Raw genomic sequence first — 57671 nt, 5'->3', positions numbered from 1 at the left:
CTGCGCTGCGCCGGGTGCCGTGCGCACTACGACGTGCGGCGGGCCGGAGTCTGCCTCGACGGCGACAGTTTGCACCTGGCTCCGCTTCCGCTGCTCTCGGACGGTGCGACCGTCTCTGTCTCGGTCCCCGCGGCGGTGGCGCGGTGATCGCGGCCGGCCGTTCCGGCTCGCCGGCGGCTGCGCTGCTGCGCCTCACGCGCAACCGGCCGCAGCCGGTTGCCGGGGAGCGTTGCGAGATGTGTGCGGAACCGATCGGCGTGAGCCATTCCCACGTGGTGAACCTCGACAGCCGTGCCCTGATGTGCGGCTGCCGGGCCTGCTATCTGCTGTTCACCGACGAGGACGCGCAGCTGCGCTACCGGGCGGTCCCCGAGCGGTATCTGCACTTCACCGGACTCACCGTGGACGGGCGTGCCTGGGACGAGCTGCAGATTCCCGTGGGGCTCGCCTTCCTGTTCCGCAATTCGGTCCAGGACCGAACGATCGCCTTCTACCCCGGCCCCGCCGGGGCCACCGAGTCGGAACTGCCGCTGGATGCCTGGGAGGCCGTCGTCGAGTCGAGCCCGGAGCTCGCCGAGCTACGCCCCGACGTGGAGGCGCTGCTGATCCGGCGCTCCGCGGGAAGCGGCGGATCGTGCCATCTGGTTCCGATCGACGCCTGCTACGAACTGGTGGGTCAGCTGCGGACGCTGTGGCGCGGATTCGACGGTGGCACCGAGGCGCATGCCGCGATGGACGCCTTCTTCACACGGGTGGCGGACCGCAGCCGGCCCGCAGCCGGGATCGTGGCGCCGTGAACGACTTCGCGTTCGACGTGCTGGACATCTTCGCCGAGCCGTACGCGGCCGTACCGCAGCTGACGGCGCGACTGCGGATCGAGGAGCGGACGGGCCGCCGCATCCATGCCGTCGCACTGCACTGCCAGGTCCGTATCGAGCCGCAGCGACGCCACTACGACGACTCCGAACAGAGCGGTCTACAGGCGCTGTTCGGGGGCCGGGAGCGCTGGACCGAGACCCTGAAGCCGTTCCAGTGGATGAGTTGCGACACCACGGTGCAGGGGTTCAGCGGCGCCACCGAGGTCGACCTCGCCCTGCCCTGCACGTACGACTTCGACGTGATCGGTTCCCGCTATCTGCACGCCCTGGGAGAGGGTTCGGTACCCCTCGCCCTGATGTTCTCCGGCACGGTCTTCACTCGCGGCAGCAAGGGTTTCGGGGTGGAGCACGTGCCGTGGGACTGCGAGGCCCGGTACCCGATGCCGGTCGAGGTGTGGCGGCGCATGGTGGCGTCGCACTTCCCGAACACCGGCTGGATCAGGCTGGACCACGAGGTGCTGGCGCGCTTCGCGGACTTCCGGGCCCGGCGCGGGCTGATCAGCTGGGACGAGACGGTTCAGGCCTTGCTGGCCGAGAGCGACGAGGTGGCCCTGTGAGCCTTGACCAGGTGCGTTCGATCGCCGACGCCGTGCTTTACGAGGGGTACCTCCTCTATCCGTACCGTGCGAGCTCGCACAAGAACCAGTCGCGTTGGCAGTTCGGGGTTCTCGGCCCGCCGCACGCCGCGGCGGCGAGCTTCGGCGAGGAACCGGACTTGGAGATGCAGTGCCTGCTGGCACCGCACGAGGGGCCCGCGCAGGTCACCGTCCATCTGCGTTTCCTTCAGCTGCAGGTCCGCGAGGTGCAGCGCAGGGACGAGGACGGCAGCCATGCGCCGGTGAAGAAGCTCACCGTCGACGGGGTCTCGGTGATGACCTGGGACGAGGCGGTGGAGCAGGAAGTCGTTCTCGTGGCGGAGCCGTTGGACGAGCCGTTGGACGAGGTCCATGAGGTCCCGGGCGGTGAGGAGTCGGAACCTCTCACCGATGCGCGCGGTGTGGTCGTGGGACGGATCGTGCGGCGCCGGCTGCCGTTGACGCTCCGGATCCTGACCCGGAGCGCCGTCGACGACGGCTACGTCCGCCTGTCGGTGTCGGTGCGCAACGAGCACCCGGAGCCGGCGGCCACCAAGGACGCCGCGATCCGCGCCTCGTTGATCGGCGCGCATCTGCTGCTCCGGGCGCAGAACGCCGCGTTCGTCTCACTGCTCGAACCGCCCGCCGGAGCGGCGGGCGCCGCCGGTCGTTGCCGGCAGCGCAGGTGCTGGCCCGTACTGGCCGGCGCGAAGGGGGCGACGGACACAGTGCTCGGCGCGCCCATCATTCTGTACGACTATCCGGAGGTGGCCGAGCAGAGCCCTGGCGCCCTGTTCGACTCGACCGAGATCGACGAGATCCTGACCCTCCGGGTGATGACCATGACGGAGGAGGAGAAGGCGGAGGCGCGGGCCACCGATCCCCGGGCCAGGGAGATCATCGACCGGTGCGAGGGCATGTCGCCCGCCGACCTGCAGCAGTTGCACGGCCTGTTGCGCGAACCCCGTCCGCCGGAACCGGCGGCCTCCGCGGCACTCGTGGGCCCGTCGGCCGACGTCCGGGACGCGGAGCCCGCCCCTTTCGACACCGCGGGTGTTCCCTGGTGGGACCCCGCGGCCGACGCCTCGGTACAGCCGGGGAGCGACGCGGTGACGATCGACGGGGTAAGGGTGGCCAAGGGCAGTCTGGTCCGCGTGCACCCCTCCCGGCGTGCCGACGCACAGGATCTGTTCTTCGCCGGCCAGGTGGCCCGGGTGACCGCGGTTCTCGCGGATGTGGACGGCGGTACGCACGTCGCCCTGGTCCTCGTCGACGACCCGGCGTCGGACCTGCACGACTGGTACGGCCGCTACTTCTACTTCGCGCCCGACGAGCTGACACCGCTGTCCGTCGAGGAGACGGCGCAGTACCGAGAGGAGAACCGATCGTGAAGAGCCTGGGCATGATCACCGCCGGTGTGGCGGCGGCTGTGGCGGTCGTCGCCGTGGCAGTCGGGATCCGGTCGATCCCCGACATCCGCCGCTACCTGAGAATCCGTTCGATGTGAATCCCGATGTGAACAAGGAGCACGCCATGGCGGGCACGCCGAAGAAGGACAGCGTCGTCGAGGAAGAGCCGCAGGAGGTAAGGGGTCCGAAGGGGTCGCGGGACACCGGCTCGGACAAACCGTCGGGCGGTCCGGCCGACCGCACCCCTGGCACCTCGGACGAGCAGTCGGACACCTCCGTACAGCCGAAGAAGCCCCGTGACCCGGACTCTCCTCACCTGCAGTCCGGCGGCAGTTGAGCCGAGGATGACGAACGAACCGGACACGGCCGCCCGGGTACTCGTGGCGGGCATCGGCAATCTGTTCCTCGGCGACGACGGCTTCGGCCCGGAGGTCGTGCGGCGGCTGGCCCGCTCCGGCGGGATGCCCCCGCAGGTCCGGGTGGTCGACTACGGCATCCGCGGCATGCACCTCGCGTACGACCTGCTCGACGGGTACGACGCGTTGGTGCTGGTCGACGCATACCCGGGTGGCGGCCCGGCCGGGCAGCTGACAGTGCTCCGTATCGGCGTGGAGGACCTCGGTACGGGTGAATTCGATGCTCACGGGATGAATCCGGTAGCTGTCCTTGCAAACCTGGACCAATTGGGCGGTACTCTTCCGCTCACCTACCTCGTGGGCTGCACACCCGCCGACATCGAGGAGGGCATCGGGCTCAGTGAAGCCGTCGACAACACGGTGCCCGAGGCGATCCAGGCAGTGCACACCTTGGTCCGGCAGCTCGCAACGGCCGTACCGACCGCGTCCGTGAAGAGCGCCGAACCCAGGAGATCCTGATCATGTGCCTTGGCATTCCTGGTCGCGTCGTGGAGATCGTGGACGGGTATGCGGGGCAGCTGGCTCTCGTGGACGTGGAGGGCGCACAGCGGCGCGTCAACATCGGCATGCTCGACGAGCCACCCGGTTGCGACGACTGGGTGCTTCTCCACATGGGCTTCGCCGTCGAGCTCATCGACCGGGCCAAGGCCCGGGAGGCCCTGTCGGGCCTGGAGATGATGGGCCGCGGCCGGGCGCAGCTGATCAGGCGCCGGTTCGAGGTGCGCGGCGTCGTGCAGGGCGTGGGATTCCGGCCCTTCGTCTACGTCACCGCCTCGGAGCTGATGCTCACGGGCACGGTGACGAACACCGTTGACGGGGTGCTCGCCGAGGTCGAGGGGATGACCGACGCCGTGGAGGAGTTCGGCCGCCGGCTGCGGGACGACGCCCCGCCGCTCGCTGTCGTCGAGGACGTGCGCACGAGCGATCAGCCGGTGCGTGGCGGTACGGGCTTCACCATCGAGAAGTCCGGCACACGCGGCAGGGGCCGGACACTCGTCTCGCCCGACATCGCCACGTGCCGGGACTGCCTCGACGAGATGGGCGACCCGTCGAACCGGCGCTACCGCCATCCCTTCATCACCTGCACTCACTGCGGTCCCCGGTTCACGATCGTCACCGGTCTGCCGTACGACCGGGCCGCCACCACGATGGCGGACTTCGAGATGTGCGGAGCCTGCCGGGCGGAGTACGAGAACCCGCGCGACCGGCGCTTCCACGCCCAGCCGATCGCCTGTCCCGACTGCGGACCCCGGCTCGAACTGGTCGGCAAGGGGACCGCGGTCCGGGCCCGCGACGAGGACGCGCTGCGGGCCGCACGGGAGCTCGTCGCCGACGGCGGGATCATCGCGGTCAAGGGCCTCGGCGGCTACCACCTGGTGTGCGACGCCCGCAACGACCGGGCCGTGGCCGAGTTGCGCCGGCGCAAGCGGCGTGGCCGCAAGCCCTTCGCGGTGATGGTCGCGGGGCTCGATGTCGCGCGGGAGCTGGTGACCATGACCGGGGACGAGGAAGACCTCCTCACCGGCAACCGCCGCCCGATCGTGCTCCTCCCCCGGCGCCCGGCCCGGCAGGGAGCGGGGGTCTGTGACGCGGTGGCGCCCGGTAGTCCGGACCTCGGGCTGCTGCTTCCGTACACCCCGTTGCACGTACTGCTCTTCGGGACCGGTGACGACCGTCCGGGCCTGGACGCGCTGGTGATGACGTCCGCCAACCTGTCGGGCGAACCGATCGTCACCGACGACGGGGCCGCGCTGACGGTGCTGGCCCCGCTGGTCGATGCGTGGCTGCGGCACGACCGGGGGATCCATGTACCGTGCGAGGACTCGGTCAGCCGGTACGTGGCCGGTGCCGAGCTCCCGCTCCGCAGGTCGCGCGGGTACGCCCCGCTGCCGCTCGCGCTGCCGTTCGACGTGCCTTCGACTCTCGCGGTGGGCGCCGATCTGAAGAACACCTGCGCACTGGGCGAGGGCCGCTATGCGTGGCTCAGCCAGCACATCGGTGACATGGACGACCTCGCCACGATCGAAGCGCTGACCCGGAACGAGAAGCACCTGGAAGAACTCACCGGGGTGGCGCCCGCCCTGCTGGTGGCCGACCGTCATCCCGGCTACCGCTCCGGCGCATGGGCCCGCGCCCACGCGGCCGGACGGCCGGTCCGCACGGTGCAGCACCACCACGCGCACATCGCATCCGTGATGGCGGAGCATGGCCTGGATGTCGACGAGAGCGTGATCGGTATCGCCTTCGACGGGACCGGCCACGGCGACGACGGCGCGGCCTGGGGTGGTGAGGTCCTGGTAGCCGGCTACAAGTCGTTCCGCAGGGCCGCGCACCTGGGCTACGTGCCGTTGGCGGGGGGCGACGCCGGCGTGCTGCGTCCGTACCGGATGGCGCTCGCGCATCTGCACGCGGCCGGTATCCCCTGGGGCGAGGACTCACCCGCGGTCCGGGCCTGCCCGCCCGCGGAACGCAACGTACTGGCACATCAGTTCGCCACCGGTTTCGGATGCGTGTCCACGTCGAGCATGGGCCGGCTCTTCGACGCGGTCGCTTCCCTGGCCGGTGTCCGCCACGAGGTGGCGTACGAGGCGGAGGCGGCCATGGAACTGGAGGGGCTGGCACGGGCCGCGGAGTCGGACCCCGCCGCTCCGGAGGACCGCTACCACTTCGGGATCCGGACCGGGACGGGAGAGGGACCCGCCGTCGCGGATCCGGGCCCCGTGGTCCGGGCCGTGGTGTCCGACGTACGGACCGGTGTTCCCGCCGAGCTGATCGCCGCCCGCTTCCACGCGTCCGTCGCCGCTCTGGTCACCGGCCTCGCGGAGATCTGCCGCACTCGCACCGGCCTCGACACCGTGGCCCTGGGCGGCGGCGTCTTCCAGAACGCCGTCCTGCTCGGAGCTGCGCAACGCGGCTTGACGGAGAGAGGCTTCACCGTCCTCCGGCCGCGGCTGCTCCCACCCAACGACGGCGGGATCGCACTCGGCCAGCTCATGATCGCCGCATCGGGCTGACGGCCCGGTCTCCCCACACTCCAAGGGATCCACAGAGAAGAGGGACCATGTGTCTGGCTGTTCCGGGGCGTGTCCTCAGCACCGCCGAAGTCGACGGCACCGTGATGGCCGAGGTCGACTTCGGAGGGGTGCGCAAGGAGGTGTGCCTCCAGTACATCCCCGATGTGTCGGTCGGTGAATACGTCGTCGTACACGTCGGGTTCGCCATCCAGCGCCTCGACGAACGGTCGGCCCAGGACACCCTTGCCAACTTCGAGCGGCTCGGCCTCCTCGCCGAGGAGTTCGGCGACGGCCTCGAACTCGCAGCCCAGCAGGGCGAATCCTCCGAAGGAGCCGGCCAGTGAAGTACCTCGACGAGTTCAGCGATCCCGATCTCGCGAAGAAGCTGCTCGATCAGATCCATGCGGCCACCACACGGAAGTGGGCCATGATGGAGGTCTGCGGAGGCCAGACCCACTCGATCATCCGGCACGGTATCGACCAACTGCTCCCGGACGGCGTGGAGATGATCCACGGACCGGGATGCCCCGTCTGTGTGACCCCGCTGGAGATCATCGACCGGGCGCTGGCCATCGCCGCCCGCCCCGGCGTCATCTTCTGCTCGTTCGGCGACATGCTGCGCGTGCCCGGCAGCAGCCAGGACCTGTTCTCCGTCAGGAGCGCGGGCGGCGACGTACGTGTGGTGTACTCGCCCCTCGACGCACTGAAACTGGCCCGCGAGAACCCGGACCGCGAGGTCGTCTTCTTCGGGATCGGGTTCGAGACCACCGCTCCCGCCAACGCGATGACGGTGTACCAGGCCGAGCGGCTCGGGGTGCGGAACTTCAGCCTGCTGGTGTCGCACGTGCTGGTGCCCCCCGCGATCGCCGCGATCATGGAGTCGTCGACCTGCCGGGTGCAGGCGTTTCTCGCCGCGGGCCATGTGTGCAGTGTGATGGGGACTGCTGAGTACCCGCCTCTGGCGCAGAAGTACAAGGTGCCGATCGTGGTCACCGGCTTCGAGCCCCTGGACATCCTCGAAGGCGTCCGCCGTACCGTCGTCCAGCTCGAGGCGGGCCGGCACGAGGTGGAGAACGCCTACCCCCGCGCCGTTCGCGACGAGGGCAACGTACCCGCCATGGAGATGCTCAGAGATGTCTTCGAGGTGACGGACCGGACCTGGCGCGGCATCGGGGCGATCCCCCGCAGCGGCTGGCGGCTCTCCGGGAAATACCGGGCGTTCGACGCGGAGCAGCGGTTCGACGTGATGGACATCCACACGGCCGAGTCGTCGCTCTGCCGGTCGGGCGAGGTACTCCAGGGCCTGATCAAGCCGCATGCGTGCGACGCGTTCGGCAAGGAATGCACGCCGAGGAACCCGCTAGGCGCGACCATGGTGTCGTCCGAGGGCGCCTGCGCCGCGTACTACACCCACCGCCGGCTGGAACTGGTCGATGCGAAGTGACTGACGCGATGCAGGAAGTGACCGAAGTGGCCGAAGTGACCGACCTGACGGCAGAGGTGCCCGGCCTGGACTTCGAGGGGTGGGTCTGCCCGGTACCGCTGCGGGACATCCCGTCCATCGTGATGGGCCACGGGGGCGGCGGCGCGATGTCGGGCGAACTGATCGAGCATCTGTTCCTGCCCGCGTACGGTTCGGCGGCCGCCTCCGACCTCGGTGACTCGGCCGTCCTGACGGTCGGTTCCGGGATCCGCCTCGCCTTCTCCACGGACTCGTTCGTGGTGAAGCCGATGTTCTTCCCCGGCGGTTCGATCGGTGACCTGGCAGTGAACGGAACGGTCAACGACCTGGCCATGTCGGGTGCGACGCCCTTGTTCCTGTCAACCGCCTTCATCCTCGCGGAGGGCACCGAGCTGAGCGCCCTGGGCCGGATCGCCCGGGCTCTGGGCCGGGCCGCCGAGTCCGCCGGCGTCCGGCTGGTCACCGGGGACACGAAGGTGGTGGAGCGCGCCAGTGGCGACGGCGTCTACATCAATACCTCGGGCATCGGGGTGGTCCCCGCCGGCGTCGACATCCACGCACGCCGGGCGCGTCCCGGGGATGCCGTGCTCGTCAGCGGCGACATCGGCGTGCACGGGGTGGCCGTGATGAGCTGCCGGGAGGGTCTGGAGTTCGGCACGACGGTCGAGAGCGACACCGCCCCGCTGCACGGGCTGGTCGCCGACATGCTCGCCACCGGTGCCGACCTCCATGTCCTCCGGGACCCGACGCGCGGAGGTGTCTCCGCATCGCTGAACGAGATCGCCCGGGCCTCGGACGTCGGCATCGAACTGGTCGAGCGGCTGCTGCCCGTACCGCCCACAGTGCGGGACGCGTGCAGTCTGCTCGGGCTCGACCCGCTCCAGGTAGCCAACGAGGGCAAGTTGATCGCGATCGTTCCGGCCGACGACGCGGACCAGGTGCTGGCCGCGATGCGTGCCCACCCGCTGGGCCGCTCCGCGTGCCGGGTCGGCCGTTGCGTACCGGATCATGCCGGGATGGTGGTGGCGAGGACGGGCCTGGGCGGGAGCCGCGTGATCGGACTCCCGATCGGCGAACAGCTGCCGAGGATCTGCTGAGTGAGCGCCGAGGGCGCGCTGCTGTTCGCGCGATACGCCTACCCGCCCAATGAGCTCGGCTACTGCGGCCCCGCCGACGCGGCGGGTCTCCTCCGTCGTGACGCGACCGCCGACATCGAGCGACGGGCCAGGCAGTTCGAGGGAGCCTGGTGCTATCTCGAGTACCTGGCGGAGACGGCCGGGCTCCCGGACCCGCTCGACGCGCGGGTGGTGGAGGCGTACTGGATCGGCAACGACCTGCTGGACCGGGTGGATCCCGCCGCTCTGGTGGAGCGCATGACGGACCGTTTCCGGGGCCAGCTCGGCGGCACCTGGCGCGAGGCTGGACGGCGGGCTCTGGCCCACCACAGCTTCCAGGTGTTCGAGGTCTATCCCTGGGCACCGATGCTACGGTCGAGCGGGAATCCGACCGCGCTCTCCGTACTCGACCAGTGCCGCATCCGTACGGGCGTGGTCCTCGGTGCCGACAGCCAGGTGGCGACCGTGCGATCACGCCCGCTGGGCTGGGACGGTGCGGAACTGGTCACCGGCGCGTGGCGGGAGGAGACCGTTCGATGCTCGGCCGGCGGGAGGACGCTGATCGACAGCCTCGCCCCCGGCGATCGTGTGGCACTGCACTGGGACTGGGTGTGTGACGTGCTCACCGACGAGCAGGCATGGCACATCGAGTCCCTTGAGGAGCGCCGACGCACCGCGCTGAGACCGCTCGTCCTGTGAGCCGAGGTGACGGGCCCGCTCGCCCGGTGGTGGTTGTATGAGCGGCCACCGCAACGGACCCGTCGCCGGGAAGCTTTACGTCAGGCCCCAGTGACCGACTGGCCCGTGGCGCCGTGTCCAGTGACGACTGCGGCACCGCACGTGCGGTGGGCGAGCGGGATGCGTCAGCATCGTTCTCCGTGCGGTTGAGCCTGCCGGGGAGCTGTGGCCCACCTGTACCAGACCCACTTGCCCGGCCCTCTTGTTGCCGCAGATGTGGTGGGCGCGTGGAGACGGTTGTGCCGTTCCATGTCGGCGAACGCGGCGGCGAGCTGCGGTGAAGTTCCCTGTGATGCTGTTTCGGCGGCGGGAGCACATGTGCGCGCGCCGGAACAGGTCCTGCGGGCCTTCTCCTCGGTCTTCGTCTGCGGCGCGGGGGTGAGCTGGTGCAGCAGGTCGATCACCGTCGGCACGGTGGTGTCGCCGATGGTCTCCGGGACGCAACGGGTGCGGTGGACGAGGGCGGCCGGCCGGACATCGGGGTCCGACGTGGTGTCCTCGGCCAGGGCAGCGAGCCAGGCCGTGGCGGCGGTCCGCGCTGCGGGCAGCCGCAGTGCGGTCGGGGGCCGTAGGGTCATCGGCCAGCGCGAACAGGAACGGCAGACTCGCCGCCGTGCACGCGTACACGTCACCCTGGTGATGGGCCGCACTGTAGAAACCGCTGAACGCCCTCTCCCGGGCCTCGGGGTCAGGTGAGGCCATCGCCCGGAGCCACACCGGAACGTCGGCGGCCGGCCCGTCCGCATGGCTCATCGACGACCAGTCGATGCTGTCCAAATCGTTGACCATGCACGGCACTCTGCCGCAGGGCACTGACACCGTACCCACCCCCGGCCACAGAGCGACTGATCCTCACCCCAGGCGTACAGCACCGCCCCGTGGCCGGCGCCCCGGGCAGCCGCCTCGACCCGGGCCAAGAGCCGCTGCTGCAGGGCCACTTCTCCGGTCGCGGCGATCCGGGCGACGGTTTCCAGCAGCGCGGCGCTCTCCCAGCCGGGCAGCGGGAACCGGCCCAGCTCCCAGGCCAGGTACGTGTTGTAAGGGCGCGGTCGGCGATCAATGGCGAAGAGCAGGTCGAGCAGGAATCCGATGCCGGCAGCTGCGTCGAGGTGGCCAGCGAGCGGGTTGTGGTCGGAGTGACGGATAGTCATGCCGTCGTGGGCCCGAGAGCCCTTGAGGGCCGAGCCCGACGGCCGGGTCGGCCGTCGCATCGGTGACGTACGCCGCGAAATCCGGTGTCACGCCAGGTCCTTGCGCATCAGTGTGCACATCGTCTCGTGCCGCTGAAGCGAGCCGTCCTCGGCCTCCACGTCCCAGAAGTCGAGCTTGCGGCTGAAGGCTCGGTAACCCAGGCGTTCGTAGAGGGCGCGAGCGCGCGGGTTGCTCTCCTCGACTCCGAGTTCGGCGCGGATCAGGCCCCGGGCGCCGATCCGCTGCTCGGCGGAGCGGATCAGCAGTGTGCCGATGCCGCAGGACTGCAGGGCCGGGTGGACGCTGAGTTGCCAGAGCGTGCCGGCACCGGGCTCGACCGTGTAGTCGATGCCGCCGACCGCCACAGGGAGCCCGGTCGGCGTGCACACCGCCAGGTAGTCGATCTCGCCCGCCTCGGCGCGGCGGATCTGGTGAACGAGCTCGCGCACGTGCTTGAGAGAGCCGGCCCAGCCGCAGGACAGCAGATCCGCGTCGGTGAGGCCGCGTACCGACAGGTGCAACCTGATCTCGGTCATCGCCACATCCATTCGACTCCGACAGTGGCCGTCTCCCATTCCAGCAAGCCGGTCCCCGCGCTGTCCAAGGGGTTTCGGACCGGACCCGGCATCAGCCGGAAGGGCTTGCGCTCGCGACCGGGGCTGGCGTCGGCGAAGTTCGGCGCGTCCAGGGACAGCACGGTGACGCCCCTGGGACAGGGCACCAGCCCGACTCAACCATCGGCTTGGGTCAGGTGGGCTGGTGGTGCGGAATTGCTCGGGCGGTGCTGGGCGAACAAGCCGGGTTCGGGCTCGGCAAGGACGCCTGGGCTGACCAGGCACTTGAGCTTGTGTCGGGTGCTCTCGATGTTCTTCGGCGTAATAAGGAGGTGCTTGACACGCTCGGTCTCAGGCCTCGGCGGACCGAACGCACAGCAAGACAGGCAGTCAACACAGCAACCAGGAGCGGCAACAGCGGAAACAAAAAGATGTCCCCCATGAGGTGAAACCGGTGTCCACTACTGCATAGGTTCCCAACGGCGTCCTGGCAGCCGATAGGGTCTCTCCCGGCTTGCCGTCATATTGCACCTTCACGGTGTCAGTACTCTCGTCACCCAACGGCTGGCCTGAGCACTCGACATGGCCTCCCCCCTCGACCTCCGCCTTCAAACTGGCATTGCGAGAGACGAATCCGGACTTCGTCCCCAGCCAGTCCCAGCCGAACGAGTCCCAGAGCTCCGGCCCAGACGGTTGTCCCCAGAAACAGCACCGCAATCACACCCCAGGCCATGGCTGCTACGGCCCACCCCCTACTCGTCACAGGTCCAGCATATGGACGGTCTTCGTCGCCTGGTCCAGACGCCTACCGCCACGATCCGGCCTGTCATGACGGAGGGCGAACACGCCCTCCACCTTGCGCTCGCCGACCGTCTCGATGAGATATCCGAGAGCCCCGTCCACTCCGACACCAACATCGAAGACGATCACCCTGGCTTACGTGCACCGCGCGGCGGCAGACATCCCGCCCTCCGATGCCCTGGCCGAGCTGGAAGACCTTGGCCCCCGTGTCTCCGGTCGGCATGGATCGCAAGCGGGCGCTAGGCAGTACGCGAGGGCCAGGCTTGATGCCTGTGACTGCGCGTCTCAGTTGGCCAACCGAGCACGCTTGTTGGCCAACGCGCGCGCCTGGCATTAACCGGGAACAGTGCCGAAGTCGACGCCGGTCAAGTCACAGCTTGCATCCCACAACCGCGCCGCGACGAGGGTGTCAGCGAGGTGGTCCCACACCGGTTCGCATCGGGGCTTGCCGCGCAGGCCGAAGACGCGCGGCCCCCACAGTTGTCCCCCGCGCACGGCCGGGTCGAGCACAGCCCGGACTGCGGGCCAGGCACCGGCGTGCTTGCCCTGGACGAGGAGGGCGGCCGGTGCCCCGCAGAGCCGCGCACCAGCGGTCCGCACATGGACCGGCGGCCGTGACGTGGTGAGTGAGTCCAGCGCGCCGCCAGGATGGACCACCACGCTCGTTACCGCACTGTGGACGGCGCGCAGACGGCGGTCGAGTTCGAGACCGAAGTACATCTGTGCCAGCTTGGAGCGTCCGTAGGTGCGCTTGGGCCGGTAGTCGTGCCGGGACTGCAGGTCGTCCAGGTCGAGCCGCTCGGACTTCGCCGCGAAGCTGCCCATGGTCACGATGCGGGCCGCCGGTGCGGAAGACAGCAGCGGCATCAGCCACCGGGTCAGCGCGAAGTGCCCCAAATGGTTCGTGCCGAACATGAGCTCGTGCCCGGCCCCGGTCTCCTCGCGCGGCGGGCCGTCCAGCGCGACGCCGGCGTTGTGGACCACCGCATCGAGGCATTCCACATCAAGTGCCTCCACCGCTGTTCCGAGCGATGCGAGATCGGCGAGGTCCAGCTGTACGGCCCGTACCCGCGCGCCAGGAACCCGCGAGCGGATCGAGGCCCTGGCAACCTCGGCCTTCGCGGGATTCCGGCTGCCCAGTACGACAGTGGCTCCGCTGGCGGACAACTGCTCCGCGACGAAGTACCCGATACCTGCATTGCCGCCGGTGACGAGGAAAACACTGCCATCGGCGCGCGGTAGCCGTTGAACATCCCAAGGCGGGGTGGAGGACGTGGACGACGACATGGCGGTGAGGCTCCCTTGCTGCTGAGGACGGCTGCAGCTGCTCTGTGGGGCAGCTCGACATCCCCAGGGTTTCAGCGGCCACCGACACATCACCTACGGATCACCGACAGCCCCGTCGGACAGCCGATATCCCGCTGAAACGGTGTCGGCCCGTCCAGCAGACCATTGCCGCTGAGCATCACAGTGGCCAACCGGAGCGCTCGCTGGCCAACTGAAGTGCTCAGTCACAATGCCATCGGCCGTGGCGACCCCAGGCTGGACTACTCGCATCATTCGATTCTTGTTCGACAATAAATCGAATAGTGCGAGCTTTTGAGGCCAAGGTCTTCCGAGGCCCGCTCTCCCAGCTCTTCGTTCCATCGTGTGAACAGCAGCCGTACACGCTGGCCGGGGCGTGGTCGGATCGGCAAGGAGTACGTCATACCGAGGAGCGCTTCCTCTTCGTTGAAGAAGCCGAGGACGTGATCCCGCCGACGAGGTGGTCGAGGTTCTGAGGTTCCTGGCTGCTGGGGCGGGGAACGGCACCGAGATGCCAGGAACCTCCCCCAGGGCCACGCATTCCGCTCCACAGCAGCCGATCGCCCAGCCAAATAGCCATCCGGTTAGGGCAGTTGGGTGTGGGCAAGGGCGATAAGTTCATCCTCGCGGGCGGCCAGGAGGGCCTTGTCGAGTCCGGCGGCCGAACCTCATGCTGTTGGCGTGGACACCGACAGGACATGGGCGCGCGCCAGATGCCCGCTGGGTTCGTCGCACTCGGGCTCGGCAGCTTCGGAATCGGCCTGACCGAGTTCGTGATCGCGGGCCTGCTGCCCGAGGTGAGCCGCGGCTTGGGCCTCTCCGAGTCCGCAGCGGATGGCTCATTTTCGGGATACGCCCTGAGCGTCGCGATCGGCGCGATCCTGCTGACCGCCGCCACCACCCGCTTCCACCGCAAGGCCGTACTCGTCGGGTTGGTGACGTTGTTCGCCCTCGGTAACCTGCTGTCCGCCGCCGCGCCCACCTACGCCGTGGCACTGCTCGGCCGCGTCGTCGCCGCCCTGTGCCACGGCTCTTTCTTCGGCATCGGCTCGCTTGTCGCCCGCCGCATGGTTCCGCCGGAACGGGCTTCGCGTGCGGTCGCCGTCATGTTCGCCGGGCTGACGATCGCCAACGTGCTGGGCGTGCCGTTCGGCACTCTGGTCGGCGAACACTGGGGCTGGCGCGCCACGTTCTGGGCGATCACCGGAATTGGCCTCCTGGCCGTGGCCGCCCTCGTCGTGTGGGTCCCGTCCTGGGCGGGCACCGTGGACGATGCCCATCGGAAGGTAGGGCTGCGTCCGCAGCTACGCGTCTTCCGCTCCTGGCAGGTCTGGCTGACTCTCGCCGCCACCGCCCTCGGTTACGGCAGCATGTTCGGGGCCTTCAGCTACATCGCGTACACCTTCACCGAGGCCACCGGCTTCTCCAGCGCCGACATCGCCTGGCTGCTCGTCGTCTACGGCAGCGGCCTGGTGATCGGCAACCTCGCCGGGGGCCGGGCGGCCGACCGGAACCGCGACCGCACGCTGATCGTGTCCCTGGCGGGACTCGCCGCCACGCTCACAGCATTCAGGATGCTCGCTGAGGGGCAGGTCGCATCGGTGGTCCTGGTCTTCCTGACGGGCGTCTTCGGGTTCGCTGGTGTCCCCGGCATGCCTACCCGTGTCACGGACGCCGCTGGCGGCGCGCCGCTCGCTGCCATCGCCAACGTCTCGGCCTCCAACATCGGCAACGCCCTGGGCGCCTGGCTCGGCGGCCTCGCGATCAGTGCCGGCCTGGGCTACACGGCACCGCTGTACGTGGGCGCCGCGATCGTGGCGCTCGGCCTCGCTGTGATGGTGGTCACCGCGCTTTCCGGGCGCTCCGCTTCACATTTGTCGGCAGGCCCGGACCAGACGGCTGGTCACACCTGGACGACGGGCGCCAGCAGGCAGTCGGCGAGCGGGGTGCGCACCCAGGCGTACGTGAACGACACGCGGCTCCCACCGGTCGGCAGGGGTTCAATGGTGTAGGTGCCGTGGGCCAGGCGTCGGCCGGCCGCGCTGACATTCCGTTCGACAATGCGCCGCGGCTCATCGGCCTCGACGACCTCGATGGTGACCTCGGTCTTCGTGCCCCCCAGCGCGGCTGAGACCGTGGCACAGGATCCGATGCCGCGGGCAGGGCCGCTGTAGCGCCATCCGGTCAGGTAGTGGTTGGTGAATCGCTCGTGGTGAGCCATGACATCGAGGAAGTCGTAGACCTGTTCGGGCGTCTGCGGCACGTCGATCAGCACGGTGACAGACTTCATGTACCACACGGTACACAGAGCATGTACCCATCGGTACACTCGCGACGTGGTGAATACGGACGGCTCGCATCCTGAGGGCGAGGCCACGCCCAGCACCGACGGAGACCGGCGCTCTCAACTGGTGAACGCGGCCGTCGACCACGTCACGGCACACGGGCTCTCGGACCTGAGCCTGCGCGGCCTGGGCGCCGCGATCGGCGTCAGTCACCGCATGCTGATCCACTACTTCGGTTCCAAGGAACAGCTGCTCGTCGAGATTGTCCGGACGTCCGAGCAGCGCCAGCGCGATCTGCTGTCCCGGTTCCGTCTGGAACCCGGTTTCTCGCCCTCCGACGCCGCAAGGCTCCTCTGGCAGCAGCTGGCAGATCCTCGACTGGCCAGTCAGGAGCGGCTCTTCTTCGAAATCTACGGGCACGCGCTGCAGGGCCGCCCCGGGGCTGCCCCGGTCCTCGAAGGGCTCGTGAACAACTGGCTGGAGCCGCTCATAGCGGCCGAGGTCGCCGCAGGTGCGGACCCCGTCCTGGCCCGGAGCCGCGCCAGGCTGGGGCTCGCCACCGTCCGCGGTCTGCTGCTCGACCTGCTCGCCACCGGTGACCGCGCCGGGGTCGACGCGGCGATGGAGGAGTTCCTCCGGCTGTACTACGGCTCGAACTGACGAAGTCACCGGCCAGACCGAGCCGCTGGGCTCGCGCCCCGCAGGGGATCCGGTGGTACGTAGGCGTTGTACGTACCGAGCACGACGTAGGCCGTCCAAGTCCCCTTGGGCAACCTCACTGGATGGGGCTGCGTGCCACGGAGGCAGCCCGGTCCCACGGTTCATGACCGGACACGGCTCGGCATCGGTTAGAGGTGTCGTTCCGACGGGTGCGCACTCTCGCGACTGGAGATTGCTTCGGGCAACCCAGCGAAGCGTTGTCGCACCCTGCCCCGTCCGCTCATCTGCGAGAGCTCTACCATCATGTGGCGTTTCGTCGTCGGACGCCGATGCCTTCCTGGCCGTGTCCGCTGCCCAACGCCCACGACGTCCGCCGTACAGCGATGGAGTCGGGTATCGAGCAATCGAGGAAAGGTACGTTCATGCGCGCTCGGAGTATCGGCACGGCCGCCGCAACAGCACTGGCACTGGTGGCTGCCCGCGACCTCGTCCAGAAAAAGCACGCACTGCTGAGGAACTTCCCCGTGATCGGGCACGCCCGGTACCTATTGGAGACGATCGGGCCGGAACTGCGCCAGTACGTCGTGACGTCCAACGAGGAAGAGCGCCCGTTCAGCCGTGACCAGCGCACCTGGATCTACGCATCGGCGAAGGAAGAGAACAACTACTTCGGGTTCGGAACCGACGTAGACGTCGAGCACGTGCAAGGGCACGCGTACGTGAAGCAGCGGACGTTCGCCGGCACGCTGCCCGATCTGCGTGACCCACAGGCTCCGCTGCCCTCGGCCAAGGTCCTGGGCGGCCCGCGCGGGCGTGCCAAGGCGTTCCGGCCGGCGAGCGTCGTGAACATCTCGGCAATGAGCTTCGGATCGCTGTCCGGCGCGGCCGTCACGGCGCTCAACAAGGGCGCGGCGCTGGCCGGCGTGATGCAGAACACGGGCGAGGGCGGCCTCTCGCAGTACCACCGCAACGGCGGTGACCTCGTCCTCCAGATCGGAACGTCGTACTTCGGTTGCCGAAACGAGGACGGCACCTTCAGCCTCGACAAGCTCAAGGACGTGGTCGCAGGCGCCCCGGTCAAGGCGATAGAGATCAAGCTCTCCCAGGGCGCCAAGCCGGGGCTCGGGGGGATGCTCCCGGGAGCGAAGGTGACCCCGGAGATCGCCGAGATCCGAGGCATTCCGGCCGGCAAGGACTGCGCCTCCCCCTCTCGGCACACGGCGTTCCACGACGTCGACTCGATGCTCGACTTCGTGGAGCTGCTCGCTACCGAGACCGGTCTGCCGGTCGGGATCAAGAGCGCTGTGGGGGAAATGAGCTTCTGGCAGGAGCTGGCCACGCTGATGGCGCGTGGCGATCGCGGGGTCGACTTCGTGACCATCGACGGAGGCGAGGGCGGCACCGGCGCGGCTCCCCTGATCTTCACCGACTCGGTGTCGCTGCCGTTCCGGATGGGCTTCTCCCGCGTCTACAGCACCTTCGCCGACCGGGGTCTGACCGACGACCTCACCTTCATCGGCTCCGGCAAGCTCGGCCTGCCCGAGAACGCCGCCGTCGCCTTCGCCCTGGGTGTCGACATGATCAACGTCGCCCGTGAGGCAATGCTGTCCATCGGCTGCATCCAGGCGCAGAAATGTCACACCGACAAGTGCCCCACCGGCATAGCCACCCAGAACCCGTGGCTGGTGCGCGGCGTCGACGCACCCTCGAAGGCGACCCGGGCCGCTGTCTACCTGCGCACCCTGCGTAAGGAACTGCTGAAGGTCTCGGGAGCTGTCGGCGTCGCCCACCCGGCGCTCATCACCACCACCGACATCGAGATCATGAACGGCGACTACGACGCCCGCACCCTGGCCAACGTCTACGGCTACAAGGACGGCTGGGGCGAACTCGGCCCGGAGCTCGCCCAGGAGATCACCGCCCTGCTCGCCACCGAACCGACCCCTCTTCACGAGCCTGCCAGCTGACGGGTGACGAGTTGCCGCTGCCTGATCCGCACGTCGGGTGGTACGGGAGCGGTCGGCCCGACAACGGCCGCCTCGCCAGTCGTCTTCAGCGGGGTCGGCCTGCCCGCCACGACCGCACTGCGGAGGTGCGCCACTGACTTGCCGCGGTCACGGCCCGGTCGGTGTTTCTGGCTGCGCAAGGTGGTAGCCCAGAGGAGTTGCGACGTGCTCGACGGCCTGCCCCATCCGGCGGGTCTGAATCAGGCCGGCACGCCGTAGAACCGCGGCATGCCGGCTGGCTGCGGCGTTTGATACGCCGAGCAGGGAGGCCAGTTGCCGCCCGGTGACTCCTCCCGACATGACGATGCTCTCGAGTGCCTCCGCTCTGCTGGTGCCCAGTAGCGGTCGCAGGGCTGCCCGTTGGCCCGGTCCGATGCGCGGGGCAGGCCCTGCGGGGATCCGGACGGTCAGCTGATCGTCGGCGGGCTCGGCCAAGGTGACCCGCTTGCTCGTAGCCACCGCCTGGATGTGCAGGGACCCCTGGCCGAGTTCAAGGTCGGCGTCGAAGGCCGTCGGTAGTTCCAGGACACCGTGACGGAACCTGATTCCGTGTCCGAGATGTTGGAGCATGGCTGAGGCGCCGCTGCCCACGTAGATCTGGGAGAGGCCGGCGGCTCGGGTTGCGACCGCGGATCGGATGCCGGAGTGGTACGGCTCGATGGCGGTGGTGCGGAGGTGGTCGATGGCGTGGGTCAGGACGCTGTGCGCCTTCTCCTCGCCCTCGGCGAGGGCCTTGGTGAAGGGCGTGGGACTGCAGCGGGCGAATAGGTGGGAGAGGTGCAGGGGGCTGACGCCGTCAGCAAGATCGGGCGAAATGCTACGCGTGTAGAGCTGCGCCAGCGGGCCACCTTGGGGCCGCCCACTGCGGACGGCGTAAAGCCTCCCGGCTGCTGTCAGTTCGGCGCCGAAGTCCGGGAGGGTGCAGACACTGATGCTGCCTAGGCCTGCGGATCCGAGATGAATCCGAATCAAGGTTGGCTCCCTGTGCACTTGACGTTCCCATCAGGGCTTTTGCGCGTGCATGACGAAAGCTACCCGTGTCCGCCCGCAACCGAAACGATGCGTCACACCACGGCGCGACGCTAGGGGGAAGCGACCTCGCCACGGTGCGAAACGGCGGGCGAGAGCAGGACTGCCGGCCTGAGGAAAGCCACGACTCATCACCTTCGTCAGACCACACGGCGATCGCGGCCACTGTGCCGCGACGTCGTCACTCGATCAGGAGGAAGTCTCATGCACATGGGCAAGAAGCTGGCTGCGACCACGGCACTGCTCGGCGCCATCGCCACGGTCGGAGTGTTGGCCGCCACCCCGGCGAGCGCGGATGTGGGTATCCGGCTGAGTACCAGCCACAACGTAGGCGTGTACGCGGATTACAACGTCATCGACAACAACGACAAGGTCGCCAAGGACCTCTCTCCCGCGCAGCATGACGGGATCGACGTCGACTGCTACAGCCGCCTGGGGAAGGACCTGGGCCTCGGGAGGACTTGGTACCACACCATCGCCGAGTACCACAACGACCTCGGATTCTCTGAGTACATATACGGGTGGACCTACGCTCCCTATGTGGACAACAGCGCCGCCGTGAACAGTCTCCCCGACTGCCGCTACTAGTCTCTGCGGGGTTTGAGCAGGGCCGGGGACTGGCACGGTAGCTGTGCGCCGTGCCAGTCCCCGTCGCATCAGTCGATCGACTGCCTGAGGCGCTGAAGCCGTCGCTGATCTTCGTACACGCGAACAAACCTTCAACCGCCCGCTGCCGTCCGCCGACTGTGGGGCCCCGCAACTGCACGGGCGGGGCCCCCAGCACAGTTCGGCCGACTTGCGTTCTTCGCGAATTGCATGTCTCACCAGACAGTTTCGTTGCGGTTGGTGCCCGAAGGCGATGTGCGGAAGATCGCCCTTTCGGGGTGGAGGCAGCAGCCGACCGTTCCTGAAGCGTGATGCAGAAGCCTGGGCTGGGCAGGCGAGGCCGGGTTGTGTGGCCGTGTCGATCAGTGGCCAGGGCGCGGTCGGGGAGTGTGGCGACGGCTTGCCGCCGCCACACTCCCCGGGAGAGCTGCGGCGCGGGCTGCGGAGCTGGTGCTCTCCGGGGACGAGCACGCGGACGAGGAAATCAGGGCCTTCAACACGAGGACGGGCCACGACTACGTGGCTCTCGATTTCGCCGAGTACGACAGCAGCCGTGCCGTGGTCGACTACGCGTGGGAGGCCGCTCGCCCGGCTCGACCACGGATCGCGCACGTCACTGGGCGCGGTTCTCTGGACGAAGCCGCTTACCGGATGGTCCGCGCCCACATCGCCACTCTGCGCCGAACTCCGGATGGCGCACCGACGCGGGCGCCGTCGGTGCGGCTGGTGACCGGCAGGCTCACCCGGCACCCCACGAGCCTGACCGAGCAGGCAGGGTCGGCCTGAGGGAGGTCCTGGCCCGCTGCCCCGCTTGCCAGAGCGGCCTGAAAGCGCGCGCCCAAGTGCAGATGAGCGAGCGTGCTCAGGCCCAGGCGATTCAGTGGAAGGCGGTGACGTTCTCTGAAGCCCACTGCCGGAACGGCCGCGCCGGGGTTCCGGTGACCTGTGACACCGTGTCGAGCACCGTCAGCAGCGCCTCGTTGACGTCTCCGCCCGTGACGTCGAGTACCGCGTCTGCGGCCTCTGCCCCGAAGACCGCGGCCATCTGTGCGTGGGCCTGCCGACGGCTGATCTCGGCGAAGGGCACCTCCCGGCCCAGCGCTGCCGCGATGGCCTGCACCTGCTGGCGGGCGCTCACCGGCTCTGGTCCGGTCAAGGCATACGTGCGCCCCTGGTGACCGGGCTCGGTCAGCGCCACCCGTGCCACCGACGCGATGTCCGCGGGGTGGATGGTAGGCAGTGCGGTCTCCGCGTACGGCGCGCGGACGGTTTCGTGCTCACGGATGGGAGCCGCCCACATCAGGGCGTTCGAGGCGAACTGCGTCGGCCGCAGGATCGTCCAGGCCATGCCGCTGGCCTTGAGCAACCGCTCCACCGCCAGGTTCTCGCCGGCGGGGCCCAGATGCGGGTGGGTCTGGACGGTAATCGACGACACCAGCACGACGTGCTCTACACCCGCCTGCCGGGCGGCTTCGAGGATGTCGGCGTCAGATCCCAGACGCGACACGAGAAACAGCGAGCGCACCCCCTCCAGCGCGGGCCGCAACGACGCCGGCTCCGCGAAGTCGCCCTCCACAGCCTCGACCCCTTCGGGGAAGGTGGCTTGTGCAGCGTTGCGGGTGAGCCCTCTCAGCGGCCCGGCACCGCATACGTGCAGTTCCTTCAGCAGTGCGCTGCCTATGTTTCCGGTGGCTCCGGTCACGAGGATCATGAGCGCGTTCTCCCTTTGTCAGATGGTCAACTGGAAGACACGTTAAAAGCTCAATCATGCTTCAGGTCAAGGAGATCCCTGGCCCTTCTTGCCGCTGGGCACGTTCCGGCACGTACACCGGCGCCTTGCCCGAGCACGACAGCCGACATGCGAACAGGTAGCAGGTGAACACCTCACCGCACCGTCGGCGCACAGCACCGCGTCCGCCAGCTCGAACCACGCGTCGCGCCGAGCGGTCAGACACTCGTAGAACTCGCCCCGGAAGCATGGCGCTTCCGCGAACGCTTCCCTCCGGACAGCATCTGGCCAGCAGACTCGCCGTCACCGCCTTCGCCTTGGTCACGTACACCTTGGCCGGAGCACGGATCGGACGAAGCCGCCCCCACGGCCGGCGAATCCCCGGCTGAGCGACTCGGTACGAGACGCCGTTCGAGGCCGGAAGGAAGAGAACGAGCTCAGACTGTGTCTGGCACCTGAACCAGCCTGTTTCCCTCGGACAGGGGCCCGTCGGTCAGGGCTGCCCGGCGTGCGAACCAGCGTCAGATGGCAGTGCGGCCACCGTCGACGGCAATGGTCGCGCCGGTGATGTAGCCGGCCTTCGACGAGGCGAGGAAAGCGACGACCTCGGCGATCTCGGCAGGCTCGGCCGCGCGCTTCATCGCTGTGGTTTCGGCGAGCGCGTCGAACAGTTCGCGGTCCGCGTCCCGGGTGTGTACCGGGCCTGGGGCAACGGTGTTGAAGCGGACGCCACGACCGCTGTACTCGGCTGTCCAGCTCCGCGTCAGTGATGCCAGCGCGGCCTTGGTCGCGCCGTACGCGGCAGCGTTGGCCAAGCCGAGGCTGCCGGCCATGCTGCCGATGTTGATCACGCTGCCCGAACCCTTCGCTGCCATCGCCGGGGCGAAGGCGGCCACGAGGAAGAACGGCGCGCGGACGTTACCGGCGAACATCGCGTCGTAGTCGGAGACCTTCATGTCCTCGGTCGGTGCCCAGACGGCAGTCCCGGCGTTGTTGACCAGGACGTCGATCTCGCCGACCTCCGCCGCGAGCCGGTCGATGCCGGCCGGGTCCTGCAGTTCCGCCGCGACGAATCGGCCGTGGCCGCCGACTGCGGTGATCTCGTCGATGGTCTCGGCGCCGCGCTGGGCGTTGCGGCCGACCACGACGACGGACATGCCGTCGGCGGCCAGCCGTTTGGCAACCGCCCGGCCGATGCCGGACGTGGCCCCGGTAACCAGGGCGGTGAGGGGATGCGGGGCGAGGTTTGCACGCGCTGCGGACATGGGGAGCACCTTTCGGCTGGCCGGGGCAGACGCCCGGCAGGCGGGTGAACCACGATGCGCGGCCCCCCGGGTTCTACCCCTCCACTGTCCCTGCCACCGCAGGCTCCGGCACTTGCGGCTACTGCATCTCGGGGCGCCGCGCAGTCGCAGGTTCCCGGCCCGTTCTCGCCCGCCGGAAGGAACCATCCACGGCGGCAAACAGTGTGCCGAGTCGGCCGTGCCGTCCGTCCTGCGCCCCGGGCGTGGTCGCTCCGCAGCAGCAGGGGTGGTCGAGGCCGAGGGAGGAGATCCGAGTGAGGACGTGGAGCGTGACCAGGCGTTTCAGTTTGGCTCGGACGCCTTCGGTGTTCTTCGGGAGCAGTTCGCGGTCGCGGGCCCGGAAGCGGGCCGGGTGCCTCGTCGAGAACCGCGAAGATGCCCGATGCGCGGGTAGTTCGGTTGTTCGGGCAGGTCTGGCGCGGCGGCCCGGGTGGGGATCCCGTCGGCGAGGGCGGCTACGGGCTCCCGGTGACGAGCGTGGGCCCGAGGCCGTTGACAAAGGGATCAGGGCCTACCGACCATAGAACCCACACCAGGGCTGACAACGTTGTCGTACGAACACCGGGAGCGACGTGACCCAGTTGAATCGCAGGCGTTTCCTGTCCAGTGGGATTGCCGCCGCCGGTGGTGGTGTTCTCGGCGCGCTCGGGCTGTCCGGCGTCGCCGACGCAGCGCCGGGCGGCACCGCAGGCACCCAAGGCGCCCGCCTCCTCCACATCGACGGCCACGAGATCACCAGCGGCTGGACCTTCACGGCGGCCGACGGGACGACACCGCCCGGAAACCAGGTGGCCAGCGCTCAGCGCATCACCGGCCTGAAGCCGGCTGTCGTGCCGGGCACGCCGCTCACGAGCATGATCGCCAACGGCGAGTACCCCGATCCGCTGTACGGCCACAACGTGACCGACACGGTCCCGGACACCCTCAAGGACACCGACTACTGGTACCGGGTCGCGTTCCCCGTGCCGCGGCTGATCCCCGGCCAGCGGTTCTGGCTGCAGTTCGACGGCATCAACTACCTCGGCACCATCTGGCTCAACGGCACCCACGTGGGCACGGTGGAGGGCGCGTTCACACGGGGCGTCTTCGACGTCACGGACATCATCGCGAAGGCAAGCGGCACGGCTCACCTCGCGGTACTGATCGGCAAACTGGACTACGTCGACCCACCGTCGCTGCCGAGCTACGCCAGCGGCGTGACTCGCGGCGGACACAACGGTGGCAAGACCGGGATCACCTTGAAGAACGGGCCGACGTTCTTCTGCGCGGCGGGCTGGGACTGGCTGCCCACCATCCCCGACCGGGACCTGGGCATCTGGCAGCCGGTCACCTGGTCCACGACGGGGCAGATCCGGCTGACCGACGTGCACGTCGATCCGACGCTCTCCGCCGATCTGAGCACGGCCGACATCGCGATTGACCTCACCCTCGACAGCGCCTTCAGCTCTTCCCGGTCCGTGGTGGTCAGGGGTGTCCTCGACGGCCGCGAGTTCGCCCGGACCGTCACCGTGCCGGCCGGCGCATCCACGGTGACGGTGACCTCGAAGGACATCGCCTGCCTGCGGCTGAACCGCCCGAAGCTGTGGTGGCCGAACGGATACGGCGATCCCCACCGCTACCGGCTCTCCATCGGCGTCGAGTCCGGCGGCCAGGTCCACGACGAGCGGACGGTGGACTTCGGCGTTCGGCGGATCGAGTACACCAAGCCGATCCAGTCACAGTCCGGCACACCGGTGGACTGCCTGGCGATCGCCGTCAACAACCAGCCGATCCTGGTGATGGGCGGCAACTGGGGCCTGGACGAGGCGCTCAAGCGGATTCCGCGGGAACGGCTCCGCGAGCAGGTGCGGTTGCACAGCGAAGCCAACCTCAACCTGATCCGGAACTGGAACGGCCAGAGCAGCACCGAGGACTTCTACGAGGCGTGCGACGAGTTCGCCATCCTCGTCTGGCAGGACTTCTTCTGCTCGACCGAAGGTCCTCCGCCGGCGAACGTCACCCGCGACCTGGACAATATCCGGGACTGCATCGTGCGGTTCCGCAACCACCCGTCGATCCTGTTGTGGTGCGGCGGCAACGAGGGCCCGCCGCCGCAGCAGCTCATCGACGGCCTGGACGCGCTGGTCGCCGAGCTGGACCCCAAGCGCGCCTCGCTGACCAGTTCGGCCGGCGATACCGGCAAGAACCCCATCGGCGGCTACAGTTCGGGCGGGCCGTACCACTGGGTCACCCCCAGCACCCACTTCGACCTCAACGACGGCACGCACTGGCCACCGTTCCACAACGAGGTCGGCTCGTACTCGATCCCGACCCTCGAGTTCATCAAGAAGATGATTCCCGAGGCGTCGTGGGAACACCCGGACGACTTCTGGGCCGACCGGGACGTCAACGGCAACGGTGGCAACGGCGGCGGCGCGGGTTACCTCCAGATCACCGCGAAGCGCTACGGCGAACTGCAGAATCTCCCCGACTTCGCCCGCAAGTCCCAGCTGATGAACTACGAGTGCATCAAGGCGATCTACGAGGCGCACGCCGCGAACATGGAGAGCGCCGCGCCGGGCAAACCGTACCCGCGCACCGGCGTCATCATGTGGATGACCAATCCCGCGCAGCCCAGTTTCGTCTGGCAGATGTACACCCATGACCTTGAGGCGCACTCGTCGTTCTACGCGGTCCAGCACGCCTGCCGGCGGGTCAACGTGATCCTCAACAGCCGGACGTACGACGTGGTGGTGGCCAATCACACCCGAGCGGACGTGCGGGGCACCGTCGCCGTCACGCTCTACGACCTGGACGGAAAGGCGTTCAGCAACACTTCCTGGCGCGTCGGCGGAGCAGCGGCGTCCGACCACACCGTGATCGGCAACATCGCCACGCGGCTGAACGGCGCACCCTCCGATGTCGCCTTCGTCCGGCTCTCGTTCAACGATGCGCACGGCGCCGAACTGGTCCATAACTTCTACTGGATCGAGAACCCGACCCGGGCCGCGGGATTCTTGAGCCTGGACGATGTGGCCCCGGCCGCCGTCTCCGTCGCGGCCGACGTGAAGCACGGGAGGGGCAACATCGAGCTGACGGTGGAGGTCGAGAACATCGGCAAGGGCGTGGCACTGATGGTGCACCTGCAGGTGTACGACACCCGGACCGGCGAACGTATCCTGCCGGCGACCTTCGACGACAACTACCTGAACCTGGTGGGCGGCGAGTCGCGCACTGCCAGGGTTCAGCTGGACACCGATCAGGTCCGCAACCACAAGGACATCGGTGTGCGGATCGACGGCTGGAAGATGGACCAGCGGACCTCCCGGCTGCGGGGACACGGCGTGGCTGTCACCTTCAACCAGGCGGCGTTGTCGACCCGTCCGCCGACGAAGACCTTCGGCGGGTGACCGGAACGCACGGGTGTGGCCGACCGCGGCCGGCCATACCCGTCGTCCGGGTCTCTACCGCTCCACCTTCACCCACGGTTTGACCCCGAGCTTTCCGGTGGTTCCGAGGTCGAGCTCCGGGGTCACCATCACCGGCTCGGCACCGGCCTTCACCCGGACCCGCACATAGGGCACGTTCACGGGTGTACCGGACCCGGTGGTGTTGCGCCACACCAGGCCGGCGGTGGCCGACTCACCGGGCCTGATCGTGACGGGCCGGGGCTGCACGTCGGGCCCGGCGCCGGTGGTGATCTCGCCGCTGCCGTCGAGGATCTCGACGCCGTCGACGGCCTTGCGGTCGTCGTCCAGGAGTTCCAGCAGCGGATAGCCCTCGACGGTGTAGCTGTGGGTGCCGCAGTTGTCGAGGTGCAGGCCGACGACGCGCAGTCCCATGGCCGCGTCGCCCGCGTCGGCGCTGACCCGGATCCCGGAGTCGGGGCATGTTCCCTGCCGGGCGGGCGCCTCGCCCGCGGGGACCTTGGTCACGTCGAGCACCTTGGCCTGCGCTACCCGCGGCGCGGCGGACGGCAGTTCCCCGGCCCGGACCGTACCCCGCACGGTCTTCCCGGGGCCGACGTCGCGCACGGTCACGGTCTGGTTGGTCACGGCCCCGCCGTCACTGCTCATGAAGGTGAAGACGACCGAGTAGGTCAGTGTCTCGGCGCCCTTGTTGGTGACCTCGTAGGCCGCCATGACCCCCGAGTCCGTGGCGAGGCTGTCGGCGGAGACGGAGTTACTGCGGGTGGGCGAGGGGGAAGGCGACGGGAGGGTCAGCGAGGTGACCCGCACGCCGTCCTTGCCAGGATCGTCGATCTGCGTGCGGGACGGCGGTACGGCTCCGCTCGCGACGGTGTTCCGGCCCGCGTGTTCCGCCCCGCAGGCCGTGAGCAGAGCGATCGCGGCGAAAGCCACCAGGAAGGGCCCGGTCGCGGCGAGGGCCGGGCGGAGTGGGGCGGGTCTGCTCATCCCGTCATCCCATCAGGGCGTCGGCCCTGCGCCCGTGACGGAGGCCACAGTTCGAGTCACAGCGGTGTCACAAGTGGCGGAGCGGGAGGCGCCGAACTGAGGGGCGTGGCCGGGGAGGTGACGGGAACAGTTGGACTCGCCGGGCAACTGACAGCATTCTGATGCGTTATGCCGAGTAGCGACGAGCCATCCCCTCAGCCCATGGCCTCGAAGATCCGTCTGCTTTCCGTGGTCATGGTCACGTGCCTCGGGCTCCCTGGGGTACCTGCGTTCACGCTCATCCGGGTCTGGCCGGCGGCACCGGACCAGATGGCCCTGGTGGTGACAGCGATTGCGACGTGCTGCATCGTGGCTACGCAATTCAGCCTTCATCGGCTGCGCCGGTATGTCGACGCCGCATCTGGCGCTGGCGGAGTTGTGGGCGGCAACGCACGCCCGGCTGGAGCTCTACCACAGGATCGCCACCGGCCAGGCGAAGCAGTCGTTCCGGAACTCGCAGATGGCGATGGTCATCGGATTCGCACTGCTCGTCGCCTTCGTCATTGTGGCGCTGAAGGCAAGCACGACGACGGGCGGCATCGTTGCGGGTGGACTCGGTGCCGTCTCGGCTGCGCTCGCGAGGTACGTGAGCCGTACCTTCGTCCGCTCCCAGGAGGCGGCTGCCGCACACCTGCGATCGTACTTCGATCAACCGCTGGAGCTGTCCCGGTATCTTGCTGCGGAACGTCTGATCGCCAACGGCAACCTGGGCGACGAGCAGCGCGCAGAGATCTTGATGACGGTCGTTCAGGCCATGGTCGCCGGCCCTCCACGACCGGCGCCGGACACTCCGAGCGTTCCGGCGCACGCTGCACCCTGATCCGGTACCGGATCAGGGTGCAGCGTGCGCGGCTGATCCCGCGCTCGTGTCTGAACACTGTCGTGGTCCAGGCGCCTCGCTCGGTCAGCAAGAGGCGTTCGACGCACCGATCCACTGGGTGGCCCCGGTGACACGGCCCCGGCGCCTCCTCCGCCCACCGCCGAGAAGACCGGGACACGTCGTCAACTGCCGGACGTGGCCAGCCACTCGTCGATCCGCCCCGGGTGGTCCGTGGTCACGGCGTCCGCTCCGATCTCGACCCAGCGGAGCAGGTGGGCGCGTTCCCCGGTGGGCCAGGCATCCACCTGGATGCCGGTCTCGTGACAACGGTCCACGAGGTCCCGGGTGAGTTCGGGCTTCAGCTCCGGGCACACCCAGGTGGCCTTGAGTTCCAGCGCGTCCTTGATCATTTCAGTGCCCGGGTGGTGGGTGATCAGGCCACGGGGGACGTGCGGCAGCCATCGGGCGGCCTCTTCCACCGCGGTCTTGCTGAAGGAGGTCAGCACTACCGACCCGGGCAGCGGGGTACGGCGCTCCCGCTCGGCAAGGGCCTGTACCGCCTCCAGGGCCTTGATCTCGATCTGGACGACGTCCCCGCAGACTTCCATGGCCTCGTCGAAGGTGGGTATGCGCTCTCCCTCCCCGGCGTCCAATGCCTGGAGGTCGGCGAGAGTGAAGTCGGCGACGAGGCCGGTGCCGTCGGTCGTACGGTCCACGGCCTTGTCGTGGATGACGACGAGGTGGCTGTCAGAGGTGAGTCGGATGTCGAGTTCGATGCCGTCGGCGCCGAGAGCGAGAGCCCGCCGGAAGGACCGCAGGGTGTTCTCCGGCTCTTCGGTCCGGGCTCCACGGTGTGCGTACACCACGGGACGCCTCACGGGGTGGTTCACAAGTGCTCCTCGATCATGGGGCCGTAACGGTTGACGCCCTTGCGCAGCTGGTCGGCGACCTCCGCGAAGGCCTGCTGTGCGGAGGTGTTCGCCGACCATATGCGCTGCAGAGCTGTGTAGATACGCACGTTCGCATTCGGAATCATCATGCGCACCTGGTCGCAGGGGCGGGTGAGGTCCAACTGCCTGACGGCCGTGGCGAAGGCCGGGTCGTTCTTCATCAGTTTGACGAGGGTGGGTTCCTTGACCGCCGCCGACACCACGGGCAGGTAACCGGTCTCGATGGCCCACCGCGCGGCGTTCTCCGGGCGGGCCAGGAAGCGCACGAACTGGGCTGCGGCTTCCTTGCGTTCCCGTGGCACGCGCTTGAATATGCCCAGGCCGCCACCGCCCGTGTTGACCGCGAACTTCTCCTTCTTCGGCAGGAAACCGGTGCCCAGCTCCCAGCCGTTCGCCTTCGCCATCTCGTTGATCTTCTTCAGGGCGCCGGTGGAGGTGACGAGCGTGGCGATCAGCTGGTTGCCCATGTCGGCGGTGGGCTCGGTCGCCATGTAAGCGATCTTGTCCCTGAAGATCAGCTTTCGCTGCCACTCGCCCGCCGCCACGGCGCCGCCCTCGTCGATGGTGACGTCCAGGCCCTTGGAGTACGCCCCACCCCACTGCCAGGCACTGCACTGGAACTGCCAGTCCCCGTCGACTTTCTGGTATCCCTCCAGAGCTACCCGCTTGCCGCCCACGCTCTGCCGGGTGATGTGGCGCGACCAGTCGTAGAGCTCGTCGTAGCTCTCCGGGGGGCGTACCGGCACGCCGGCCTTCTTGAAGAGGGTCTTGTTGTAGTAGAAGAGCGGCGTCGAGCGGGCCAGCGGCAGCCACCAGGTGTGCCCCTTGCGGACGCCCTCGCTCAGCAGCCGCGGATTGTAGGTCCGCTCCAGCTCACCCCGTGCGAAGTAGCTGTCCCAAGGTTCCAGGGCGTCGCCGAAGTAGAACTTGTACCACTTCACGTCGGACAGCACGCACAAGTCCGGGGCCTGGGCGCCGAGCAGACTGATGACCGCCTTCTGGGCGCATTCGTCGTAAGTGCCCTGGAACTGCACCTCCACGTACACGTCCCGCTGCTCGCGGTTGAAGGCGTCGACGAGATTCTGCAGGGCCGGTCCCACCGGATCTGCGAACGTCGACCAGAGCACCACCCGGGTGCGCCCCCGGAACGCATCAGGTACCGAGCCACCGCCGGGCTGTGCGACGGGCCCCGTGGTCTGACCGCAGGCGCTCAGCGTCGCGGCCAGTCCCAGCCCCGCGCCCGCCCCGAGCATCCTGCGCCTGTCGAGCACGGGGCCCGTGACCTCCCGCAGCGCAGTTCGCGTCATTTTCCGGCTCCCTGGGTCAGCCCGGCGATGATGTACCGCTGGGCGAAGAAGAACATGACGAGGACCGGCACGACCACCATGACGGCGCCGGCAAGGATCGCTCCCCAGTTGGCGAAGGTCTCGGTGTTCTTGAGGAAGAGCAGACCGATGGGCAGGGTCCGCATGTCCGTGCTGCTGGTGACGATCAGAGGCCAGATGAAGTCGTTCCACTTGCCGACCATGACGACCAGGGCGACGGTGATCACCATCGGGCGCGACATCGGCAGCACCACGCGGAAGAGGATGCGCAGGTGTCCCGCCCCGTCGATCTTCGCCGCGTCCGTGATCTCCTGGGGCAGTGTCAGCATGTGCTGGCGCAGCAGGAAGGTGCCGAAGACCGAGCCGAGGCCCGGCGCTATCAGGCCCGCATAGGAGTTGACCCAGCCGAGCTGGGCGATGGTCAGAAAGTTCGGCAGCAGCGTGACGTGGCCGGGCACCATCATCGCGCCCAGCAGGAACAGGAACAGGACCTTCTTGCCAGGGAACGGCAGGAACACGAATGCGTAGGCGCACAGCAGCGCGGCGGTCAACTCGATCGCGGTGCCGATCACGGACACGATCAGGGAGTTGAGGAAGAACCGGCCGAACGGTGCGGCGCGCCAGGCGTCGGAGAAGTTGGACCAGTGCAGGTCGGTGGGGATCCAGTGCGGGGGGTAGCTGTAGATCTGCGGGTTGGTCTTCAGCGCCGAGGAGATCAGCCAGTACAGCGGGCCGCCCGCGATGACGGCGACCAGGACGAGCAGCGCGTACAGACCGAAGCGCTGGGCGCGGCGGACACCTGAGCGGCTGCCCGTGGCGACCGGGCGGGCGTCCGGCAGGGAGTTGGCGGCTGTCACTGGTAGTGCACCTTTCGCTGGAGGAAGCGCGCCTGGAATCCAGTGATCAGCAGCAGCACCACAAACATGATCATTGCGGCGGCGGAGGCACGGCCCGCGTCGAACGTGCGGAAGCCCTGGTCGTAGATGAACCAGCTGAGGATCGAGGTGGAGGTGCCGGGGCCGCCGTTGGTCATCATGGCGATCACATCGAACGCCTGGAAGGTGCTGATGGTGCAGGTCACCAGGAGGAAGAAGGTGACGGGCGAGAGCAGCGGCAGGATGATGCGGCGCAGCCGCGTCCACGCTCCGGCGCCGTCCAGGGCCGCTGCCTCGAACACGTCCCTGGGCAGGCCCTGCAGACCGGCGAGGTAGACCACGGCGACGAAGCCGGTGTTCTTCCAGAGGTAGACCACGACGAGACCGAACAGTGCCCACCTGGAGTCGGTCATCATCGCCGGCGCGGCCAGGCCGAGGGGTGCGAGCAAGGGGCGTATCAGTCCGTAGTTGGGATCGAAGACGAACAGCCACAGAGTGCCGACGGCGGCTCCGGAGAGCACGTACGGAGCGAAGGCCAGCGTCCGCACGACGTCCCGCCCGCGCAGCCGCTGGTTGAGCAACAGGGCGGTGGCGAGCCCGAGTACGAGTCCGCCCGCGACGATTCCGACGACGAACAGCACGGTCGTCCACAGGCTGCCGCGGAAGTCGGGGTCGGCGAACAGCGACGTGTAGTTGTCCAGGCCGATCATGTGCCACGACGAGGAAACCATGTCCCAGTCGGTGAGGCTCAGATAGGCGTTGTAGATCACCGGCCAGTAGGCGAAGACCAGCAGGAAGAGAAAGTTCGGGGCGGCGAAGGCGGCGAACAGCAGGTACTCGCGCCGCCGGCGCCGTGCGGGGGTCCGGGGCCCTGCCTCGCCGGCAGTCGCCGGACTTGGCGGGACAGCTCTGCCGTCCTGCATCAAGTCGGTCGTCAAGACAGCGTTGTCCTTCCGGCGAACCGTACTGCGCCTCCGGCGGCGCGGTATCGGCCCTAGGAATACCAACAAAGTGAACGAGAAGAGAACACCTCTGCGTGTTACGAATTGGCAGCCAGGACGCCGGACGGTCCCCGCGTGATACCTGTCGTTCCGCCGTGACCGGGGGTTTCCCTGGACATCAGGGGGCGGCGTCCGTCTTACATCTGTCGTGTGATGACAGCCGGAAAGCGCGACGTATCGACCGGGCCGACCGGGCCGACCGGGCCGACCGGGCCGACCGGGCCGAACCAGATGTACGGTGCCGCTGGAGCCTGCGGCACCGCGTGACCAGAGCACCGGTTCCCTGGTCACGCGCTCCACGAAGTGCCGGCGGATCCCCGTCTGCACCTCTGCTCTGCGAGGCCGGGCGGCAACGTGGACGAGGGGTGTCCAGGCGGGCGACGGGGCGAGTAGTCCGGTGCGCCGCCCTCCTGGTCCTCAACGCCGGTACGTCATCCCGGTGACGTACAGCGGCGCCGGAATGGACGATCGCCCGGCATGACGGCTCATCGCACCCGGGGTCTCATCCGTACAGCTCGGCGTGCGTGGGATCCGTGGTTCAGCCGGTTGTTGCAGTGGCGTGATCCAGCATGTCGATCGTGGTGTCGGCCGCCTCGATGACTACCGGATCGTGTGTGGCGACGACGGTGACGCAGCCGTGCTGGTGTGTGGTGCGTGCGATGAGGCCGGTCAGGTCGCCGGCGCGGGTTCGGTCGACGGCGGCTGTCGGCTCGTCGACGAGGAGGAGTTCGGGCCGGGTCAGTAGCGCGCGGGCCAGCGCGACACGTTGGCGTTCACCGCCGGACAGCTGGTCGGGGCGGTGCCGAAGTCGGTGTGCGAGTCCGACGTCGGCAAGCAGTTCACGGGCCTGGTCGCGTACGGCGCGGGGTCTGCCACCGGCAAGGGAGGCGGCGGCGAGCAGTTGTTCCTCGGCGGTGAGGCCGGCGAGGAGATTGCCGCTCTGGAACATGTAGCCGATGCGAGTCCGGCGGGTGCGGGCGCGTTCACGGTCGGTGAGGGACGCCAGGTCGGTCTCGCCCAGCAGGACCTGCCCCTCATCCGGGCGGAGCAGGGCGCCTGCGACGGCGAGGAGGGTGGACTTGCCGGAGCCGGAGGGACCGACGAGGGCGGTGAGGGCGCCCGGTTGGAAGGTCGTGGTCAGTCCGTGCAGGGCGGTGGTGCGGGACTCGCCGCTGCCGAGAGTGACGGTGATGTCATTGAGGCGGAGGGTCATCGTGCGGCTCCCAGCATGGTCATCGGGTCGACGGTGGTGACGCGGCGCAGGGTGAGGGCGGAGCCTGCGAGACCGATCAGGGTCACAGCGGCCATGGTGGTGGCGAGGGTGGTGACGGGGAGGCTGAAGGGCACCTGCTCGCCGACGAACAGGCCTACGGCGGAGGCGAGCGCGCCCCCGACGGCTGCACCGGCAGCGACGACCACAGCGGCCTGCGCGAGGGTGTGCCCGAGGAGGCGGCGGCGGGACGCGCCCATGGCACGCAGCAGGGCGAGCTCGGGGGTGCGCTGGACGGTCCAGACGGCGAAGAAGGCTCCGACGACCAGCGGGGCGATGAGGAAGAGGAAGGTCTGGATGGAGGTCATCGTCAGGCGCTCGCCCTCGTAGCCGGGGGCTGCAGCGAAGGCGTCCTGGAGCGGGACGGTTGTCGTGCGGTGGCGGCGGTCCGCGGCGGCGAGGGTCTTCTCGCCGAATCCTGCGGGGAGCTCGAGTGCCATCGCGCTGTACTGACGTGGGAGGTCGTCCGGGCGCGCGTCGGTGCCGGGCGTGGTGAAGCGGATCCGGCGCCAGGTGTCGGTGGAGACGTAGGCGGCGGGGACGTGTCCGTAGGAGGAGCGGCCGATGATGCCGATGACGTTCAGACGAATACCGAGCCGGTCGACAGTGAGAGTGTCACCGATGTGGACGCCGTCAGTCACCAGCCGGCGGGAGACCACGATGCCGTGCGGTTCGGCCGACTCCAGGGATTTGCCTTCGTCGGCACCGGGGTCGGTGAATGCGCCGGGCTCGACACCGAACGCGGCGAGGTCCACCTCGACGCCGCGGTCGGTGGTGCCGCGCGTGATGGCGACGCCGAGCGGGGTGGCCGCGGCGCCTTCCTCCCGATTCCAGCCGACGGCGGACTGCTCGTCGATCAGGCCGCGGGCGAACTGGTCGGAATCGGAACCGGCGGCGAAGGCGATGTGGGTGGCGGGCAGTCTGCGCAGGGCGGAGACGGTGTCGTCACCGAGGCCGGTGGTGAAGCCGGAGACGATACCGACGAGCGCGGCGACGAGGACGACGACGCTACCCATCAGCAGGAATCGGCCACGGGCCGCTTTGAGTTCCAGCAAGGCGAGGAACACGGCGCTCCTTCCAAAGATAGGGACAAGGCGTCCCCAAAATAGAAGATGGCGACGCGGCGTCCCTAAGTGGGGTGGCTACTACACTGGTCGCGTGCCCAAGATCCACGCTGCGTCGGTCGCCGATCACCGTGCCCAACAGCGTGCTGCTCTGCTCGACGCGGCGCGGGAGCTGCTCGCCGAGGGCGACGCTTCCAAGGTGACGTTCGCGGAGGTCGCCCGCCGCACCGGCCTGGCCCGCAACAGCGTCTACAAATACTTCTCCGACCGCCGTGAGCTGCTGACCGAGGTGGTCCGACAGGCCGCTCCGCGCTGGACCGAACGCATTCACGCCGCCCTCGCCGCCGCCGGTGACTCACCCGCGGAGCGGGTTGCCGCCTACGTCACCGCGCAGTTGGAGATGGTCCGCGACGGCGAGCACCGCATCGCCCGCGCCAGTGCCGGCGCGCAGGACGCAGCAGCCTTGCGTGAGGGCGCGGACGCGGCACACCGCGCGCTGCTCGATCCGCTCGTGGATGCCCTGCGTGACCTGGGTGACGACGCCCCCCTCAGAACAGCACGCCTGTTGCAGGGATTCGTCAACGCCGCGACCACGGCGCTGGAGGCGGGCGACGACTACGACGCGGTGACGGACCGGGCGGTGCGGCTGGTTGTCGCCGCCCTCGGAGGTCTCACGGCCGACCTGCCGTCCCGATAGAGCCGCCCGTGCCGGGCCCACCACGGGCATGGCGCCGATCGTGCGGATCGTCGCGGTCGGCGCTGGTGGCGTCCTGCTCCGCGGGGGTTTCCCGGTGGGTGAGCTGGATGATCGGGCAGCTGGCGTCGGCGCCACGTTCGTGGCCGGGGCGCTGGTGAGCTCGCCGACCAGGCGGCACTCCGATACGGACACCCGGCTCGGTACGGCAGGGCTTGCGCAGGCTGCCCTCGAGCGCGGGGCCGGTCAGGAAGAACCGGCACCCGCGCTCGCCGTAGGAGCCGCGCGCAGAGCCCTCCGGCTCACGAGGGGCCGACGTCGCGGCCACTCCCCCGTCGATGGCACGCGGCAACTCCCGGTTGCACCATGCCCCTGACGGGTCGGCTTTCCGGACCCGGGTCGAGGGGGCGGATCAGCGCAGTCCGGCGAAGAGATCGTTCTCGGGGACGGCCGCGCCGGTGGCGTCCTGGACACGTACGAAGGTCTCCATGCCCATCAACTCACCGAACCTCTCCTTGCCCATCTTGAGGAAGAAGATGTTCTCGCCCTGACTGGCATGTGCGGCCAGCGCATCGAACTTCTGACCGCTGAACGCGGTGGTGTCCACCCATGTGGTGATCTCATCGTCGGGGAGGCCGATCTCGGCCATCGCGGCGGCCTCGGCAGGATCCGGCTCCGGCATGTCCTCATGAAACTCGTGCATGGTCTCCCCGAACCTCTGCATCATCGAGCGGGGCATCGTCGTCCAGTACACCTTCGGGGTCAGCGCGGTCATCTCCAGCGCTGCCATCGTGATGCGGTGGGCCTGGATGTGGTCGGGGTGGCCGTAGAAGCCGTTCTCGTCGTAGGTGACGACCACATCGGGCCGGTAGTGCCGCATGAGCTCCGCCAGTCGGGCAGCGCCTTCCTCCACGGGGGTCTGCCAGAAGGATCCGGGGGCGTCGTTGCTCGGCCAGCCCACCATCCCGGAGTCGGCATAGTCCAGCATCTCCAGATCGCTGACCTTCAGGACGTCACAGCTCGCCTTGAGTTCTTGACGGCGCATCAAGGCGACGGCCGCCGGATCGTGCCCGGGATCGCCCGGCTTGGCGCCCTCCGTTCCGTCACCGCAACCGCCGTCGGTACACGTCACCAGAACCGTGCGGATCCCTTCCGCCGCGTACCGCGCGAGGACCCCTCCGGTTCCGGTGGCTTCGTCGTCGGGGTGGGCGTGTACTGCCATGAGCGTCAAGGGCCGGTCGGTCATGAAACAGTCCTCCTGCAGAAATACGGCTTGGTACGAGTGCGCGGCGGGCGTACCGCGATCCTGGGGCCCGGACCCTGGTGGGGCGGACGACCTCGCGGTCTCCGTGTTCCCCGTCCGTGCGGCGCCGGTCCCTCGGTCGATGCAACCGCGCCGACCGGACCTGTTGTTCCCGGGTCCGGACAGTACGAGACCGGACAGCCGCCCTCCGGCGAGAAGGGTCAGCCGGTGCAACGGCTCAACAGCAGGCGGCCGATCGTCAGGAACGGCGCCGCCGGGCAGCGGCAGGGGGCGGGCTGCCGCGACCTTGCGCGGGAGCGAAGGCCTCCCCCGCCGGACAGCGAATTCCGGAAGGCCGTACGAAATCCCCTTGCTCAATGGTCAAGAGTCGTTGACCATTGGCCACATGCCTGCCGACGATCTTCCCGAGACCATTCACGTCACCACTGACGAACAGCTGCGCGCCGTCTCCAATCTCACCCGTCACCGGATCATGGCCGTGCTCCGCTTCGAGCCCGCGACGATCACGCAGATCGCCGCGCGGGTGGGCCTCGCCAAAGGGAGTTCCAGCTATCACATGCGACTGCTGGAGCGGGCCGGCCTGGTGAAGGTGGTGCGGACGCGGAAGGTGCGGGGGGTCACCGAGCGGTACTACGCGATGGCCGCGCGGTCGATCGTGCTGCCGGATCCGGGGGTGGGGCAGCCGGATGTGCTGATGCGCAATGCGGTGGCGGACCTGGAGGCGGCGCCGGTGGATGGCGAGCGGCACGTGCGGATGGCGCATCTGCGGCTCACCGGTGAGCAGTTCGCGGAGCTGGGGGCGCGTCTGCAGGCGCTGGCGGACGAGTACCGGGAGCTGTCCGATCCGTCGCTGCCGGACGTGTCGCTCGCCTTCGCGCTGTTCCGGCCGGCGCCGCGCGAGCAGGCCGAAGGGGATTCCAAGTGACCTCAGATATAAGGAAGTTGCCGACCGGGTTCGGACGGATGTGGACCGCGCAGACGGTGTCCTCGCTCGGTGACGGGGTGACGCATGCCGCGCTGCCGCTGCTCGCGTTGACGTTGACGCGGGATCCGATGGCGCTCGCCGTCGTCACGGCCGCCGGGACGCTGCCGTGGCTGCTCTTCGGGGTGCTCGGCGGTGCGCTGGTTGACCGCTGGGACCGTCGGCGCGCGATGTGGGTCGCGGACGCTGCACGTGCGGTACTGCTCGCGATACCTGCGGCGGCGGCCTGGCTCGACGTGCTGAGTATTCCGCTGCTCGCAGCCGTCGCCTTCCTGCTCGGCCTCGGCGGACTCTTCTTCGACACGGCCGCCACGGCCTGTCTGCCGGATCTGCTCGGCCGCGACCCCGCACTCCTGGAGCGCGCCAACTCCCGCCTGCGCGGCGCCCAGACCGCCGCGTCCGGCTTCGCGGGGCCGCCCCTGGGCAGTGCGCTGCTCGCGCTCGGGCGGGCGGTTCCGCTGCTCACCGACGCGGTGTCGTTCGCGCTCTCCGCACTGCTCGTACGGTCGCTGCCCGCCGCGCCCCGGCCCGTACCGGAGGCCCGCGAGTCGCTGCTTCGGCAGGCGCGGGCCGGGGCCTCGTACGTCTTCCGGGATCGGTTGCTGCTCGGGCTCGCGCTCCGTCCGACGGTCGGGAACGTCGCCTTCCTCGCCGTGGAGACCGTACTCGCCCTCTTCGCACACGACCGTCTCGGCATCGGCGCCCTCGGCTACGGCCTGCTCCTCACAGCAGAGGCCACCGGCGGCCTGCTCGGCGCGGGCATCGCCTCCTTCCTCGGCCGACGACTCGGCACCGGCACCGCGCTGACCTGCACGGCCGCGGTCGAGGGGCTTGCCGTCCTGGGGCTTGCCGCCGCCCCGAATCCGTACGCGGCCGGGCTCGCGCTCGCCGTCTGCGGGGCGGGCATGGGCGCCACGATGGTGCTCGGGCCCTCCCTCCGGCAGGCGATCGTCCCGGCCCACCTGATGGGCCGGGTCGCCTCCACCTCCCGCATGCTCGCCATGTGCGCCGCCCCGTTCGGCGCCTTCCTCGGCGGATGGCTGGCCACCACCTACGACATACGCACCCCGCTCTACGCCGCCGCCGCTCTCCTCCTCACCATGACCGCCGTCACGGCGACCATGACCGACAACCGCCGGGTCGAGGCGGCACTGCACGGCGCTGCCTCGGCCGGCGGTCCACGTCACCCGGAATCCGCGAACCCCGTTCGGGAAGGTGCACCCGAATAGTGGTGGCGTCTTCGCGGAAGTGTCACGGGTGTTTCAGGGTGGGTGCATCTATCGAGCAGTAGGGACGTCACTTGTCGACGGGTCCGGGAGTTGCCCGTGACCGCGGTCGGGTGAGGTTGATGAGTTCGGAAGGCGTGCCGGGAGTTGGCGGCGCGAGGTGATGTTGAGTTTCGGATAGATCCGGTACAGGTGATAGCCCACCGTGCGCGGGCTGAGGAACAGGCGGGAGCCGATGTCCTTGTTGGTCAGCCCCTGCGCCGCGTAGCGGGCTATCTGAAGCTCTCGGGGAGTGAGGTCCTGACCGCTGGTGGGCGGCGTGGCGTCGAGGACGCCTGCTGCGCGCAGTTCTGTGTGTGCCTGTTGCGTCCAGGGCGTGGCCCGCATCATCCGGAAGTGCTCCACGGCCTGGTGCAGATGGTGCCGGGCGGACTTGATCTCGTGGTGGCGGCGTAACCACTGCCCGTACAGGAGATGAGTACGGCCGGTTTCGAACCCGGAGGCGCAGGGCGCGGCAAGTGCGTCGGCAAAGTGGTGACCGGCTTTTTCCGCCGGCGCCAGCAGCGCCTTGCACCGGTGCCATGCGGCGCGGAGCGAGGGTGAGAGCTGGGGCGCGGCCCGCTCTTCGAACTGCAGCAGCGCCGCGCCCGCCCGATCGCGCTGCCCCACCCGGACCAGGGCCTCGACCAGGTCGGGGATGACCAGCCGGCTCAGCATGAAGTGCTCTGCCGTGCCGCCGGGGGCGGTGACTTCGCTGAGCGGGCCGACTGCCTGCCGCGGCCGAAGGCTGCTGAGAGCGTCCAGTCCCTGTGCCCAGCGCGCTATCGCGGCGGCCGACGCGGCCCGGCGGGGCATGGACACCGCAAGGGACGCCTCGGCCAGTTCATGGCAGCGGGCGGAATCGCCCTGGGCCGCGGCCATACACGCCAGCAGGGCCTGGAGGTGGCAGGCGGCGATGGACTGGCCGGTCTCCGCGGCGAGGGTGAGTGCTTGTTCGCCGAGCGCCGCCCCTTCGGCCCACCGGCCGGTGACCAACTGCGCGGCCACGAGCGAGGTGAGGGCCACCGGTAGGGCCCCCGAAGCACCGGACGCCCGCAGGGCGTCGACCGAACGCCGCTGTGCGTCGAGCCCGGCTTCGCCGTCTCCCATGAGGTACGGCAGGAACACGGGAGGCCACACAACAGGCCCGAGGCCGAGGGTCGGCGCCCACCCGTCGCTCGGAGGTGAGCACCGTACCGCAGGCTCTCCGGCCGGTTCCTCACCCCGGCCCACGTCTCCCATGGAGCGTAATTGGTCGAGACGTTGGCTCCTGTCCGTGGTTTTCTCCAGAGGGAGCAGGGCCAGTAGGCCGGCTATCTCCGTCAGCTTCGCCGGGTGGCTGGCGCCCCATGCGGCGCGGGCCGCCAGCAGGAGGCACTCCTCCGCCAGCTGGGGTGCATGGGACCGGGCGAGTCGCGCGCTGTGCAGGAGCGTGTCGCAGGCGAGGGCGGGCGCGCTGCCGGCATGCAGCATGGTGCCGCGCACACAGGCAACGCGGGCCTGTAACTCCGTTGTGTGCTCCAGGAGTTCGACCTCTGCCAAAAGCGCCTGGGCCTGGGCCGGCTCGGCCGCGGCCCAGGCGCACTCGGCAGCCTCCACCAACCACCGCGCGGTGGCCGCGGGGATGGAGGAGAGTGCCGCGGCGCGGCGTAGCGCGCGGACGGCGGACGCCACGCCGCCGGAGCGCCGGGTCCGGTCCGCGAGACCGGCAAGGAGACGGGCGACCGTGTCGTCGGGAGGTGTGGCGCAGGCCGCGAGATGCCAGACGCGGCGGTCGTCCTCCTGGTCGAGGGCACCGGCCAGGGCCCGGTGGGCGGCGCGGCGCCGGCTGGGCGCTGCGGCCTGGTAGGTCGCGGAGCGTACCAGGGGGTGGCTGAAGCTGACCCGTTCTCCGCGCACGGTGATGAGCCCGGCCTCTGCGGCCCCGTTCAGTACGTCCATGGCCGTGTCGGCGTCGTCGGCGGCGTTGAGGAGGGTGCGAAGCTCGCCGTCGCGCTCGGCGGCGGCGAGCAGCAGGGGGAAACCGTATGCGGCGGCGCGGCGACAGAAGATCTGCCGTACCCGCTCGCTGAGCGGCAACTGGTCGGGCAGCGCCTGGGCGCCTGTCAGTTGCTCGTCACTGAGTGCGGCCGGGAGTTCGGCCAGCGCCAGCGGGTTGCCCTCGGCCTCCGTCAGCAGACGCTTGTACACGGAGGGAGCCGCCCGCGGCGCGTGCTGGTCCAGCAGGCGCCGCGCGAGCGCGGTGGGCAGGGGCCCGAGCCGCAGTTCCCGGGCCCCTGAAACGGGGACGGGTAACGTTTCCTCATCGCAGACCGCGAACACCATGGCCACCCGTGCCGACCGGAGCCTGCGGGCGGCGAAGGCGAGCGCGGCCGCCGACTCCTCGTCCATCCAGTGCGCGTCGTCCACGACCACGAGTACGGGTGCCTGCCGGGCGGCTCTCGTGAGCAGGGCGAGCACGGCCAGGCCGACGAGGAGCGGCTCTGCGGAAGATGCGTTCATGCCGAAGGCCCCGCGCAACGCGTCAGCTTGGCGGTCGGGCACCAACTCCAGCGCCGGCAGCAGGAGGTGCAGCAGCTGGTGCAGTCCCGCGAACGGCAGTCTGACCTCACTCTGCGTTCCGTCCGCCCATAAGACCTGCGCGGGGGGCTCCACCTGCTGTGCCACGTGGGTCAGCAGTGCGCTCTTGCCGATGCCGGCACCGCCGCGCAGGAGTACGGCACTACTTCGGTGACTCCGTGCGGCGTCGATGAGCCCCAGAAGGTCTCGGATCTCCCGGTCTCGCCCTTCCAACATTCCGATGCTCCCGCTCCGTAGGTGGCTCAGGCTGTACGTCGGCGTATTCCCGTCGCGCCATCGCGTGGTTCTGCCTGGCTTGACGATCGATTGCCCCTGTGCGCGCTCCGGGACGGGAAAGACGGCTGGATGTGGGTGGTCATCGTGCGCGAAATGCCGCCAGCCACGCGCGGGCAGCGAACGCGGCCGGATACGGCTCCGGAAACCCGCGGGACACTCCGTGACTGCGACGCAGAAGAGGTTCCCACCACTCGCTAACGATGCCCTAGCGGCTGGTAACGGTGGCCTGTTAGTGCGTCCAGGGCGGCGCGGTCAGTGCGTTCGAGGCACCGTTCCCGGCCGGTCGGCGCGGCGGACGGCCTCCGCCCGTGCCTCTCCGTGGGGCGGCCCGACCGACTTGACGATCTCTTGACCATCGCGGCAGCGCCCCCAGGACCAGTCGGATGACAGATACCGGCCGCCCGTCGCCCTGCGCACAGTAATGACCACGGACCGCACGCCGGGGGCACCGGTCCGCAGACCCGATCACGACGCGGGCTCCGGTCACGGACGCAGAACCGAGGGAGAGGGTATGACAGTTGCGGAGACGGACGCTTCCGAGCACGCACTGGCGACGTATGAACCGTTGGCCCACTTCTACGACTTGTTCACCCGGCACGACGACTACCCCCGGTGGTGCGCCCTCCTTGACGACCTGCTGCACCGCCACCGCGTACCGGGCAAGCGGCTGCTGGACGTGGCCTGCGGGACCGGCAGGAGCACGGCCGCGTTCCGCGATCTGCACTACGAGGTGTCAGGTGTCGACCTGAGTGCGGCGATGATCGCAGAGGCCCGGTCCAAGGCGGCGAACCGGGGCATATCCTTCCAGCAGGGCGATATGCGCGACCTGCCCGGCACAGGTCCGGGCCACGACGTCGTGCTGTGCATGGACGACGCGGTGAACAACCTCCTCGACGACGCCGGACTCAGCAGCGCGTTCGCCAGTGCGGCACGGGCACTGCGCCCCGGTGGGCTGCTGGTATTCGACGTGAACACCCTTCGTACGTACAGGAATTGGTACGCACACGACGAGGTGTCACACGAAGAGGACACCGTCTTCGTCTGGCAGGGGCACTGCGGACCCGGACACCCGGAGGGCGCCCTGGCCCGCGCCGACCTCACCGTCTTCGCACGGGACGAGGCCACCCCGCTGTGGCGACGCTTCGAGGCGCCGCACCTTCAGCGTCACCATCCCGAGCCCCGCCTGCGCTCCGCGCTCCGCACGGCCGGCCTCGACGTCCTCCGCGTGTACGGCATGCGTCCCGGGACCGCGGACGTCGACGACACGCTCGACGAGGAGCGGCACCACAAGGCGATCGTCATCGCCCGCCGGCCGCCGACCGGCTGACCCATGGACTCCGGGCGTCAGCAGACGTCCGGTGCACGAGCACCATCCCCTCATGGAAAGGAAGTACTGATCATGGAGCACACCGAGGAGACCATCGTCGTCTTCGACACCGAGGAAGCTGCCGACACCTGTGGCGTCCGGACCGGCACCCCGGCTCGCTGATGCCGGCCCGGGGAGGGCGCGCCGGTACGACGTGCCCTCCCCGGGCTCAGCCATCTCATGGGCATCACACACTCAGATGTGCCGAGACGAGGAACCATGCGACTGATCAGAGGCGAGGCGAACTGGTGGTGCCTGTCCGGCCGGAAAGTGGCCAAGCTGCCGTCATCCGCCGTGACAGAGAACGGTGAACTCACCACCGGAGCACGGGCCGAACTCGACGGCACCGGTTTCTTCGCCGTACCGCCGGTCGACCGCTTTCATCTCACCGTGCTCACCAGCAGCGCCTGCAACCTGGGGTGCGCCTACTGTTTCCAGAACACCGGGGCCGCTCCGGAGGGCACCTACCGTCCCCCGCGCATTCCGCAGATCGCCCTCACTGCCCCGGTCATCGACGAGATCCTGGTCTTCGCCCGGGAACGGATGGCCGCGGCGGATCTCGGCAAGCTCCACCTACTGCTCTTCGGCGGTGAGCCACTGCTCAACCGTCAGGGCTGCTACACCCTCCTGGACCGAGCCGCCGGCGCCGGTCTCGCGTCAGCCGAGATGATCACCAATGGCACCCTGCTGACCGCCGACACCGCGCGCACACTCGAAGGACTGGGCCTCGGCCGGGTGCAGATCACCTTTGACGGCGACCAGGAACACCACGATGTGAGCCGGGTCAACCGAATGGGCCGTGGCACGTACGACCGGATCGTGCGCAACGTCTCACGCAGCGCGGAGGCCACCGGCCTGCGATGGCACTTCCGCATCAATGTCGCCACCCCGTCGATAGAGGGCATCGACGCGCTCATCGACGACCTTGCTGCCCGGACACCCACAGAGCGGTGTGCGATCAGCTTCGCCACGGTCGACGACGTGGGCATCGGCTACGAGTACGCCCCCGCGGCCACCGCCGCGCTCGCGCAGCGGCGCAAGAGCTGGAACGCCAGGGCGCTGTCGTACGGGTTCACCGTGCCGCTGCCCCAGCCGATCACCCGCTGCCCCTACTGCGCACTGCGCAGCGGCGCGACCGGTGCCGTGGTCAACGCCGACGGCACGCTCTACAGCTGCTGGGAGTCGGCGGGCAAGGAGGGGTGGGAGGTCGGCCACATCCGCTCCGGCTACCTGCCCGACGAGGTCATCACCCCACGCTGGGTCGCCTGCGACTACGACGTGCGGCTCACCCCCGACGCGGCGCGGGCCGAGTCACAGATCGGCGACCAGGTGGACGCCTCACTGCTGGACCTGATGTACCTCAAGGGGAAGCTGGGTTCGGGGTGAGCGGTGCCTCCCTGGATCCGTCGGCGAAGGCCGCGGACCGTGGCGGCATCCCCGCAGGGGCACGCCGGCCTCTGGCCCGCCTGGCGCTGGCGACCTGGGTCTCGACGGTGGGGAACTGCTTCACCACCGTGGCGCTCGCTCTGGCGGTGGCCGGTCTTCCGGGCTCCGGGGCCGGTACGGTCGCCGCCGCTACCGCACCCACCGTGGTCGGTACGCTCACGAGCGTACTGGCCGGGGGTGGGCTGGCCGACCGCTGGAACCCCCGCTCCCTGATGGCCGGCGCCGAGCTGACGTGCGGCGCGGTGCAGACCGTCACCTTCGTCCTGTTGGCCGCCGGGCCCGGTACGGGCATGCTCTGGGCGCTGGGCGCACTGTCGTTCCTCCGCGGGCTCGCGAGTGGGGTGACCGGGCCCGCCGCGCGGGCGATACTGCCGCGCGTCGTCCCACCGCACGCCTTGCAGCGCGCCAACGCCGGGCTGCGCACCGGGATGTCACTGAGCGTAATCGTCGGTCCGGCGCTCGCCGGCTGGTGTGCGTCCGCGGTCGGTCCGGCGGAGGCGATCGCCGCCGATGCCGCGTCCTTCTTCCTCGCCGCGGCTCTCCTGTACCGCATCCCGGTCCGCGCCGCGGCCCCACGTCACCCACCGGTACAGGGATTCCGGCGCGAACTGCGCGAAGGGCTGGCCGAAGTCGTCGGCCGGCGGTGGCTCCTGCTGGTCATCGTCCAGGCCGCCGTGCTCAATCTGGTGGCCCTCGGCCCCATGCAGGTGCTGGCCCCGCTCGCCGCTCAGGAGGGCTACTCGGGGGCACGGGGGTACGCCGCGTTCCTCACCAGCGCGGGCGTCGGCGCGGTCCTGGGCGGCATGCTCATGCTGCGCTGGGCACCGAAGCACCCTGTCCTGATGTGCTCGGCCGTGATGGCGGCCTTCTGCCTGCCCTGCCTCGCCATGGCGGTGCACGGTTCGTGGTGGCAGGTGACGCTGGCGTACGGACTTCTCGGCACGGCGGAGGGGATCTTCGCCATCCTGTGGTCCACCGCGCTGCAGCGTGGCGTGCCCGCCGGGGTGCTGGGCCGGGTCAGCGCCTGGGACTTCCTCGGCTCTTTCGCGTCCCTGCCTCTGGGCATGGTTCTCGCGGGTCCCATGACTGCCGCCCTCGGGCTGGACGACTCCTTGCTGGCCATGGGTGCGGTGGGCTGCTGCGTCGTCGCGTGGCCGCTGCTCTGGCCCCGGGCGCGGAGCGCGCTGCGCGCCGTGTGACACGGCGTTCTCCCCGTACCCGCTTCCCATCCGTATCCATCCTTGTCCATCCGTGTCTATCCGCATCCATCCGTCAGAGGAGTGCCATGCCTGCCGCAGAACCGCCGTTGTTCTCCTGTGCGGACACGGTGACCGTCCGGCTGCCCGTGCGCCCGCGGGAGCTGGTGCGGCATTACGGGGAGCCCGTGGCGCACGGCGCGCCGGACGAGAGCGACCGGCTGGCCGGCTACCTGGCCGTGGCCGCACGCGACGCGCCTCTCCTGGAGGCGATCACCCTGGCCAGCCCTTCGCTGCGGCAGCGGCTCGACTCCCTCCGCACAGGCCCGCGCCCCGGGCTCGGCGTCTTGCGCAAAGCCGTGCGTGCCGTGGTCGGCTACCAGCTGCGGATGGCTTCGCGCTCCACCCCGTACGGCACTTTCGCGGCCGTGGCGCTCGCCCGGATCGGCACGCCGGGCGAGCGCGCACGGGCGAACGTGGGCGAGGACCACCGCCGCGGGGTGCGCCCGGACGCGCAGTGGCTGCTCACTCTGGTCTCCCTGTGGGAGCAGCGCCCGGAGGTGGCCGACCGGCTCTCGGTGGTGACCAACTCACTCGCCGCCTCCCGCGGCGACCGGCTCGTGCTGAGCCATGTCGCGTCCTTGCAGACCGACCGGCTGGCCCGGGGAGGTGAGCGGGGGCGCAGCGGCACGTTCTTCGAGCTCGCGCTGCCGCGTACAGACGTGGCCGAATCGGCCCTTCGGGAGGCCCGGCGGCCCATTCTGCTGGGGACGTTGAGGGAGGAACTGGCCAGGGCCTTTCCCCGGGACGCCGTGGATGCCGCACTGACCGCCCTGGTGCGGCGGGAGTTCCTGCTGACAGACGCGCGTCCCGACGCACACGAGGAAGACCCGATCGCGGCGGTGCTCGACCGGCTCGACGGCGTGCCGGACGTACCCGAGCTGTCCGCGCTGCGTGAGATACACCAGTTGCTCGCCGATTACGGCGCCGCCCCGCCCGGTGCCGCACTCCACACCCTCGACCACGCACGGCGGGCGATGGCCGAGCTGCTGCCCGGTGAACCGACAGCGGTCCACGTGGACCTGGCCGCCGATGCGGATCTCCTCCTGCCCGCAGAAGTGGCGCGGGAAGCGGAGCAAGCGGCGGAAGTCCTGTGGCGGCTCTCCCCGCCCGGCCCCCCGCAGGAACTGCGCCGCTTCCATGAGGCGTTCACGGACCTGTACGGGACCGAGGTCGCGGTTCCGGTCCTCGAACTCCTGGATCCGGATACCGGGTTGGGGCCTCCCCAGGGCTACCGGCACCCGCCCGTACTGCGGCAGAACCTGCCTTCCCTCCTCTGCCCGGACGCCCCGGAGCGCGTACGGCTGCTCGCCGACATCGTCTTCGACGCCGTCCGTTCCGGCCGACAGGAGGTGGAACTGGATACGGAGTCGCTCCGCCGCCTCGACCGCACCCCCGAAGGCGGCCAAGCCGTCGGCCCCCCACGGTCCACGGACTTCCCCGCCCGGCTGCTGGCACGCGGCACGGCCGAACTGGACGCCGGTCACTTCCGGCTGTGGCTGACCACCGGGCCCGGCTCGGACCTCGCGGGCGCGGCATCGGCCCGCTTCACACACGCCCTGGGGCCCGCGAGAAGTGACCTCCTCCGCGAGGTGGCGCGGCGCTCCGCCGCCCAGTACGCACCGGAGCTGACTGCCCAACTGGACTGCCGCCCGGTCCCGTTCCGCAGCGGGAACATCACCCGGCTGCCGCACTGGACGCCTCACCGGCTGCCTGTCGGTCTGTACGCCGACCCTGCCGACCCGCTGACCCTCGTCCCCTCGGACCTGGCAGTGGTGGCCGACGACCGGCGTCTGCGGCTGGTCTCACTCAGCCGGGACCGCGAGGTCGTACCGCTCTCCTTCCACATGCTGGAATTCGAACGGCATGCCCCCAACCTCGCCCGTCTCCTCAGTGAGATCCCCATGACCGGGGCCCGGCCGTGGCAGAGCTGGGACTGGGGCTCACTGTCGGCGGCCCCGTTCCTACCGCGCGTCCGCTACGGCCGGACCGTGCTGACCGCTGCCCGCTGGCGGCTGGACACCAGGCTCTCTCCGCCCGCCACTGCCGAACCGGCCCTCTGGACACAGCACTTCACTGCCTGGGCCGAGCGGTCGGGGCTGCCTCGACGCGTGCTGCTAGGCACCGGCGACCAGCGCGTGGAAACCGACCTGACCTGCGCCGCGCACGTGGAGCTGATACGTAAGGAAGCGGCCCGGGGGCTGCCGGTGACTCTGGAGGAGGCGCCCTTCCTGCCCGGTCCGACCGGCCCCGACCCGGGAGACGGCTGGCTGACCGGCCCGGCGGGAGCGCACGCGAACGAGGTGGTCTTCCCGCTGTTCACCCACCGGCCGGCCGGCGCCACCGCTCCCCGCCGGCTACGCCCCCAGCTCGTCGAGTCGCCTCATCTCGTGGGCGGCCCCTGGCTGTACGCCAAGCTGTACATCGCGTACGAACGGCACGACGAGGTGATCGGAGTCCACCTGCCGGAATTGCTCGCGCACATAGGTGACCACGTGGACCGCTGGTTCTTCCTGCGGTACGGCGACCCCGATCCGCATCTGCGGGTGCGGTTCCACGGCAGCCCCCAGCGGTTGACGCGCGAGGTGCTTCCGGCGCTGCACACCTGGGCCGAGCGTCTGCGCGCGGACGGACTCCTGGGGCGGGTGGTCCTGGACAGCTACCGACCGGAGACGGCCCGCTACGGCGGTCCCCGAGCACTGAAGGCTGCCGAGAGGGCGTTCCAGGCCGACAGCGAACTGGTAGTGGCACAACTCTCCGCGCTGCGCGAGGGATCGCTGAGCGGCGACCCGGTCGTGCTGTGCGCGGTCAACCAACTCGATGCCCTCCGCGCGACGGCCGGCCCGGAACCCTGGGCACCGTGGCTGCTGGCCCGGTACCCGCGCACCCCGCAGACCGCCTCCGTACGCAACCGGCAAAAGCTCCTTGACCGACTCCTCGACGGCTCTCCCAGCCTCCTCTCCCCCGGCTCACCCGCTCCGGCGCTGGCCCGACTCTGCGGTCCCGGCCCGCTGGCCTCTGCTGCGGCGAACCGCGCCGAGGCCTTCGCTCGGTACGGACAGGTAATAAGCGACCTCGGCCGGGGAATCACCGCAGAGGAAGGGCAGCACACTCCCCTGCCTTCACTCCTGCACATGCACTACAACCGCGCGGTATGCATACCACCCGCAGGCGAGGACACGGTCCTGGTACTGGTACGGAACACCGTGCAGGGTCACCTCGACCGGCAGACTCAGCGGCGATGACGGTCTCGGCGAGTCCCTTGCTCACGGCTCGCGGGCCTTGTGCCCGCCGGACCTGCCGCCAACTCGACATGCCTTGACACCGCTGCTGCGCTCCAGTCCCGAGCGGACGTGAAGGCTGGAGCGCACCATCGGTCGCGGTCAGGCCTGTCGCGGAAGCAGCCTGAAACGTCCGTGAAAACCTCGCCTGCCCAGGCGCCTGCGACACGAGCGTGCTCCACGCGCCCCCCGACACGGCTGCTTGGGGCGGGCGCGTCCGGGGCCCGGGACAAGGAAGCGGGAGGCGCGGGTGACGTGCTTGCCCCGGCGCCCTTGGCGAAAGGCTGTCAGGTCACCGCGTCCCTGGGGCTTTCCAGGTCACCGCGTCCCCGACGGTTTCGGTAGTTCGCACCCCGCTGCCGCCAGGTCGAGCTTGTTGCCCGTGGTGAAACACGCCGGGATGCCGTACGTCTCCTCGGCGTAGCCGATGCCCTCGCGGATGGTCACGGTGCCCTGTTCGTCCACCTCGCAGGGGTTGTCGAGGGTGCAGCGTTCGCCGCTCTCGTTCGTGGTGTTGTTGATCGCCGTGATCTGTCCCGTCGTCGTGTCGATCACCGGAGAGCCCGAAGTGCCACCGATGACCTGGCATTCCGGGGTGTAGCGGACGGCGTCCTTCCACGTCCACTGATCCTCCTTGAGGCGGTACGCGAACCCGTCGACCGAGCAGGAGTAGGCCTGTTTCCAATAGCCGGAGACCACGTTGACCGCGTGGCCCTGCACCGGGTGGGTGGCGGACAGCGTCAGCGGGGCTATCCCGGTGGATTGCTGTATCTGGGCGTAGGTCTTGGTCAGTTGGTAGATCGTCACGTCGGTGTCGGTCATCGTCGAGTAGACGACCTGGTTCGCCTTGAGCGTTCCGGCGCTGCCGGCCGAGGCGTTGAGGAGCGTGAAACTGCGGGTCGATGACTGGCCGGTGATGACCTGGCCTGCGCTGGGAAAGCCCGTTTCGAGGCAGTGGCCGTTCGTCATGACCAGCGCGGGGTCCGTCGACTGCGAGTTCGGCATACGGACCAGGGAGCCCGAACAGTTGCTGAGTGCGACCGTGCCGGCGAATGAGGTGGCCCGAGCCGCTGCGGGGGTCACCTTCCCGCCGTCCGGATGCGCGCCCGGCGTCGTGACGGCGGGGGCCGCACGGCCTCCCCCGGCCGGGGCCGCGGCGGCCGTGCCCGCAGTTCCGGCCAGGGCGGCTGCGCCCAGGGTGAGCGTGGCCAGGGTGGCAAGGAGAGGCTTGCGCATGGTGGGTTCCTCTCGGATCAGCCCGGGAGCCGACCGGCACCCGGACGTCGAAGGGTCGCTGCATTGTCCGCGTACCGACAATGCGCCCGCTACCCTGCGGTTCCCTCCTGACGCGTTTCGCACTGTTGACAACCTCCGTATCCGGCACCACCGTTCGGGCGAGTTCGTCTCACGAGCCCGTCCTGCCCACATCGCTCCCGAGAGCACGAGGAGGCCGCAGCCGCCGCCTACGACGCACACGGCCGTCTGCACGGGGTGGGAGCAATTCGTCTCCGGACCGGACGTGCCCGCGCCTGCGAAGTCACCTGCCCGCCGGCCTCGCCGGAGTACTGAGCAAGAAGCGAGGCGCCCCGGCGAGACATGTCGCCCCGGGCTCGCGGTGGCGCCGACGGTCTCACGTGTGATCGTGCGTCGCTCCCGCTCTGTTGACGGCGACGTCCCGGAGCGGCCCGTCGGCCCTCTCGGTGCCGCCCCCGTCCTCCGGCCGGGACACGTCCTCGATGCCCGGATGGCGGCGAGCCGATACGACGAGGCAGGCGACGGCGCCGAGGAAGACCACCACAGAGGTCCAGTTGTTGAGGCGCAGGCCGAGGAACGTGTGGGCCTCGTCGATGCGCAGGTACTCGGTCCAGAACCGGCCGACCGTGTAGGCGGCGACGTACAGGGCGAAAGCCCTGCCGTGACCGAGCGCGAACCGGCGGGTCGCCCAGAGGACCAGTGCGGCGACGCCGATGTCCCAGAGGGACTCGTAGAGGAAGGTGGGGTGGTACGTCGCGACGTCGGTCGCTCCGTAGGAGGCTCGGTCAAACGGACTGGTCATCAGGCGTGCGCTGAACGGCTTCCTGAGCCCTTGGCCAGAAGCCCGTACGGTCGAACGAGCGCTCAGGGCCGGCGTCGCTCACGGCTGGCTTCGCCCAGGGTCGGCGCCTGATCGCCGATGCCCGATCGCCGACGCCTGAGGGCCGCACCGAGTGCGGCGATCCAGATCAGCAGCAAGGGCAGTGAAATGAATGCCGCCGGGGTCAAGGTGGTGGACAGGAGCAGGTATCCGATGCCGGACACGGTGATCGTGACGGCAAGGATCCAGCCGAGAACGACCTCTCGACGCCGCAGCAGTGCGTCGCGCCGCGAGGCCACACAGGCAGCCGCGGCGAGCACGGCCAGTGCGACCATCTTGACACCGTCCAGACGCTGGACCGCTTCGAACAGTGTGCCGGTCCTGCCCGGTGACGCTGGATCAGCCCCAGGTATCGCGATCAGTTCCAGGACGAGTTGCGCGCATCCGAACGCCCCCGCGACGATGCCGGCCCATCCGGCCGACCGAGCCACGGTGTTGCCGGTACGGCGAGCCCGGTCGAGCACTCCGGATCCGACGAACACCAGGGCGACAGCTGCCACACCGTGAACGAGCAGAGCCTGGGCCACAGCCTGGAAGGGCCGGTCGGCGTACGCAGTCGTGATCCCTGCGTGTGTGTCACCGACTTCGGGTGTGGCTCCCCACGCGACGGCGAGCCCGAGAATCCACGCCGCGGCGTGTGTGTATCCGGCGGCGCGGGCGGTGACGCCGGAAGCGGCTTCCTCGGCGATTGTGGTCATGCGATCTCTCCCCCGGTCTTGTTGTGGTCACACGATGTCCGGCCCGGTCTTGTCTCGGATTGCGCGGGCGAACGCCTCGCAGCCGGTGCACCATGCGGCGTCCAGATCCGCGCCGGACGGGAAGCGGCCGTCGAGTTCGAGCACGACCATGCCGTGCGCGAATGCCCAGAACGAGCGCGCGATGTCGATGTCGCCGTGCACCGCGCGGGCCAGCGGCATCGCCGCGCGATCTTCGAGCCCCTCGGGGAGCTCGGTGCGTGCGAGCGGCCGACCATGAGTGATGCGGTAGAGGTGCGGGTTTGCGAGAGCGTGCCGACGGTAGGCGCGAGAGAGCACGAGCAGAGGCGGCTCGCCGCCGATCTCTGCTTCGGCGGCCTCCAGTTCCTCCGCCAGCTGGATCAACCCCTGTACCTGGAGCCCGGCCTCGACAGCGGCCTTGTCCGGAAAATGCTTGTACAAGGAAGGCGCCCGGATACCGACACGCTCGGCGATGCGCCGCATCGACAGCGCATCCGGCCCTTCGACGTCGAGCAGTTCCCGGGCGGCGGCCATGATCTGCCGCGCGCGGTCAGCCACGACGGGCCGTCCCTGTGATCGCGATGCGGGTGGGCCGTCCGTATCCGGAAGCAGGCGTCCGGACGGTGGGTGGGCCCAGGGGGCCGCTGACGAACACGAGCGCGGCGACGACCGGCAGTTGGTGCCTTTCACTGGCTGTGGCGGTGTTCACTGCAGCCCTCTCACGTTGCGACCGACCGACATGGCTAACAGTGTTAGCCGCGTTGCGCCAAGGTACGACTAACAGTGTTAGCCGTCAAGCCTGGACGGTGCCGAACTGCGGCAACTGCGGCAGCCAGCACCACCACAACGCCCGGCGCGGAACCGGTTCAGGGAACTCGAACCTCCGGCCGGTGGGTGGGACCGACAGACCGCGGTGTGGCGCTCGCGCGCTGCACAAGACCGCCCAGGCGTGCAGTGGTGCATGCCCCGCCTCCCGCGCTCCGCGCGCCACCCCAGTCACCCTGTGCGCTCTGCCGGAACTGCCCGGAATGGATCTAGCGTTACGGAAGTCGGAACCACCACCTACGGGGGAAATGTGATTAACCGGAATCGACTCGTCGGGTCCATCGCGGCAACAGCACTGCTGGGTGCGGGATTGCTCAGTGCGGCTGCGCCCGCCACCGCCGCCCCGGCACAGGTGCAGGCGCTCAACTGCGGGCCTGCTACTCCTCTCACGGGGAGCGGCGGTCACAAGGGAGCGAGGGTCACCTGCACCGGCGCGGCCTTCACCGCGTCCGTCGTGTGCGACAAGCAGGGGTACCAGTACCGCCACTTCGGTAACAGGGCCGTGTCCGGGGGGACCTCGACCGTGTGGTGCGACCTCGGTGCCTACGTGGTCAAGGTCCAGGTCGAGGCCACCTGACCGGCCGTTCTCTCGCCGCCCCGGGCCGCAAGGAGGCGTCCTTCGCGCGGGCTGGGATTTCTCTCCGGCGAACCCTCCAGGTCGTGGCGGGCGCCCGCCACGACCTGGAGCCCGCCTACTGCGGGCGAGCCCGGACGGGCAATGCCGCCCGGGGCCGCAGAACTGGGGAACGTACCTCCGCGTGCGCGGATGAGACCCGGTCGCCGGTCGGAGGGAAGACAAGAGTCACCGACGAGTGTTCAGGACCATAACTCATAGGCTCCGGAAACCCTTCGGGGATGCTCAAGTTGTCAGTGCAACAGAGGATTCCTCCAGGTGATCGACGTTGTGCGGGGTGAGGCTCGAAGCCGTTCCCGGTGGGCGTCCTACTCAGTGGGCGAAGCCCCAGTCGAGCATCTTGGTGGCGTCGTCGAAGCGGCCTGTGTCGCCCCGGAGGATCGCGCCGACCAGGGTGCGGTTGTCCCGCTTGGCGGCGAAGACGACGCAGTAGCCGTCCTCCGGGCCGCTGCCGGTCTTCACGCCCAGGGCGCCGTCGTAGCTGCCCAGCAGCTCGTTGGTGGTGTTCCAGGTGTAGTACCGGGTGTGCCCGTTGGCCGCCGGGGCCTCTGTCTTGAACTGTTTGTTCTGCACGACATCGGCGAACACCGGCTGCAGCATCGCGCGCTGACCGAGCTTGGCCAGGTCACGGGCGGTGCTGTGGTTGTTGCCGTGCGAGATGCCGTCGAAGGTGTCGAAGTGCGTGCCGGTGAGGCCCAACTGCTGCGCCTCGGCGTTCATCTGGCTCACGAAGTCGGCGATCCGCGCGTCCTCGGTGTCCCCGGAGCCGAAGTTGTCGGCCAGGGCCATCGCGGCGTCGTCGCCGGACGGGATCAGCATGGCGTGCAACAGCTGTTCGACGGTCAGCGTGTCGCCGGTCTGGAGGTCGGCGGTGCTGCCACCGGCCTCCTGCACGTAGTCCCGGTACTCCTGCTTGACCGTGATCTGCCGGTTCAGCCACTCCGGGTGCTTGAGCACCACCAGGGCAGTCATGATCTTCGTGGTGCTGGCCATCGGTACGCTCTCGTCGGCCTTGGCACCGGCCCACATCTCCCGCTCCTGGCTGCCGTCGCGAGCGTCCAGCAGGAAGGCGTGGTCGGCGTTGATCTCGGGGGCGGCCTGATCCTTCGCGTCCTGCACGTCGGCGGCCCTGACGGAGTGCTGCGCCGTCCGGGCAGGCTGGGCCCGCTGGTGCGCGTCCTGGTTCTGGTGGGCGGGTGCGGTGGTCTCGTTGCCCTGCCGACCGTCCTCGTCGGCGGAGTGCGTGCCACCGGGGGTGGCCGCCTCGGCGAGGCCGCCGGCGGTGAGTGGCAGGGCCGCGCCGACAAGTGCGACCATCGCGATCCGGACCCCTGTGCGGTGTATCCGGTTGGGGCGGGCGTGGGAACCCATGATGTCCCCTCCTTCCGGCGCAGAGACGCCGGTACTCGTAGAAACTCAGTGCATATCGAACCTACTTGCGTGATGACAGCGACTGTCAAGCTGGGTATGTCATAGCCAGGTAACGAGATCCGACGGTGTGCAGATGTTGCGCAGGTGACTGGTGGGGCCTGTGGGGTTGCTCGCGCGCGGTAGCGGACCGACTCCCCTGGGACACCAGAGCCGACCGGTGTCCGTCGATCCGGTACCAGGATGCCAACTCCGAGGCGTCCGACCTGTTTTGTCCGATATCCGCCCCGCAAGCGGGATACCAACTCCCCGTCCGTGTGTGAACGCTCAAAGGCCGCTGAACGCGACCCCTGTCTCAGACAGGAGCCGCGTGGTGCGGATGACGCCCGTGAGCGAACGGGTGGGCTACCTCGGGCTGATCGTGACCCGGTAGGTAGCTCCGGCCCCGCCGTGGGTGCTCACCGTGACGGTCTGGCCGTGGTCGCCCCAACTGGCCTTGCCGCCTTGGACATTCACGCGGTAGCCGCCTGGGTACGTGTCCCTGGGCACAGTGATCAGAGTGGACCCCTCGGCATTGTCGCGGGTGCGGAAGGTGAGCGTGTACGTGCGTGCAGCCGGGTCGTACGCGAACGTGAGCGGGTCGCCCGCGACGGCCCGCGCGTACGGCTGGACGAGCAGCTGGGCGTTGGGCTTCGCGGCGCCCGTCTGGTCGAGGAAGCAGTAACCGCCGCCCCGGCACCACTGCCACCACGTCCAGCCGCTGGAGAAGCGGTCCAGGGCGGCCGTCATGTCGGTGACGAACTGGCTTCCGTGCGGAACGTCGGGGTTGCCGCCCCACTCCCCCACGATCACCGGCATCCGGTTACGGGTCGGGTAGTCGCTGATCGCGGCCTCGTAGGCGGGGATGAAGGGACCGTCGGGGTCGTAGTCGCCGCCGGTTTCCATCGCAGTCTCGTAGAAGTGCGGCGCGTAGCCGGCGTGCGGGTCGTCGATGTGACCCAGTTGGGTCGGGACGCCCTCACCGACGATGACGGTGGGTTCGACGAATACCCACGACCTGTGGTCGACCAGGCGGATCGCCCGGGCGAGGCGGTTCCACAGCTCGGTGAGCTCGGTGGCCTCGAAGCGGGCCGCGGCGGCCGGGAGGTCTTCGCCTTCGAGGAACTTCGCGAACGGCTCATTCATCAAGTCGTAGCCGAGCAGCGCCGGGTGCCCGCCCAGGGCGGAGGCGACCGTCATCCACATCCGAGCCTGCGCGGCGCGGAGATCGGCGTCCTTGTACAGGTGGTCGAAGGCGGTCTGTACGGATGGCTCGAAGTACTCGGAGAACCAGTCGTCGGGTATCTGCGAGAACGGCAGCCCCTCGTCGCGGGTAGCCCAGTCGGGGATGCCGCGGGAGCCGAAGTGCGGGCCGAATACGTCCTGGTGGGCGTCGAGGATGACCTTGATGTGGTAGCGGTCGGCCCAGTCGAGGATGCGGCGCATCTTGGCGAGGTAGCTGCGGTCGTAGTGCCCGGGGGTGGGTTCGAGGTCGTCCCAGAAGAACGCGAGGCGCGCGAGGTTGAAGCCCCGGGCGGCCATGTCTTCGAGGTCGCTCTCGTGGATGTCGGCGAACGCGTCGGTGCCTCGGTTGCTCTTGTCGGCAAGATTGAAGCCGTGCCACTGGAGCGCGCGGCCTTGGCCATCGGCGATGAAGGTGCGGTCACCGACCGTGACCCGGTCGGGGGCGCGGTCGGGGGCGCGGTCGGAGTGGGCCTGGGCCTGCGCGGGGAGGACGCCGAGCAGGAGGGCGGCCACGGCGAGGGCGATGGGGGCGACGCGGGAGGTCAAGCGCATGCAGGAGACCCTTTCGCGGGTGGCTGCTCGGGCGGCGTGTTACTGGCCGGTCGGATGTTACTGGCGAGTGGGTCAACTTCAAAGGAGTACGCGGGAGTTAGCGGGACTTCCTTCTTCGAGGGCGCCGATGCCCAGCTGGCCCGCCAGGCGGGCGCCGACCCGTCCCGTGAGCGCCGGCCCGACACGTTCCAAGGGCTGAGCGCCTCGCGCTCGATCCCCGGGTTCGCATCGGTCTGTCCGGCCAGATCAAGGCAGATCGCCAGGTCGAGGAGCGACCACACGACGCCGTCGGGAGACGGCCGGCCCCTGGATTCTCTGTCCGGGGTGATACAGCATCACGGCGGGCCGGCGCCGAAGGAGGCCAGGGAGGCTGCCCTGGAGAGATACCCGTACGAACCGGCTGAGGCGCCGGACCGCGGGCTGATCATTCACGACGAGGCGTGCCACTGGGCGATGCCGGCGATCCACGGCGATCGGTACGTAGCGGAACACCCCGAGCTGGTTCATCCGTCACCCGACTACCGAGCCCTTTGACTACCGAGCCCTTGAGTAGCCAATCAACGAGCACATTCGATCACCGGGCCAACACTCCGCGACCGTTCCCCCAAGCTCCGTGCCAGAACCCGGTTCTCGCGCGAACTACAGCCACTTGGGCCTCGAAGCGGAAGGCAAGTTGGTGATTCTCTCGGCTCGCCCCGTGGCCGGGAACTAGTGTCACGGGCATGGTTGAAAGCGATGCCCTGAGTGCCACCCGCGAGGCCTACGACGCTGCTGCCCTCACCTACGCGCAGTTGTTCCGCGACACACTGCGTGACAGTCCCCTGGACCGCGGGATCCTGGGTGCCTTCGCCGAGTTCGTGCGTGCGAGTGGGAACGGTCGGGTCGCGGATCTGGGGTGTGGGCCTGGCCATATCACCGCCCACCTGGCCGAGT

At 69.3% G+C, this 57671-nt stretch carries 50 protein-coding genes and 2 pseudogenes (2 of these 52 running past the window's edge); 28 read left to right on the top strand and 24 right to left on the bottom strand.

The genetic code is table 11. The features are described from left to right. The 12 genes from NBY69_RS29995 to NBY69_RS29945 all read left to right on the top strand — a co-directional run. Positions 1–147, top strand: partial view of a NifU family protein gene (locus NBY69_RS29995; RefSeq protein ID WP_250305037.1) — the end only. It extends 798 nt beyond the left edge of the window; only the last 147 of its 945 coding nucleotides appear in the window; the start codon falls outside the window, past its left edge; the stop codon is at positions 145–147. A gap of 89 nt (positions 148–236) precedes the next feature. After that, positions 237–797: a DUF5947 family protein gene (locus NBY69_RS29990; protein ID WP_374211357.1), complete on the top strand. Its 561-nt coding sequence runs from the start codon at positions 237–239 to the stop codon at positions 795–797. Then, positions 794–1435 (top strand): DUF6084 family protein, encoded by a 642-nt coding sequence (locus tag NBY69_RS29985; RefSeq protein ID WP_250305035.1) that lies wholly within the window; start codon positions 794–796, stop codon positions 1433–1435. Before NBY69_RS29990 ends, NBY69_RS29985 begins: the two co-directional genes overlap by 4 nt. Next, positions 1432–2844 carry a hypothetical protein gene (locus tag NBY69_RS29980; RefSeq protein WP_250305034.1) on the top strand — a complete coding sequence of 471 codons (1413 nt, stop codon included), beginning with the start codon at positions 1432–1434 and terminating at the stop codon, positions 2842–2844. Before NBY69_RS29985 ends, NBY69_RS29980 begins: the two co-directional genes overlap by 4 nt. Continuing rightward, positions 2841–2960 carry a DUF6893 family small protein gene (locus tag NBY69_RS37710; RefSeq protein WP_374211356.1) on the top strand — a complete coding sequence of 40 codons (120 nt, stop codon included), beginning with the start codon at positions 2841–2843 and terminating at the stop codon, positions 2958–2960. The genes NBY69_RS29980 and NBY69_RS37710 overlap by 4 nt, the downstream gene beginning before the upstream one ends. 26 nt (positions 2961–2986) lie before the next feature. Beyond that, positions 2987–3199: a hypothetical protein gene (locus NBY69_RS29975; protein WP_250305033.1), complete on the top strand. Its 213-nt coding sequence runs from the start codon at positions 2987–2989 to the stop codon at positions 3197–3199. Positions 3200–3206: 7 nt separating this feature from the next. Beyond that, on the top strand, positions 3207–3737 hold the full coding sequence (locus NBY69_RS29970; protein ID WP_250305032.1) for a hydrogenase maturation protease: 531 nt from the start codon (positions 3207–3209) through the stop codon (positions 3735–3737). A gap of 2 nt (positions 3738–3739) precedes the next feature. After that, positions 3740–6292 carry a carbamoyltransferase HypF gene (hypF, locus tag NBY69_RS29965; RefSeq protein ID WP_250305031.1) on the top strand — a complete coding sequence of 851 codons (2553 nt, stop codon included), beginning with the start codon at positions 3740–3742 and terminating at the stop codon, positions 6290–6292. A gap of 47 nt (positions 6293–6339) precedes the next feature. Beyond that, the gene (locus NBY69_RS29960; protein WP_250305030.1) at positions 6340–6636 is read left to right on the top strand and encodes a HypC/HybG/HupF family hydrogenase formation chaperone; all 297 of its coding nucleotides are present in this window, start codon (positions 6340–6342) and stop codon (positions 6634–6636) included. Beyond that, positions 6633–7736: a hydrogenase formation protein HypD gene (hypD, locus tag NBY69_RS29955; protein ID WP_250305029.1), complete on the top strand. Its 1104-nt coding sequence runs from the start codon at positions 6633–6635 to the stop codon at positions 7734–7736. The genes NBY69_RS29960 and hypD overlap by 4 nt, the downstream gene beginning before the upstream one ends. A gap of 8 nt (positions 7737–7744) precedes the next feature. Then, on the top strand, positions 7745–8851 hold the full coding sequence (gene hypE / locus NBY69_RS29950) for a hydrogenase expression/formation protein HypE (RefSeq protein ID WP_284349671.1): 1107 nt from the start codon (positions 7745–7747) through the stop codon (positions 8849–8851). Beyond that, positions 8852–9568 carry a DUF6390 family protein gene (locus NBY69_RS29945; protein ID WP_250305028.1) on the top strand — a complete coding sequence of 239 codons (717 nt, stop codon included), beginning with the start codon at positions 8852–8854 and terminating at the stop codon, positions 9566–9568. Between the two features lie 164 nt (positions 9569–9732). Here NBY69_RS29945 and NBY69_RS29940 read toward each other — a convergent pair whose 3' ends face one another. The 5 genes from NBY69_RS29940 to NBY69_RS29915 form a co-directional block, all read right to left on the bottom strand. Beyond that, positions 9733–10185 carry a hypothetical protein gene (locus NBY69_RS29940; protein WP_250305052.1) on the bottom strand — a complete coding sequence of 151 codons (453 nt, stop codon included), beginning with the start codon at positions 10183–10185 and terminating at the stop codon, positions 9733–9735. Positions 10186–10356: 171 nt separating this feature from the next. Then, a complete protein-coding gene (locus tag NBY69_RS29930) occupies positions 10357–10758 on the bottom strand; it encodes a hypothetical protein (protein ID WP_308409512.1) in 402 nt (133 codons plus the stop codon). An 87-nt stretch (positions 10759–10845) separates the two neighbouring features. Beyond that, the gene (locus tag NBY69_RS29925) at positions 10846–11334 is read right to left on the bottom strand and encodes an N-acetyltransferase (RefSeq protein ID WP_250305027.1); all 489 of its coding nucleotides are present in this window, start codon (positions 11332–11334) and stop codon (positions 10846–10848) included. A gap of 777 nt (positions 11335–12111) precedes the next feature. Next, entirely contained in the window at positions 12112–12282 is a 171-nt protein-coding gene (locus NBY69_RS29920) for a hypothetical protein (protein ID WP_250305026.1), read from the bottom strand. A gap of 204 nt (positions 12283–12486) precedes the next feature. Beyond that, the gene (locus NBY69_RS29915) at positions 12487–13440 is read right to left on the bottom strand and encodes an SDR family NAD(P)-dependent oxidoreductase (RefSeq protein WP_250305025.1); all 954 of its coding nucleotides are present in this window, start codon (positions 13438–13440) and stop codon (positions 12487–12489) included. 731 nt (positions 13441–14171) lie between these two features. On the opposite strand from NBY69_RS29915, the gene NBY69_RS29910 reads away from it, so the two are divergent. Beyond that, the gene (locus NBY69_RS29910) at positions 14172–15470 is read left to right on the top strand and encodes an MFS transporter (protein WP_250305049.1); all 1299 of its coding nucleotides are present in this window, start codon (positions 14172–14174) and stop codon (positions 15468–15470) included. Here NBY69_RS29910 and NBY69_RS29905 read toward each other — a convergent pair. Beyond that, positions 15368–15748 (bottom strand): annotated as a pseudogene (locus NBY69_RS29905) (SRPBCC family protein); the annotation flags it as partial. The gene NBY69_RS29910 and the pseudogene NBY69_RS29905 sit on opposite strands and share 103 nt — an antisense overlap. Before the next feature lie 46 nt (positions 15749–15794). Here NBY69_RS29905 and NBY69_RS29900 point away from each other — a divergent pair. Both NBY69_RS29900 and NBY69_RS29895 read left to right on the top strand, forming a co-directional pair. After that, positions 15795–16403, top strand: a complete 609-nt coding sequence (locus tag NBY69_RS29900; RefSeq protein WP_250305023.1) for a TetR/AcrR family transcriptional regulator — start codon at positions 15795–15797, stop codon at positions 16401–16403. Positions 16404–16825: 422 nt separating this feature from the next. Then, positions 16826–18370 carry an FMN-binding glutamate synthase family protein gene (locus NBY69_RS29895; RefSeq protein WP_250305022.1) on the top strand — a complete coding sequence of 515 codons (1545 nt, stop codon included), beginning with the start codon at positions 16826–16828 and terminating at the stop codon, positions 18368–18370. A 147-nt stretch (positions 18371–18517) separates the two neighbouring features. On the opposite strand, the gene NBY69_RS29890 is transcribed toward NBY69_RS29895, so the two are convergent. Further along, a complete protein-coding gene (locus tag NBY69_RS29890) occupies positions 18518–19381 on the bottom strand; it encodes a helix-turn-helix transcriptional regulator (RefSeq protein ID WP_250305021.1) in 864 nt (287 codons plus the stop codon). A 267-nt stretch (positions 19382–19648) separates the two neighbouring features. Between NBY69_RS29890 and NBY69_RS29885 the strand changes: the two genes are divergently transcribed. Beyond that, positions 19649–20026 carry a hypothetical protein gene (locus NBY69_RS29885; protein ID WP_250305020.1) on the top strand — a complete coding sequence of 126 codons (378 nt, stop codon included), beginning with the start codon at positions 19649–19651 and terminating at the stop codon, positions 20024–20026. Between the two features lie 405 nt (positions 20027–20431). Further along, positions 20432–20830, top strand: coding sequence for a hypothetical protein (locus NBY69_RS29880; protein ID WP_250305019.1), 399 nt, complete (start codon positions 20432–20434; stop codon positions 20828–20830). Between the two features lie 91 nt (positions 20831–20921). Here the strand turns inward: NBY69_RS29880 and NBY69_RS29875 are convergent, their stop codons facing one another. Together NBY69_RS29875 and NBY69_RS29870 are read right to left on the bottom strand one after the other, a co-directional pair. Then, positions 20922–21755, bottom strand: coding sequence for an NAD(P)H-binding protein (locus NBY69_RS29875; protein ID WP_250305018.1), 834 nt, complete (start codon positions 21753–21755; stop codon positions 20922–20924). A gap of 539 nt (positions 21756–22294) precedes the next feature. After that, positions 22295–23038, bottom strand: a complete 744-nt coding sequence (locus NBY69_RS29870; RefSeq protein WP_250305017.1) for an SDR family NAD(P)-dependent oxidoreductase — start codon at positions 23036–23038, stop codon at positions 22295–22297. 611 nt (positions 23039–23649) lie between these two features. Between NBY69_RS29870 and NBY69_RS29865 the strand changes: the two genes are divergently transcribed. Further along, positions 23650–26466, top strand: a complete 2817-nt coding sequence (locus NBY69_RS29865) for a glycosyl hydrolase 2 galactose-binding domain-containing protein (protein WP_250305016.1) — start codon at positions 23650–23652, stop codon at positions 26464–26466. A 54-nt stretch (positions 26467–26520) separates the two neighbouring features. Here the strand turns inward: NBY69_RS29865 and NBY69_RS29860 are convergent, their stop codons facing one another. After that, positions 26521–27471, bottom strand: coding sequence for a DUF4232 domain-containing protein (locus tag NBY69_RS29860; RefSeq protein WP_250305015.1), 951 nt, complete (start codon positions 27469–27471; stop codon positions 26521–26523). A gap of 331 nt (positions 27472–27802) precedes the next feature. On the opposite strand from NBY69_RS29860, the gene NBY69_RS29855 reads away from it, so the two are divergent. Continuing rightward, positions 27803–28330 carry a TRADD-N-associated membrane domain-containing protein gene (locus tag NBY69_RS29855; RefSeq protein WP_250305014.1) on the top strand — a complete coding sequence of 176 codons (528 nt, stop codon included), beginning with the start codon at positions 27803–27805 and terminating at the stop codon, positions 28328–28330. A 182-nt stretch (positions 28331–28512) separates the two neighbouring features. On the opposite strand, the gene NBY69_RS29850 is transcribed toward NBY69_RS29855, so the two are convergent. The 6 genes from NBY69_RS29850 to NBY69_RS29825 all read right to left on the bottom strand — a co-directional run bounded on the left by NBY69_RS29850 (position 28513) and on the right by NBY69_RS29825 (position 34818). Beyond that, complete coding sequence (locus NBY69_RS29850; protein WP_250305013.1) at positions 28513–29220, bottom strand: glycerophosphodiester phosphodiesterase; 708 nt, start codon at positions 29218–29220, stop codon at positions 28513–28515. Further along, complete coding sequence (locus NBY69_RS29845) at positions 29217–30587, bottom strand: ABC transporter substrate-binding protein (protein WP_250305012.1); 1371 nt, start codon at positions 30585–30587, stop codon at positions 29217–29219. Before NBY69_RS29845 ends, NBY69_RS29850 begins: the two co-directional genes overlap by 4 nt. Then, positions 30584–31462, bottom strand: a complete 879-nt coding sequence (locus NBY69_RS29840) for a carbohydrate ABC transporter permease (RefSeq protein ID WP_250305011.1) — start codon at positions 31460–31462, stop codon at positions 30584–30586. Before NBY69_RS29840 ends, NBY69_RS29845 begins: the two co-directional genes overlap by 4 nt. Next, entirely contained in the window at positions 31459–32418 is a 960-nt protein-coding gene (locus tag NBY69_RS29835; RefSeq protein WP_250305010.1) for a carbohydrate ABC transporter permease, read from the bottom strand. Before NBY69_RS29835 ends, NBY69_RS29840 begins: the two co-directional genes overlap by 4 nt. Positions 32419–33019: 601 nt before the next feature. Further along, complete coding sequence (locus NBY69_RS29830) at positions 33020–33694, bottom strand: ABC transporter ATP-binding protein (RefSeq protein WP_250305009.1); 675 nt, start codon at positions 33692–33694, stop codon at positions 33020–33022. Continuing rightward, a complete protein-coding gene (locus NBY69_RS29825) occupies positions 33691–34818 on the bottom strand; it encodes an ABC transporter permease (RefSeq protein ID WP_250305008.1) in 1128 nt (375 codons plus the stop codon). Before NBY69_RS29825 ends, NBY69_RS29830 begins: the two co-directional genes overlap by 4 nt. A gap of 91 nt (positions 34819–34909) precedes the next feature. Here NBY69_RS29825 and NBY69_RS29820 point away from each other — a divergent pair, with 91 nt between their 5' ends. Beyond that, the gene (locus NBY69_RS29820) at positions 34910–35512 is read left to right on the top strand and encodes a TetR/AcrR family transcriptional regulator (protein ID WP_250305007.1); all 603 of its coding nucleotides are present in this window, start codon (positions 34910–34912) and stop codon (positions 35510–35512) included. A gap of 409 nt (positions 35513–35921) precedes the next feature. On the opposite strand, the gene NBY69_RS29815 is transcribed toward NBY69_RS29820, so the two are convergent. After that, positions 35922–36755 (bottom strand): PIG-L family deacetylase, encoded by an 834-nt coding sequence (locus tag NBY69_RS29815; protein WP_250305006.1) that lies wholly within the window; start codon positions 36753–36755, stop codon positions 35922–35924. 403 nt (positions 36756–37158) lie between these two features. Here NBY69_RS29815 and NBY69_RS29810 point away from each other — a divergent pair, with 403 nt between their 5' ends. Both NBY69_RS29810 and NBY69_RS29805 read left to right on the top strand, forming a co-directional pair. Next, positions 37159–37698, top strand: a complete 540-nt coding sequence (locus NBY69_RS29810; protein WP_250305005.1) for a transcriptional regulator — start codon at positions 37159–37161, stop codon at positions 37696–37698. Then, entirely contained in the window at positions 37695–38984 is a 1290-nt protein-coding gene (locus tag NBY69_RS29805; protein ID WP_250305004.1) for an MFS transporter, read from the top strand. Before NBY69_RS29810 ends, NBY69_RS29805 begins: the two co-directional genes overlap by 4 nt. 48 nt (positions 38985–39032) lie before the next feature. Here NBY69_RS29805 and NBY69_RS29800 read toward each other — a convergent pair whose 3' ends face one another. Then, positions 39033–41816: a LuxR family transcriptional regulator gene (locus NBY69_RS29800; protein ID WP_250305003.1), complete on the bottom strand. Its 2784-nt coding sequence runs from the start codon at positions 41814–41816 to the stop codon at positions 39033–39035. Between the two features lie 571 nt (positions 41817–42387). On the opposite strand from NBY69_RS29800, the gene NBY69_RS29795 reads away from it, so the two are divergent. From NBY69_RS29795 to NBY69_RS29780, 4 genes are all read left to right on the top strand, one after another. Beyond that, complete coding sequence (locus NBY69_RS29795; RefSeq protein WP_250305002.1) at positions 42388–43203, top strand: class I SAM-dependent methyltransferase; 816 nt, start codon at positions 42388–42390, stop codon at positions 43201–43203. Positions 43204–43461: 258 nt separating this feature from the next. Next, positions 43462–44628, top strand: a complete 1167-nt coding sequence (locus NBY69_RS29790) for a radical SAM protein (protein WP_250305001.1) — start codon at positions 43462–43464, stop codon at positions 44626–44628. Further along, complete coding sequence (locus NBY69_RS29785) at positions 44625–45887, top strand: MFS transporter (protein ID WP_250305000.1); 1263 nt, start codon at positions 44625–44627, stop codon at positions 45885–45887. The genes NBY69_RS29790 and NBY69_RS29785 overlap by 4 nt, the downstream gene beginning before the upstream one ends. 86 nt (positions 45888–45973) lie before the next feature. Continuing rightward, the gene (locus tag NBY69_RS29780) at positions 45974–49189 is read left to right on the top strand and encodes a lantibiotic dehydratase (RefSeq protein ID WP_250304999.1); all 3216 of its coding nucleotides are present in this window, start codon (positions 45974–45976) and stop codon (positions 49187–49189) included. 354 nt (positions 49190–49543) lie between these two features. Here NBY69_RS29780 and NBY69_RS29775 read toward each other — a convergent pair whose 3' ends face one another. From NBY69_RS29775 to NBY69_RS29760, 4 genes and pseudogenes are all read right to left on the bottom strand, one after another. After that, positions 49544–50461, bottom strand: a complete 918-nt coding sequence (locus NBY69_RS29775) for a serine protease (protein WP_250304998.1) — start codon at positions 50459–50461, stop codon at positions 49544–49546. A gap of 394 nt (positions 50462–50855) precedes the next feature. Continuing rightward, positions 50856–51251, bottom strand: a pseudogene (locus NBY69_RS29770) (prolipoprotein diacylglyceryl transferase family protein); the annotation flags it as partial. Between the two features lie 92 nt (positions 51252–51343). After that, on the bottom strand, positions 51344–52057 hold the full coding sequence (locus NBY69_RS29765) for a hypothetical protein (RefSeq protein ID WP_250304997.1): 714 nt from the start codon (positions 52055–52057) through the stop codon (positions 51344–51346). Positions 52058–52084: 27 nt separating this feature from the next. Beyond that, positions 52085–52633: a TetR/AcrR family transcriptional regulator gene (locus tag NBY69_RS29760; RefSeq protein WP_250304996.1), complete on the bottom strand. Its 549-nt coding sequence runs from the start codon at positions 52631–52633 to the stop codon at positions 52085–52087. A gap of 517 nt (positions 52634–53150) precedes the next feature. On the opposite strand from NBY69_RS29760, the gene NBY69_RS29755 reads away from it, so the two are divergent. Continuing rightward, complete coding sequence (locus tag NBY69_RS29755) at positions 53151–53477, top strand: hypothetical protein (RefSeq protein ID WP_250304995.1); 327 nt, start codon at positions 53151–53153, stop codon at positions 53475–53477. Between the two features lie 369 nt (positions 53478–53846). Here the strand turns inward: NBY69_RS29755 and NBY69_RS29750 are convergent, their stop codons facing one another. Continuing rightward, complete coding sequence (locus tag NBY69_RS29750; RefSeq protein ID WP_250304994.1) at positions 53847–54905, bottom strand: D-alanyl-D-alanine carboxypeptidase family protein; 1059 nt, start codon at positions 54903–54905, stop codon at positions 53847–53849. A 402-nt stretch (positions 54906–55307) separates the two neighbouring features. Then, entirely contained in the window at positions 55308–56738 is a 1431-nt protein-coding gene (locus NBY69_RS29745; RefSeq protein ID WP_250304993.1) for a cellulase family glycosylhydrolase, read from the bottom strand. A gap of 722 nt (positions 56739–57460) precedes the next feature. Here NBY69_RS29745 and NBY69_RS29740 point away from each other — a divergent pair. Beyond that, positions 57461–57671 carry the 5' end (the start) of a class I SAM-dependent methyltransferase gene (locus NBY69_RS29740; RefSeq protein ID WP_250304992.1) on the top strand. 437 nt of this gene lie beyond the right edge of the window, so the window shows 211 of its 648 coding nt (coding positions 1–211); its start codon is at positions 57461–57463; its stop codon lies beyond the right edge, outside the window.

This window comes from Streptomyces sp. A 4/2, from assembly GCF_940670765.1.
In the GTDB taxonomy this organism is placed as follows: Bacteria; Actinomycetota; Actinomycetes; order Streptomycetales; family Streptomycetaceae; genus Streptomyces.
Note: the sequence above shows the minus strand (reverse complement) of the source record. Positions and strands in the feature narration are given on the sequence as shown.

Excerpts from the sequence above, each read along its gene's own strand:
- NBY69_RS29990 (WP_374211357.1), top strand. The coding sequence starts at position 237 with ATGTGTGCGGAACCGATCGGCGTGAGCCATTCCCACGTGGTGAACCTC.
- NBY69_RS29975 (WP_250305033.1), top strand. The coding sequence starts at position 2,987 with ATGGCGGGCACGCCGAAGAAGGACAGCGTCGTCGAGGAAGAGCCGCAG.
- NBY69_RS29970 (WP_250305032.1), top strand. The coding sequence starts at position 3,207 with ATGACGAACGAACCGGACACGGCCGCCCGGGTACTCGTGGCGGGCATC.
- hypF (WP_250305031.1), top strand. The coding sequence starts at position 3,740 with ATGTGCCTTGGCATTCCTGGTCGCGTCGTGGAGATCGTGGACGGGTAT.
- NBY69_RS29960 (WP_250305030.1), top strand. The coding sequence starts at position 6,340 with ATGTGTCTGGCTGTTCCGGGGCGTGTCCTCAGCACCGCCGAAGTCGAC.
- hypE (WP_284349671.1), top strand. The coding sequence starts at position 7,745 with ATGCAGGAAGTGACCGAAGTGGCCGAAGTGACCGACCTGACGGCAGAG.
- NBY69_RS29940 (WP_250305052.1), bottom strand. The coding sequence starts at position 10,185 with ATGACCCTACGGCCCCCGACCGCACTGCGGCTGCCCGCAGCGCGGACC.
- NBY69_RS29930 (WP_308409512.1), bottom strand. The coding sequence starts at position 10,758 with ATGACTATCCGTCACTCCGACCACAACCCGCTCGCTGGCCACCTCGAC.
- NBY69_RS29925 (WP_250305027.1), bottom strand. The coding sequence starts at position 11,334 with ATGACCGAGATCAGGTTGCACCTGTCGGTACGCGGCCTCACCGACGCG.
- NBY69_RS29915 (WP_250305025.1), bottom strand. The coding sequence starts at position 13,440 with ATGTCGTCGTCCACGTCCTCCACCCCGCCTTGGGATGTTCAACGGCTA.
- NBY69_RS29910 (WP_250305049.1), top strand. The coding sequence starts at position 14,172 with ATGCCCGCTGGGTTCGTCGCACTCGGGCTCGGCAGCTTCGGAATCGGC.
- NBY69_RS29895 (WP_250305022.1), top strand. The coding sequence starts at position 16,826 with ATGCGCGCTCGGAGTATCGGCACGGCCGCCGCAACAGCACTGGCACTG.
- NBY69_RS29885 (WP_250305020.1), top strand. The coding sequence starts at position 19,649 with ATGGGCAAGAAGCTGGCTGCGACCACGGCACTGCTCGGCGCCATCGCC.
- NBY69_RS29875 (WP_250305018.1), bottom strand. The coding sequence starts at position 21,755 with ATGATCCTCGTGACCGGAGCCACCGGAAACATAGGCAGCGCACTGCTG.
- NBY69_RS29870 (WP_250305017.1), bottom strand. The coding sequence starts at position 23,038 with ATGTCCGCAGCGCGTGCAAACCTCGCCCCGCATCCCCTCACCGCCCTG.
- NBY69_RS29860 (WP_250305015.1), bottom strand. The coding sequence starts at position 27,471 with ATGAGCAGACCCGCCCCACTCCGCCCGGCCCTCGCCGCGACCGGGCCC.
- NBY69_RS29845 (WP_250305012.1), bottom strand. The coding sequence starts at position 30,587 with ATGACGCGAACTGCGCTGCGGGAGGTCACGGGCCCCGTGCTCGACAGG.
- NBY69_RS29830 (WP_250305009.1), bottom strand. The coding sequence starts at position 33,694 with ATGACCCTCCGCCTCAATGACATCACCGTCACTCTCGGCAGCGGCGAG.
- NBY69_RS29815 (WP_250305006.1), bottom strand. The coding sequence starts at position 36,755 with ATGACCGACCGGCCCTTGACGCTCATGGCAGTACACGCCCACCCCGAC.
- NBY69_RS29810 (WP_250305005.1), top strand. The coding sequence starts at position 37,159 with ATGCCTGCCGACGATCTTCCCGAGACCATTCACGTCACCACTGACGAA.
- NBY69_RS29800 (WP_250305003.1), bottom strand. The coding sequence starts at position 41,816 with ATGTTGGAAGGGCGAGACCGGGAGATCCGAGACCTTCTGGGGCTCATC.
- NBY69_RS29795 (WP_250305002.1), top strand. The coding sequence starts at position 42,388 with ATGACAGTTGCGGAGACGGACGCTTCCGAGCACGCACTGGCGACGTAT.
- NBY69_RS29790 (WP_250305001.1), top strand. The coding sequence starts at position 43,462 with ATGCGACTGATCAGAGGCGAGGCGAACTGGTGGTGCCTGTCCGGCCGG.
- NBY69_RS29780 (WP_250304999.1), top strand. The coding sequence starts at position 45,974 with ATGCCTGCCGCAGAACCGCCGTTGTTCTCCTGTGCGGACACGGTGACC.
- NBY69_RS29775 (WP_250304998.1), bottom strand. The coding sequence starts at position 50,461 with ATGCGCAAGCCTCTCCTTGCCACCCTGGCCACGCTCACCCTGGGCGCA.
- NBY69_RS29765 (WP_250304997.1), bottom strand. The coding sequence starts at position 52,057 with ATGACCACAATCGCCGAGGAAGCCGCTTCCGGCGTCACCGCCCGCGCC.
- NBY69_RS29750 (WP_250304994.1), bottom strand. The coding sequence starts at position 54,905 with ATGGGTTCCCACGCCCGCCCCAACCGGATACACCGCACAGGGGTCCGG.
- NBY69_RS29745 (WP_250304993.1), bottom strand. The coding sequence starts at position 56,738 with ATGCGCTTGACCTCCCGCGTCGCCCCCATCGCCCTCGCCGTGGCCGCC.